Annotated in this window: 62 protein-coding genes (2 of these 62 cut by a window edge); 39 read left to right on the top strand and 23 right to left on the bottom strand. The window is 61.6% G+C overall.

Annotated features, from left to right (window positions below):
* Together AC1DZ8_RS12465 and AC1DZ8_RS12460 are read left to right on the top strand one after the other, a co-directional pair.
* A protein-coding gene (locus tag AC1DZ8_RS12465) for a mandelate racemase/muconate lactonizing enzyme family protein (protein ID WP_477303014.1) crosses the window boundary here: on the top strand, positions 1-870 show its 3' portion. The gene continues 345 nt to the left of window position 1, outside the view; the window shows 870 of its 1,215 coding nt (coding positions 346-1,215); its start codon lies off the left edge, out of view; it ends in the stop codon at positions 868-870.
* Entirely contained in the window at positions 867-1,784 is a 918-nt protein-coding gene (locus tag AC1DZ8_RS12460; RefSeq protein WP_477303016.1) for an NAD(P)-dependent oxidoreductase, read from the top strand. Before AC1DZ8_RS12465 ends, AC1DZ8_RS12460 begins: the two co-directional genes overlap by 4 nt.
* Before the next feature lie 71 nt (positions 1,785-1,855).
* Here AC1DZ8_RS12460 and AC1DZ8_RS12455 read toward each other — a convergent pair whose 3' ends face one another.
* Positions 1,856-2,794: a diacylglycerol/lipid kinase family protein gene (locus AC1DZ8_RS12455; RefSeq protein ID WP_477303018.1), complete on the bottom strand. Its 939-nt coding sequence runs from the start codon at positions 2,792-2,794 to the stop codon at positions 1,856-1,858.
* 407 nt (positions 2,795-3,201) lie between these two features.
* Here AC1DZ8_RS12455 and AC1DZ8_RS12450 point away from each other — a divergent pair, with 407 nt between their 5' ends.
* Complete coding sequence (locus tag AC1DZ8_RS12450; RefSeq protein ID WP_477303020.1) at positions 3,202-3,375, top strand: hypothetical protein; 174 nt, start codon at positions 3,202-3,204, stop codon at positions 3,373-3,375.
* Positions 3,376-3,693: 318 nt separating this feature from the next.
* On the opposite strand, the gene AC1DZ8_RS12445 is transcribed toward AC1DZ8_RS12450, so the two are convergent.
* Positions 3,694-4,323, bottom strand: coding sequence for a hypothetical protein (locus tag AC1DZ8_RS12445; protein ID WP_477303022.1), 630 nt, complete (start codon positions 4,321-4,323; stop codon positions 3,694-3,696).
* A gap of 282 nt (positions 4,324-4,605) precedes the next feature.
* Here AC1DZ8_RS12445 and AC1DZ8_RS12440 point away from each other — a divergent pair, with 282 nt between their 5' ends.
* Both AC1DZ8_RS12440 and AC1DZ8_RS12435 read left to right on the top strand, forming a co-directional pair.
* Positions 4,606-5,127 (top strand): hypothetical protein, encoded by a 522-nt coding sequence (locus AC1DZ8_RS12440; RefSeq protein ID WP_477303024.1) that lies wholly within the window; start codon positions 4,606-4,608, stop codon positions 5,125-5,127.
* A 104-nt stretch (positions 5,128-5,231) separates the two neighbouring features.
* Positions 5,232-5,726, top strand: a complete 495-nt coding sequence (locus AC1DZ8_RS12435) for a YegJ family protein (RefSeq protein WP_477303026.1) — start codon at positions 5,232-5,234, stop codon at positions 5,724-5,726.
* 6 nt (positions 5,727-5,732) lie between these two features.
* On the opposite strand, the gene AC1DZ8_RS12430 is transcribed toward AC1DZ8_RS12435, so the two are convergent.
* Both AC1DZ8_RS12430 and AC1DZ8_RS12425 read right to left on the bottom strand, forming a co-directional pair.
* Positions 5,733-6,710, bottom strand: coding sequence for a hypothetical protein (locus AC1DZ8_RS12430; protein WP_477303028.1), 978 nt, complete (start codon positions 6,708-6,710; stop codon positions 5,733-5,735).
* A 51-nt stretch (positions 6,711-6,761) separates the two neighbouring features.
* The gene (locus AC1DZ8_RS12425) at positions 6,762-7,808 is read right to left on the bottom strand and encodes a CapA family protein (protein WP_477400949.1); all 1,047 of its coding nucleotides are present in this window, start codon (positions 7,806-7,808) and stop codon (positions 6,762-6,764) included.
* A gap of 155 nt (positions 7,809-7,963) precedes the next feature.
* Here AC1DZ8_RS12425 and AC1DZ8_RS12420 point away from each other — a divergent pair, with 155 nt between their 5' ends.
* The 5 genes from AC1DZ8_RS12420 to AC1DZ8_RS12400 all read left to right on the top strand — a co-directional run bounded on the left by AC1DZ8_RS12420 (position 7,964) and on the right by AC1DZ8_RS12400 (position 15,283).
* Positions 7,964-9,217 (top strand): hypothetical protein, encoded by a 1,254-nt coding sequence (locus AC1DZ8_RS12420; protein ID WP_477303032.1) that lies wholly within the window; start codon positions 7,964-7,966, stop codon positions 9,215-9,217.
* A 122-nt stretch (positions 9,218-9,339) separates the two neighbouring features.
* The gene (uvrB, locus tag AC1DZ8_RS12415; RefSeq protein WP_477303034.1) at positions 9,340-12,519 is read left to right on the top strand and encodes an excinuclease ABC subunit UvrB; all 3,180 of its coding nucleotides are present in this window, start codon (positions 9,340-9,342) and stop codon (positions 12,517-12,519) included.
* Positions 12,520-12,968: 449 nt separating this feature from the next.
* Positions 12,969-14,495, top strand: coding sequence for an ABC-F family ATP-binding cassette domain-containing protein (locus tag AC1DZ8_RS12410; protein ID WP_477303036.1), 1,527 nt, complete (start codon positions 12,969-12,971; stop codon positions 14,493-14,495).
* A 135-nt stretch (positions 14,496-14,630) separates the two neighbouring features.
* On the top strand, positions 14,631-15,017 hold the full coding sequence (locus AC1DZ8_RS12405) for a nuclear transport factor 2 family protein (RefSeq protein WP_477303039.1): 387 nt from the start codon (positions 14,631-14,633) through the stop codon (positions 15,015-15,017).
* A 92-nt stretch (positions 15,018-15,109) separates the two neighbouring features.
* Positions 15,110-15,283, top strand: a complete 174-nt coding sequence (locus AC1DZ8_RS12400) for a hypothetical protein (RefSeq protein ID WP_477303042.1) — start codon at positions 15,110-15,112, stop codon at positions 15,281-15,283.
* Between the two features lie 49 nt (positions 15,284-15,332).
* Here AC1DZ8_RS12400 and AC1DZ8_RS12395 read toward each other — a convergent pair whose 3' ends face one another.
* Entirely contained in the window at positions 15,333-15,947 is a 615-nt protein-coding gene (locus AC1DZ8_RS12395) for a glutathione S-transferase (protein ID WP_477303044.1), read from the bottom strand.
* A 200-nt stretch (positions 15,948-16,147) separates the two neighbouring features.
* Between AC1DZ8_RS12395 and AC1DZ8_RS12390 the strand changes: the two genes are divergently transcribed.
* On the top strand, positions 16,148-16,576 hold the full coding sequence (locus AC1DZ8_RS12390) for a VOC family protein (RefSeq protein ID WP_477285185.1): 429 nt from the start codon (positions 16,148-16,150) through the stop codon (positions 16,574-16,576).
* A gap of 184 nt (positions 16,577-16,760) precedes the next feature.
* On the top strand, positions 16,761-17,114 hold the full coding sequence (locus AC1DZ8_RS12385) for a DUF1428 domain-containing protein (protein ID WP_477303048.1): 354 nt from the start codon (positions 16,761-16,763) through the stop codon (positions 17,112-17,114).
* A 16-nt stretch (positions 17,115-17,130) separates the two neighbouring features.
* On the opposite strand, the gene AC1DZ8_RS12380 is transcribed toward AC1DZ8_RS12385, so the two are convergent.
* The 3 genes from AC1DZ8_RS12380 to AC1DZ8_RS12370 form a co-directional block, all read right to left on the bottom strand.
* Positions 17,131-18,072, bottom strand: a complete 942-nt coding sequence (locus AC1DZ8_RS12380; protein ID WP_477303050.1) for an IS110 family transposase — start codon at positions 18,070-18,072, stop codon at positions 17,131-17,133.
* 423 nt (positions 18,073-18,495) lie between these two features.
* Positions 18,496-20,130, bottom strand: coding sequence for a tetratricopeptide repeat-containing sulfotransferase family protein (locus AC1DZ8_RS12375; RefSeq protein ID WP_477400946.1), 1,635 nt, complete (start codon positions 20,128-20,130; stop codon positions 18,496-18,498).
* A gap of 245 nt (positions 20,131-20,375) precedes the next feature.
* A complete protein-coding gene (locus tag AC1DZ8_RS12370) occupies positions 20,376-20,558 on the bottom strand; it encodes a hypothetical protein (protein WP_477400944.1) in 183 nt (60 codons plus the stop codon).
* A 329-nt stretch (positions 20,559-20,887) separates the two neighbouring features.
* Here AC1DZ8_RS12370 and AC1DZ8_RS12365 point away from each other — a divergent pair, with 329 nt between their 5' ends.
* The 4 genes from AC1DZ8_RS12365 to AC1DZ8_RS12350 all read left to right on the top strand — a co-directional run bounded on the left by AC1DZ8_RS12365 (position 20,888) and on the right by AC1DZ8_RS12350 (position 21,995).
* Positions 20,888-21,157: a hypothetical protein gene (locus AC1DZ8_RS12365; RefSeq protein ID WP_477303056.1), complete on the top strand. Its 270-nt coding sequence runs from the start codon at positions 20,888-20,890 to the stop codon at positions 21,155-21,157.
* Complete coding sequence (locus AC1DZ8_RS12360; RefSeq protein ID WP_477303058.1) at positions 21,154-21,420, top strand: hypothetical protein; 267 nt, start codon at positions 21,154-21,156, stop codon at positions 21,418-21,420. Before AC1DZ8_RS12365 ends, AC1DZ8_RS12360 begins: the two co-directional genes overlap by 4 nt.
* A 37-nt stretch (positions 21,421-21,457) precedes the next feature.
* Complete coding sequence (locus tag AC1DZ8_RS12355; protein ID WP_477303060.1) at positions 21,458-21,595, top strand: hypothetical protein; 138 nt, start codon at positions 21,458-21,460, stop codon at positions 21,593-21,595.
* Between the two features lie 181 nt (positions 21,596-21,776).
* A complete protein-coding gene (locus AC1DZ8_RS12350; RefSeq protein ID WP_477303062.1) occupies positions 21,777-21,995 on the top strand; it encodes a hypothetical protein in 219 nt (72 codons plus the stop codon).
* Between the two features lie 29 nt (positions 21,996-22,024).
* Here AC1DZ8_RS12350 and AC1DZ8_RS12345 read toward each other — a convergent pair whose 3' ends face one another.
* Entirely contained in the window at positions 22,025-22,432 is a 408-nt protein-coding gene (locus AC1DZ8_RS12345; RefSeq protein WP_477303064.1) for a Kazal-type serine protease inhibitor domain-containing protein, read from the bottom strand.
* 486 nt (positions 22,433-22,918) lie between these two features.
* On the opposite strand from AC1DZ8_RS12345, the gene AC1DZ8_RS12340 reads away from it, so the two are divergent.
* From AC1DZ8_RS12340 to AC1DZ8_RS12330, 3 genes are all read left to right on the top strand, one after another.
* Positions 22,919-23,131, top strand: a complete 213-nt coding sequence (locus AC1DZ8_RS12340) for a cold-shock protein (protein ID WP_006202520.1) — start codon at positions 22,919-22,921, stop codon at positions 23,129-23,131.
* A gap of 352 nt (positions 23,132-23,483) precedes the next feature.
* Positions 23,484-23,696, top strand: a complete 213-nt coding sequence (locus AC1DZ8_RS12335) for a cold-shock protein (RefSeq protein ID WP_112561038.1) — start codon at positions 23,484-23,486, stop codon at positions 23,694-23,696.
* Positions 23,697-23,893: 197 nt separating this feature from the next.
* Entirely contained in the window at positions 23,894-24,310 is a 417-nt protein-coding gene (locus tag AC1DZ8_RS12330; RefSeq protein WP_477303066.1) for a BA14K family protein, read from the top strand.
* Positions 24,311-24,379: 69 nt separating this feature from the next.
* On the opposite strand, the gene AC1DZ8_RS12325 is transcribed toward AC1DZ8_RS12330, so the two are convergent.
* The 3 genes from AC1DZ8_RS12325 to AC1DZ8_RS12315 form a co-directional block, all read right to left on the bottom strand.
* The gene (locus AC1DZ8_RS12325) at positions 24,380-25,018 is read right to left on the bottom strand and encodes an MBL fold metallo-hydrolase (RefSeq protein WP_477303068.1); all 639 of its coding nucleotides are present in this window, start codon (positions 25,016-25,018) and stop codon (positions 24,380-24,382) included.
* A gap of 141 nt (positions 25,019-25,159) precedes the next feature.
* Positions 25,160-25,468 (bottom strand): hypothetical protein, encoded by a 309-nt coding sequence (locus AC1DZ8_RS12320; protein ID WP_477303070.1) that lies wholly within the window; start codon positions 25,466-25,468, stop codon positions 25,160-25,162.
* Positions 25,469-25,613: 145 nt separating this feature from the next.
* Positions 25,614-26,507 (bottom strand): branched-chain amino acid aminotransferase, encoded by an 894-nt coding sequence (locus tag AC1DZ8_RS12315; RefSeq protein ID WP_112561042.1) that lies wholly within the window; start codon positions 26,505-26,507, stop codon positions 25,614-25,616.
* Between the two features lie 251 nt (positions 26,508-26,758).
* On the opposite strand from AC1DZ8_RS12315, the gene AC1DZ8_RS12310 reads away from it, so the two are divergent.
* Both AC1DZ8_RS12310 and AC1DZ8_RS12305 read left to right on the top strand, forming a co-directional pair.
* On the top strand, positions 26,759-27,292 hold the full coding sequence (locus AC1DZ8_RS12310; RefSeq protein ID WP_112561176.1) for a MarR family winged helix-turn-helix transcriptional regulator: 534 nt from the start codon (positions 26,759-26,761) through the stop codon (positions 27,290-27,292).
* Entirely contained in the window at positions 27,279-27,998 is a 720-nt protein-coding gene (locus tag AC1DZ8_RS12305; protein WP_023744302.1) for a response regulator, read from the top strand. The genes AC1DZ8_RS12310 and AC1DZ8_RS12305 overlap by 14 nt, the downstream gene beginning before the upstream one ends.
* An 18-nt stretch (positions 27,999-28,016) precedes the next feature.
* Here AC1DZ8_RS12305 and AC1DZ8_RS12300 read toward each other — a convergent pair whose 3' ends face one another.
* Genes AC1DZ8_RS12300 through AC1DZ8_RS12280 form a run of 5 tightly spaced genes read right to left on the bottom strand, consistent with a single transcriptional unit; the run spans position 28,017 to position 32,489 of the window.
* A complete protein-coding gene (locus AC1DZ8_RS12300; RefSeq protein WP_477303072.1) occupies positions 28,017-28,547 on the bottom strand; it encodes a prepilin peptidase in 531 nt (176 codons plus the stop codon).
* Positions 28,548-28,556: 9 nt separating this feature from the next.
* Complete coding sequence (locus AC1DZ8_RS12295) at positions 28,557-29,111, bottom strand: tetratricopeptide repeat protein (RefSeq protein ID WP_477303074.1); 555 nt, start codon at positions 29,109-29,111, stop codon at positions 28,557-28,559.
* A 53-nt stretch (positions 29,112-29,164) separates the two neighbouring features.
* On the bottom strand, positions 29,165-30,115 hold the full coding sequence (locus tag AC1DZ8_RS12290) for a type II secretion system F family protein (RefSeq protein ID WP_477303076.1): 951 nt from the start codon (positions 30,113-30,115) through the stop codon (positions 29,165-29,167).
* Between the two features lie 17 nt (positions 30,116-30,132).
* Positions 30,133-31,104 carry a type II secretion system F family protein gene (locus AC1DZ8_RS12285; RefSeq protein ID WP_477303078.1) on the bottom strand — a complete coding sequence of 324 codons (972 nt, stop codon included), beginning with the start codon at positions 31,102-31,104 and terminating at the stop codon, positions 30,133-30,135.
* The gene (locus tag AC1DZ8_RS12280; RefSeq protein WP_477303080.1) at positions 31,104-32,489 is read right to left on the bottom strand and encodes a CpaF family protein; all 1,386 of its coding nucleotides are present in this window, start codon (positions 32,487-32,489) and stop codon (positions 31,104-31,106) included. The genes AC1DZ8_RS12285 and AC1DZ8_RS12280 overlap by 1 nt, the downstream gene beginning before the upstream one ends.
* Before the next feature lie 815 nt (positions 32,490-33,304).
* On the opposite strand from AC1DZ8_RS12280, the gene AC1DZ8_RS12275 reads away from it, so the two are divergent.
* From AC1DZ8_RS12275 to AC1DZ8_RS12225, 11 genes are all read left to right on the top strand, one after another.
* Complete coding sequence (locus AC1DZ8_RS12275; protein ID WP_477400940.1) at positions 33,305-34,351, top strand: phosphatase PAP2 family protein; 1,047 nt, start codon at positions 33,305-33,307, stop codon at positions 34,349-34,351.
* 467 nt (positions 34,352-34,818) lie between these two features.
* The gene (locus AC1DZ8_RS12270) at positions 34,819-35,031 is read left to right on the top strand and encodes a Flp family type IVb pilin (RefSeq protein WP_477303084.1); all 213 of its coding nucleotides are present in this window, start codon (positions 34,819-34,821) and stop codon (positions 35,029-35,031) included.
* Positions 35,032-35,129: 98 nt separating this feature from the next.
* Entirely contained in the window at positions 35,130-36,188 is a 1,059-nt protein-coding gene (cpaB, locus tag AC1DZ8_RS12265) for a Flp pilus assembly protein CpaB (protein ID WP_477303086.1), read from the top strand.
* A gap of 31 nt (positions 36,189-36,219) precedes the next feature.
* Positions 36,220-37,665 (top strand): type II and III secretion system protein family protein, encoded by a 1,446-nt coding sequence (locus AC1DZ8_RS12260; RefSeq protein WP_477303088.1) that lies wholly within the window; start codon positions 36,220-36,222, stop codon positions 37,663-37,665.
* The gene (locus AC1DZ8_RS12255) at positions 37,652-37,939 is read left to right on the top strand and encodes a hypothetical protein (RefSeq protein WP_477303090.1); all 288 of its coding nucleotides are present in this window, start codon (positions 37,652-37,654) and stop codon (positions 37,937-37,939) included. The genes AC1DZ8_RS12260 and AC1DZ8_RS12255 overlap by 14 nt, the downstream gene beginning before the upstream one ends.
* On the top strand, positions 37,914-39,515 hold the full coding sequence (locus AC1DZ8_RS12250) for a pilus assembly protein TadG-related protein (protein WP_477303092.1): 1,602 nt from the start codon (positions 37,914-37,916) through the stop codon (positions 39,513-39,515). The genes AC1DZ8_RS12255 and AC1DZ8_RS12250 overlap by 26 nt, the downstream gene beginning before the upstream one ends.
* Entirely contained in the window at positions 39,515-40,063 is a 549-nt protein-coding gene (locus AC1DZ8_RS12245; protein WP_477400938.1) for a TadE/TadG family type IV pilus assembly protein, read from the top strand. The genes AC1DZ8_RS12250 and AC1DZ8_RS12245 overlap by 1 nt, the downstream gene beginning before the upstream one ends.
* A 2-nt stretch (positions 40,064-40,065) precedes the next feature.
* On the top strand, positions 40,066-40,716 hold the full coding sequence (locus AC1DZ8_RS12240; RefSeq protein ID WP_477303096.1) for a TadE/TadG family type IV pilus assembly protein: 651 nt from the start codon (positions 40,066-40,068) through the stop codon (positions 40,714-40,716).
* Entirely contained in the window at positions 40,713-41,876 is a 1,164-nt protein-coding gene (locus AC1DZ8_RS12235) for a CpaE/TadZ family protein (RefSeq protein WP_477303098.1), read from the top strand. The genes AC1DZ8_RS12240 and AC1DZ8_RS12235 overlap by 4 nt, the downstream gene beginning before the upstream one ends.
* Entirely contained in the window at positions 41,860-42,459 is a 600-nt protein-coding gene (locus AC1DZ8_RS12230) for a L,D-transpeptidase (protein WP_477400936.1), read from the top strand. The genes AC1DZ8_RS12235 and AC1DZ8_RS12230 overlap by 17 nt, the downstream gene beginning before the upstream one ends.
* Positions 42,456-43,049, top strand: coding sequence for a hypothetical protein (locus AC1DZ8_RS12225; protein ID WP_477400934.1), 594 nt, complete (start codon positions 42,456-42,458; stop codon positions 43,047-43,049). The genes AC1DZ8_RS12230 and AC1DZ8_RS12225 overlap by 4 nt, the downstream gene beginning before the upstream one ends.
* A 122-nt stretch (positions 43,050-43,171) precedes the next feature.
* Here the strand turns inward: AC1DZ8_RS12225 and AC1DZ8_RS12220 are convergent, their stop codons facing one another.
* Positions 43,172-43,843 (bottom strand): hypothetical protein, encoded by a 672-nt coding sequence (locus AC1DZ8_RS12220; protein WP_477303104.1) that lies wholly within the window; start codon positions 43,841-43,843, stop codon positions 43,172-43,174.
* Positions 43,843-44,145: a hypothetical protein gene (locus AC1DZ8_RS12215; protein ID WP_477303106.1), complete on the bottom strand. Its 303-nt coding sequence runs from the start codon at positions 44,143-44,145 to the stop codon at positions 43,843-43,845. Before AC1DZ8_RS12215 ends, AC1DZ8_RS12220 begins: the two co-directional genes overlap by 1 nt.
* 142 nt (positions 44,146-44,287) lie before the next feature.
* On the opposite strand from AC1DZ8_RS12215, the gene AC1DZ8_RS12210 reads away from it, so the two are divergent.
* Entirely contained in the window at positions 44,288-45,697 is a 1,410-nt protein-coding gene (locus tag AC1DZ8_RS12210; RefSeq protein ID WP_477303108.1) for an ATP-binding protein, read from the top strand.
* Positions 45,698-45,924: 227 nt separating this feature from the next.
* Entirely contained in the window at positions 45,925-46,947 is a 1,023-nt protein-coding gene (locus AC1DZ8_RS12205) for a glycosyltransferase family 4 protein (protein ID WP_477303110.1), read from the top strand.
* Positions 46,948-46,953: 6 nt separating this feature from the next.
* On the opposite strand, the gene AC1DZ8_RS12200 is transcribed toward AC1DZ8_RS12205, so the two are convergent.
* The 3 genes from AC1DZ8_RS12200 to AC1DZ8_RS12190 all read right to left on the bottom strand — a co-directional run bounded on the left by AC1DZ8_RS12200 (position 46,954) and on the right by AC1DZ8_RS12190 (position 48,452).
* Entirely contained in the window at positions 46,954-47,313 is a 360-nt protein-coding gene (locus tag AC1DZ8_RS12200) for a tRNA-binding protein (RefSeq protein ID WP_477303112.1), read from the bottom strand.
* A 19-nt stretch (positions 47,314-47,332) separates the two neighbouring features.
* On the bottom strand, positions 47,333-47,833 hold the full coding sequence (locus AC1DZ8_RS12195; RefSeq protein WP_006202532.1) for a type III secretion system chaperone family protein: 501 nt from the start codon (positions 47,831-47,833) through the stop codon (positions 47,333-47,335).
* Positions 47,834-48,149: 316 nt separating this feature from the next.
* Entirely contained in the window at positions 48,150-48,452 is a 303-nt protein-coding gene (locus AC1DZ8_RS12190; protein ID WP_352510484.1) for an accessory factor UbiK family protein, read from the bottom strand.
* Positions 48,453-48,615: 163 nt separating this feature from the next.
* On the opposite strand from AC1DZ8_RS12190, the gene AC1DZ8_RS12185 reads away from it, so the two are divergent.
* The 3 genes from AC1DZ8_RS12185 to AC1DZ8_RS12175 all read left to right on the top strand — a co-directional run bounded on the left by AC1DZ8_RS12185 (position 48,616) and on the right by AC1DZ8_RS12175 (position 50,906).
* On the top strand, positions 48,616-48,855 hold the full coding sequence (locus AC1DZ8_RS12185; protein ID WP_477303114.1) for a BrnA antitoxin family protein: 240 nt from the start codon (positions 48,616-48,618) through the stop codon (positions 48,853-48,855).
* A 102-nt stretch (positions 48,856-48,957) separates the two neighbouring features.
* Entirely contained in the window at positions 48,958-49,842 is an 885-nt protein-coding gene (gene lgt, locus AC1DZ8_RS12180) for a prolipoprotein diacylglyceryl transferase (protein ID WP_477303116.1), read from the top strand.
* The gene (locus AC1DZ8_RS12175) at positions 49,839-50,906 is read left to right on the top strand and encodes a class I SAM-dependent methyltransferase (RefSeq protein ID WP_477303118.1); all 1,068 of its coding nucleotides are present in this window, start codon (positions 49,839-49,841) and stop codon (positions 50,904-50,906) included. Before lgt ends, AC1DZ8_RS12175 begins: the two co-directional genes overlap by 4 nt.
* Positions 50,907-50,911: 5 nt before the next feature.
* Here the strand turns inward: AC1DZ8_RS12175 and AC1DZ8_RS12170 are convergent, their stop codons facing one another.
* Complete coding sequence (locus AC1DZ8_RS12170) at positions 50,912-51,811, bottom strand: hypothetical protein (protein WP_477303120.1); 900 nt, start codon at positions 51,809-51,811, stop codon at positions 50,912-50,914.
* 151 nt (positions 51,812-51,962) lie between these two features.
* On the opposite strand from AC1DZ8_RS12170, the gene pgeF reads away from it, so the two are divergent.
* Together pgeF and AC1DZ8_RS12160 are read left to right on the top strand one after the other, a co-directional pair.
* Positions 51,963-52,757, top strand: a complete 795-nt coding sequence (pgeF, locus tag AC1DZ8_RS12165) for a peptidoglycan editing factor PgeF (RefSeq protein WP_477303122.1) — start codon at positions 51,963-51,965, stop codon at positions 52,755-52,757.
* Positions 52,757-53,735, top strand: partial view of a M24 family metallopeptidase gene (locus tag AC1DZ8_RS12160; RefSeq protein WP_142869245.1) — the 5' portion only. Its footprint extends 173 nt past the window's final position; the window shows 979 of its 1,152 coding nt (coding positions 1-979); it begins with the start codon at positions 52,757-52,759; the stop codon falls past the right edge of the window. The genes pgeF and AC1DZ8_RS12160 overlap by 1 nt, the downstream gene beginning before the upstream one ends.

Here is a 53,735-nt window from a genome sequence, read left to right as displayed (position 1 = left end):
CTGCTCGGCGGCCAGGTGCACGAAACGCTGCGCTCCTACACCTATCTCTATCCGCACACCGGCAGCGTCCATTCGGAAGACGCGCCGGACGGCCGGAACGTCTACAACGACCCCGAAATGGCGGCAGCCTGCGCGCTCGAATATGTCGAGCAGGGGTTTACTGCCGTCAAGCTCGACCCGGCCGGTCCCTATACCGCTTTTGACGGCCACCAGCCGCGCCTCGTCGACATCGACGTCTCCACTCGCATGATCAAGGCGATCCGCGAAGCTGTCGGCACCCGCGCCGATATATTGTTCGGTACGCATGGCCAGTTCACCGCATCGGGCGCGCTGCGCATGGCGCGCGCCATCGAGCCCTACGATCCGCTGTGGTTCGAGGAGCCGGTGCCGCCTGATATGCCCGAAGTGATGGCGCAGGTGGCGCGCGGCACGTCGATCCCGATCGCCACCGGCGAGCGGCTGACGACCAAGTTCGAATTCGCCCGCGTCATCGAGAACCGCGCCGCCACCATCCTGCAGCCGGACCTCGGCCGCTCCGGCGGCATTCTCGAAACCAAGAAGATCGCCGCCATGGCCGAGGCCTATCACATCCAGGTCGCGCCGCATTGCTATTGCGGACCGATCGTCGGCGCCGCCAACATCCAGCTGGCGGTGACGCTGCCCAACTTCCTCATCCTGGAATCGCTGAAGCAGTGGGATGGTTTCCACGCCACGCTGCTGAAGAAGAAGATCGAATGGCAGGACGGCGACGTCATTCCATCGAAGGAACCCGGCCTCGGCGTCGAACTCAATGAAGCGGTCTGCGACGCGCATCCCTACACCGGCAAGGATTTGCATCTGCAGATGATGCAGACGCCGCTGATGCCGTGAGCGAGCGCTACGCCTTCATCGGTCTCGGCCATCTCGGCGGCAACCTTGCCGCCAGCCTGCTGCGCAACGGTTTTGCTGTGACCGTCTTCGACCGCGACCCCGCCGCCGTCGAGCGCATGGTTGCGCTCGGGGCGCTGGCGGCAGCCAACCCCGCAGAAGCAGCAGCGCTGGCCGGCAATGCCATCTCTTGCCTGCCCTCGCCCAAGGTCAGCGAAGCGGTGCTTGCCGGTCCGGGCGGGCTGCTCGAAGGTCTGCCCAAAGGCGGCACCTGGATCGAAATGTCGACCAATGGCCGCGACGAGATTCTGCGACTTGCCGCCCTCGCCTCGGCCAAGGGCGTCGAGACTTTGGAATGCCCGGTCACCGGCGGTGTGCATCTGGCGGCGGTCGGCAAGATCACTGCGCTGGTCGGCGGCGATGCAGCCCTCTACGAACGGCATCGGCCGGCCATCGAAGCGATGTGCGCAAAATCGTTTCTGATGGGACCGGTCGGCTCGGCCGCGGTGATCAAGGTCATCACCAACATGCTTGCCTTCATCCATCTCGTCGCCGCCGGCGAGGCATTGATGCTGGCCAAGCAGGGTGGCCTGGACCTCGCCCAATCCTACCACGCCATCGTCGCCTCTTCCGGCAACAGCTTCGTTCACGAGACCGAAAGCCAACTCATCCTCAACGGCTCCTACGACATCGGCTTCACCATGGACCTGGCGCTGAAGGACCTCGGCTTTGCGCTCGCCATGGCTGAACAATCCGGGGTGCCGCTCGACCTTGCCGCACGCGTCAACGCGATTTTTGAGCAGGGCAAGGAAGCCTATGGCGGCAACGCCTGGTCGACCCAGATCGTCAAATTGCTCGAGGACGCCGTCGGCGCCGACCTGCGCGCGCCCGGCTTTCCGGCCAAACTTGAGACCTAGCCGGCAAATATTTAGCCAATGCCTTCAGCGGCTTGGTCCGGCGTTCAGAATCAGCGCCTAAGGCACTTGATTCAATATCTGAGCGTCAGCGCTCCGGGCAGAATCTCGAAGGTCGCCGGTATGCGCCCTGGCGACTCGCCGTCTATGTCGACAAGCGCGCCATTTTTCTCGGCATCGCCGAGCGGTTCGACCACCACTTTCCTGCCGCGCAATATGGTGATGGCCGGATGATTGCGATGCCGGCCGCCATAGAGCAGGCGGATGTCCCAGATCAGCTTCAGCTTGCCGGCCGCGCGCAGGATGACGATGTCGAACTGGCCGTCGGCGAGCTCGGCGTCCGGTGCGATCATCATGCCGCCGCCGAAGAATCGTCCGTTGGCCACCGCCACCAGCGCCATGCGCGCCTCGACCGGCGCGCCATCGTCGACGGTGATCCGCACATCCTGGAACCGGTAGCGGATGAACTCGACCACGGTGCGCCACAGGAACAGCGCCTTGGCCGACATCTTGCCTTTGCGCTTGTCGGCATTGACCGCGCGGTCGGTGGCGCCCGACAGGCCGAGGCTGGCGATGTTGATGAAATGGCGGCTGGCCAGCGCGCCATGATCGTCGATGTAGCAGATGCGCCCGGCGTCGATCTTGCGCGCCTTGGCTTCGGCGATCCGTTTCAGCACCGCATCCACCTCTTTCGGCAGGCCGAGCCCGCGGGCGAAGTCGATCCCTGTGCCGCAAGGCAGCAAGCCAAGCTCGGTCGTCCGGCCACTCTCGTCGAATGCCTGCAGCAAGCCGTCCGCCACCTCGCTGGCGGTGCCGTCGCCGCCGGCCGCGATCACCAGATCGAAGCCGCTGGCCGCGAGGTCGAGCGCCAGCCTTTCGGCGTCACCCTCGGCTTGCGTCTCGCGCAGCTCGAATTCGCCGAAATGCTTGTTCAGCGACGCGGCGACCTCCGGCCAATGCCGTTTCAGCCGGCCGCCACCGGCAATCGGATTGAGCACCACCCCGACTTTCAACGACGCCTCCCCAAAAGGACGGCGGGACGTGGTGGCCGCAGAGTCCTTTGCCGGCATTGAAACCCGTGCCGACCGTCGGAGCAAGGGGCACTGCCGATGGGAGTGTCAAAAAGCGGGGAAGGCTGTCTAAAGCAGCAGTCGCAAGAATTGCGAGATTCGTGGCAAATGATCCCCGATAATCCCGTTATCCACAGGCTCGCGCCCATTCCCCAAAGCCCTTACCCGGCGTAAGTTTAACCCATCTCAGGCGGCTACCGATCGCCACGCCGAAAGGCAAAGCGAAAAGGCGGATTTCCTGAGGCCCGTACGGCCCGAAGCGAGAGCAGGCTTGCCTGTTTTAGAGACGGATGCCGAGACCTACGGGGCCGCGGAAAGCGTGCGAACGCCGACGGCGGACCGATGCTGCCATGAAGGACGGCAAAACCTTCGATGGCACGCTGAGCGAAGCTCGCAAGGGTGGAGAACGGCGTGGCCTGGAACGGGCATCGCCCTCGGGTGGTGACTGGCAGGGCCGTCAAAATCAAGGCCGGCATGGCGCGACATCTTTAGGGAAGTTGCTGCCTGACTGGTTCCTGATCTGACAGGGAGGCGCTGGGAGAAATCCCGGCGCCGACTGTCTTTTGGACCCACACACCTTTCCAGCTCGGGCTGCAACCCTCGGTAAAATCGGCTAACGTCCTGTCGGCGGCCGAGCTTGCGCCGCCCGAAGGCGCCCGCGCGCTGTTCAGCCAGCCGATCCCGGTCGATCCGGCCACGCGCCGCACCGGGCTGATCGTCGACGTGCGCAAGCTGCACCTTGTGCTGCCGGCGTTGCTGAAGGCCGGCGCCAGGCTGGAACACGTCTACGACTATTGAAGCCGCGACGGCTGCACTGCGACGAGGCCTGCCCCCACGCCGGCCTACTGCTTTGGCCCGATGCCCGGGATCAATTTGAGGACGGAGTTTATATATTCCGGCCGTACAGCGCCGCTGATGAGCGTGAAAGTGGCGAGCATGATGCTGGCCAGGGCTCCATCATGCCAAGGCCTGAAGGCGAGAGCGTCGACGGCATAAGCCCAGAACGGGAAAGCGAGCATCGACATGACGATGTTGGCGCCGGGAGCCTCCGCATTGTCGGCGGCATCGCTCACCGATTTCAGGTACACTGGCGTCATTGCCAGCGCGATGAACAGCACGGCCCATGAAATGGTCCAGACGCTGATGCCGGCCATTTCAATCTTGTAGATAGCTGCCCGCACCGCGCCCGGAATGTCCTCCGGAATGCCCTTGGACTCTGCGGCCACCGCATCGGTCAACGCTTTGGCAACCGGCTGCTCGGTAGCATTGACTAGAATGGAATTGACGAAGATGAAGAATGCCACGACCTCGGCAGGCACATATTTCGCCACCCGGTCGAGATAACCATCGCCGTCTTTCGAGTCTGTTTCGCCCTGACCGTTCTGCCCGCCCGCGTCGTCTTCAGCGGCTGCAACGGCCTCAAGCCCCGGCCTGCCTCTCGACACCGCCGCGGACCGGACAATTCTTCCCATGGCACCCCTCCGATATCGTTGTATCGCCCCGTCAGTATCGTAATAGAAAACCGCTGCAGGAAACAGTTGTCGCTACGATAGAAGGCAATGTTTATTTTGCGCTTCTTCCGCAAACGCTCCATGGCCACCCCCATCTGCTTCCGGGCGTTTCGAAATCCACCTATAGTGAGCCGCTCCCGAAAACGTATCGACTGGCTCATTGCTGGATCGCGGCCAAATTCCCGCCTTGTTCGCGCGCGATGGAAAGGGGGGCTGCCGGGGGGCAATCCGAAGGACAGGACCGTGATCAAGACCGCCCTTGTCGCCATGACCATCGTCGGCTGCGACTGCGACGCCAAGCTTTGCGAATATATCGGCGAGACGCCGGCAAAGTGGGCGACCATCGCCGACTGCGAAGCGGCGATGAAAAGCCAGATGCTGCACCAGAAGAACTTCGACTATCCGCTGGTTTCCGGCATCTGCCGCACCAAGGGGTCGGCATCTTCATCACAACTGGCGGCGACCGCATCCCGCCCGGAACTGAAGCCGGCCAGCCGGAGTGTTCAGTCTGAAAGCCCATTGCCGCCGGAACTGAGCCACCGGCCGAGCGTTCCCGTCGGCTCGCCGACGACGGCCATGGAAGCGGCAGCAGCCCGGCCCGTCGCCTACGAGCAGGTGGTCGATGGCGGAACCGGCGTGCTCTACCGCACCAGGAACGGCTATGCGGTGGTCAAGACCGATCTCGGCCGTGCCGCCTCGGCAACGGTCGGCATGGCCAAGCGCTCCGCGAACTGGCTGGCAGGACTGCTACCCGGCGGGTTGTGAGCGGACGCGCCGTTCGGGGCCAATACCGCACCGTCGTACTGCCGTTGAAAACTCCAGGTAGATGCATGATGGTGTGAGGCATCGACACGGAGGAGCGCCTTTCCATGAAGCATGCAATTCGCGTGATGCTGTCCCTGATGCTGGCGTCCGTTCCGATTTCGGCCGGGGCGCAGAATTCCCAGCAGGGCGACGACAAGGTTGTCAACGTCGCAAGGGACGATCCGGACATGGCGGCGGCAATTGCGCAAGCGCGCGCCAGCCTCGATCAATTCCTGGCACTGTCTGAAGCACCGCCGGCCGGAACCAGCGAGTACAAATTGAAGGTCGAGGTCAAGGAGGGGGACAACTCGGAGCATTTCTGGATCATCCCCTTCCGCAAGACCGCAAGCGGCTTTGTCGGAACGCTATCGAATGAACCGCAGGTCGTGCACAATGTCGTGGCCGGCCAAGAGCTCGAATTCACCCGCGACGAGATTTCCGACTGGGGCTACACCAAAAACGGCCGCCAGGTCGGCAGCTTCACCGTCTGCGTGCTGTTCAAGACGATATCGAAGGAAGAGGCCGACTATTATCGCCAGAATTACGGCTTCGACTGCTGATCCGCGTCAGCCGGGCTGACCCTCGCCATCCGTCGCGCCGATCTTGCGCACCAGCGCCGCCGTGGCCAGGATCGCGCCCATATCGGCGATCATCGGCGCGATATGGCTGGTGTAGTCGAGCGGCACGGAAATGGCGGGCAATTCGAAAAAGTTCTTCGACTGCGGCAAAAGCAGGAAACCGTCGCTGCCGTTGAGCGCCACCCGCGCCGGATCATCGCGCCATGTTTCACGGAGCCATTTTAGCGCCTGCGCCAGCCGGCCGGTCACCAGCGGCTGCGCGGCGGCGACATTGTCGGTGCGGAATTCATAGTCGCCATCGAGCAGCGGATCACCGCTCGACAGCTCCTGCATCTTGCCGGCGAAGATGCCGCGGAAGAAGCCGACGACAGCATTGCTGCGCCGCGTCGCCACCAATGTGCCTGGAAATGGCGCGATCGTCTCGAAGGCGACGATGACACCCTTGAAGACCGTCGACGAGCCTTTGCCCGTGCCCTGGCGCAACTCCGCCTCGTAAAGCTCGAACGGAAACTCCTCGTAGCGGCCCGACACGATGTCGTCGAAGCTCTGCCGGTTGAAGGCGCCGACCACGGCGCGCGGCAGCCGGTCGAAGGAATTCGGCGTCACGCTGTGCTGATAGCGCACATCCCTGATGAAGCCGAAGATGATCGGCAGCAGCGTGTCGCGAAACGATTGCTGCAGCCGCGTCGCCGGTCTCATCGCCAGGAAATAGAGCAGCAGCGCCGCGAAGAAACCAACGACATAGAGGAACACATGCGGTGTCGAGAACCACTGCTCGTTCAAGTCGGCGACCTTGTTGAACAGCCAAGCCACCAGCGCGACGAAGACCAGCAGCAGCCCCAGAAAGACCGGCACCCGCCAGCGCACCTGGCGATAGGCCGAGGCGCGTCCGGCCTCATAGGCTTCGATGTTTTTCCTGATGCCGGCGATGACCGTTTCATCAGGCATGAACTCAGCTGCTTCCATCGCCCCCTCGCAAGTCCATTTCGCCTACCATACCGTTTTTGCGGAAAGTCGTCAGTCGCCGAAAATCGCCTTCAGTCGTTCCTCGACCTTGCCCTTCATCCGGCCCGCCAGCGCCTCGACCGGAACCAGCCGCTCATGCCCGCCAGCGCGCAGCCGCATGAAAGGATGCATCCGGTAGCCGGCAATGGCGCCACGCTTGCCGAGATCGGCGCTGACGTCGACGACGAAAATGCCGCCGATGCGACCGGGCCATGGCTGGCGCGCCAGGGCGGTGCCGAGGAAGTCGCCCAGCCCATAGGCGACAAGCGTTTTGCCGACCCACTGCACCGGTTGGACGACATGGGCGTGGTGTCCGGCAATCAGCCCGACGCCATGCGAGGCAAGCTGCCTGGCCAGCGCCTGCGTCTGTGGGCGCGGGAAATGCCGGAACTCCCAGTCCCAGTGCGGAATGGCGCAGCGCAGATCGATGCTCTTGTCCGCCGCATCTTTTGGCCATGCCGCCGGATCGCTTCGCATCGACACCCGCTCAGCAAATGGCGCGGCGTCGGCATTGCGCCACAGCGTGAAGGCGGCAAAGCCAATTGTCAGCGGCCCGGCCTTGACCTGCTCGACCGGTCCCTTCTTTGCGGTGCCAATGGTGCGGATGCCGAGCCGCTTCAGCGCCGCAACGGTCTCGTCGAAACCGGCGATACCCTGGTCGAGCACATGGTTGTTGGCCAGCGACAGCACCAGTTTTTCGCGCGCGATACCGAGGTTGGCCAGCGTCGCGGCGAGGAACCGTTCGCTCATCGCATGGTGCGTACCGAGCCGCGTGCCAAGCGCCACGCTTGGCCGCTCGACCACCGGACTTTCGCAATTGCCGATCACCAGGTCGGCCGAAGCCAGAAGCTTGGCGATCTCCGGATCGCACTCCGGCGCGCTGCTATTGGCCACCGCCGAAATGTCGCCGACAAACGCCAGCCGCACCTTCCGCGCCGGCGGCGGATCGATGATTGTTGTCGCCGCGATCGGCGCAAAGTCCCTGACATCGCCGCCGAGCGACGGCTTCAGGAAGCGCGGCAGCCATGACAGTTTGTAGGAAAGCGGATAGTTCGACACGCGACGCCCAATCGTTTGCCCAATCGGTTGGCTTGTGTAGACGGTCTGCCCGGGAAGTGTCGACCGTCAGCCTCGAAACACTGCCGCCCGTGATGGGCAGACGCGGCGCACTGAATACGTGTATGGTCCGCGCAATGGCATAGTGGAGGAATGAGATGACACGTGTAGCAAGCTTGTTGGCGTCCGCCCTCCTTCTTTTGCTGCCCTTGTCGTCGGCGTCCGCCGCGGCGCCCGAAGCGGCAACCGCTTTGTTCGAGGCCAGAACCGTGGCCGACCGCAATGCCGCGCTGACCACGCTCGAGGCTGCGGCGTCAGGCGATCCCGCATCGGCCTATGCCGCCGGCGCAGGCGAATTCTTCACCGCGCTGGAAATCCTGGCCGGCGGCCTGCACCGCCACGGCTTCGACAGCCCGCAATCCTTCATGCTGCCGCTGATGCGGCTTCCGGTTCCCGACAATCCCAACCCCGAACCGCTGACCTATGAGCAGTTTCGCGCCATACTGGTCGCCTTCCGCGACCGGCTGGAGAAATCCGCCGCCACACTGGGCTCGGTACCGGCGGATGCCGATATCGGCGTGGTCATCGACCTCACCCATGTCGGCATCGATCTCAACGAGGACGGCAATATCGCGCCGGACGAAAGCATGGCCGCCATCATGGCCTCGCTGGCGCGTAGCGGCATGGCGCCGGATGATACCGCGCCGGCGCTCACCTTCCGCTTCGATCGCGCCGACGGTTTCTGGCTGCAGGGCTATGCCGAGTTCCTGATGGCGCAGGCGGATTTCTGGTTGGCGCATGATTTCCGAAATATGTTCGACGGCTCGTTCCACATGCTGTTCCCGCACGCCAAACTGCCGCTGCAGGACATTCTCGTGCCGCTGGACGGCGGCACCGGTGGCATGCTGGCTTCCGAATGGCGCATTGCCGACTTCATCTCGCTGGTCCACCTCGTCAACTGGCCGGTGGTCGAGCCCGAGCGCCGGCAGGCGGCCCGCCGCCATCTCCTGGAAATGATCCGGCTGTCGCGCGAAGACTGGAAGGCGATCCGCGCCGAGACCGACAATGACCGCGAATGGCTGCCCGGCCCGCAGCAGAAGGGCGCCAACCCGCTGACCGGCCTCGAGGTCGGCGAGGAGCAGGTGCAGGCCTGGCTCGCCGCCTTGACCATGGCCGAGGATCTGCTCGAAGGCCGCACGCTGCTGCCGCATTTCCGCATCGCCGACAAAGGCATCAACATGAAGCGCTTCTTCGAGGAGCCGAAAAACTTCGACCTTGTGTTGTCGATCACCGGCCCTGCCATCGCGCCCTATCTCGAGAGCGGCAAGATCCTGACCAGCGACGAGTTCGACCAGATCCAGCGCCAGTTCGGCGGCGCCGGGTTTTTGACTTTCGCGCTGTGGTTCAACTGAGGGCAATCGCCAGGCATTCGCGCCAGCGCTCCTGACACCCTTGTGTCAGCAGCCTCGGTTCGCCCAATGCCCCTGGCCACTGCACCCTTTCCATTTTAGCGGACTCTGCCCATATTCGGGGCATGGCCAAACTCCCTGACAAAAAGACGCCCTCAACGGCGGGTGATAACAGCGCTTCGCCGCCCAAGCGGCGCAGTCCGCTGACCGATTTCCTCGATGCCTCGGAGCCCCTGCACAAGGGTGGCTTTGCCGAGGCGCCGCAGGCCGACTTCACCGGCACGCCGCTGACCGGCTCGATTGCCGACTGGGCCGAGCAGATCGAGCAGCAAGCCGAGAAGGAAGGGCGTCTCGCCGGCAAGGGCGACGGCGGCAAATCGCCGAAAGCAGCGAAAAAGATCCCGGAGCGTTCCGCCGCGCCCGGCCGCAGCTCACGCGGCACCTCGATGGGCGGCGCGGCCACGGCCCGCGAACGCACCGCCGCCGGCCTCAATCCGGTCGCCGGCCTGGACATCTCGCTGGAAGACGCCGAGACGATGGCCTCCGGAAGCGTCACCGCGACCGTCGCAGCGCTGTCGGCGCTGATCGAATCCGGCAATCCGCTGCACAAGGACGGCGTGCTGTGGACGCCGCACCGCCCTGCCCGGCCGGAAAAATCCGAAGGCGGCATTGCCATCAAGATGGTGTCGGACTTCGAGCCGGCCGGCGACCAGCCGACCGCCATCAAGGACCTTGTCGAGGGGGTCGACAACAATGACCGCACCCAGGTGCTGCTCGGCGTCACCGGTTCCGGCAAGACTTTCACCATGGCCAAGGTGATCGAGGAGACGCAGCGCCCCGCTCTGATCCTGGCGCCCAACAAGACGCTGGCCGCGCAGCTCTATTCCGAGTTCAAGAAATTCTTCCCCGACAACGCGGTCGAGTATTTCGTCTCCTACTACGACTACTACCAGCCGGAGGCCTACGTCCCGCGCACCGACACCTTCATCGAGAAGGAATCCTCGATCAACGAACAGATCGACCGCATGCGCCATTCGGCGACGCGCTCGCTGCTCGAGCGCGACGACGTCATCATCGTTGCCTCGGTGTCCTGCATCTACGGTATCGGTTCGGTCGAGACCTATACGGCGATGACCTTCCAGATGCAGATCGGCGACCGGCTCGACCAGCGCGCTCTGCTCGCCGACCTCGTCGCCCAGCAATACAAGCGCCAGGACATCAATTTCGTCCGCGGCTCGTTTCGCGTCCGCGGCGACACGATCGAGATCTTCCCGGCCCACCTTGAGGACCGCGCCTGGCGCATCTCGATGTTCGGCGACGAGATCGAGGCGATCACCGAATTCGACCCGCTCACCGGCCAGAAGACCGGCGAACTGAAAAGCGTCAAGATCTACGCCAATTCGCACTATGTGACACCGCGCCCGACCTTGAATCAAGCCATCAAGTCGATCAAGGAAGAGCTCAAGCAGCGCCTGCAAGAGCTTGAAAAGGCTGGGCGTCTGCTGGAGGCGCAAAGGCTTGAGCAGCGTACCCGCTTCGACCTGGAGATGCTGGAAGCCACCGGCTCCTGCGCCGGCATCGAGAACTATTCGCGCTACCTCACCGGCCGCCAACCGGGCGATCCACCGCCGACCTTGTTCGAATACATTCCGGACAATGCGCTGGTCTTCGTCGACGAAAGCCACGTCACCGTGCCGCAGATCGGCGGCATGTATCGCGGCGACTTTCGTCGCAAGGCGACGCTTGCCGAGTATGGGTTCCGCTTGCCGTCCTGCATGGACAACCGGCCGCTGCGTTTCGAGGAATGGGACGCGATGCGTCCGCTTTCAGTCGCGGTTTCCGCTACGCCCGGCGGCTGGGAGATGGAACAGTCCGGCGGCGTCTTTGCCGAGCAGGTCATCCGCCCGACTGGCCTGATCGACCCACCAGTTGAGGTGCGTCCGGCCAAGAGCCAGGTCGACGATGTCGTCGGCGAGATCCGCGACACCACGGCCGCCGGCTACCGCACGCTGGTCACCGTTTTGACCAAGCGCATGGCCGAGGACCTGACCGAATATCTGCATGAGCAGGGCATTCGCGTCCGCTACATGCACTCCGACATCGACACGCTGGAGCGCATCGAGATCCTTAGGGATTTGCGCCTCGGCGCCTTCGACGTGCTGGTCGGCATCAACCTGTTGCGCGAAGGCCTCGACATTCCCGAATGCGGTTTCGTCGCCATCCTCGATGCCGACAAGGAAGGCTTCCTGCGTTCCGAAACGTCGCTGATCCAGACCATCGGACGCGCCGCCCGTAACGTCGACGGCAAGGTCATCCTCTATGCCGACCAGATCACCGGCTCGATGGAGCGGGCGATGGCCGAGACCAACCGCCGCCGCGAAAAGCAGATGGAGTGGAACGCCGCCAACGGCATTACGCCGGAATCGGTGAAGTCGCGCATCTCCGACATTCTGGATTCGGTCTACGAGAAGGACCACGTCCGTGCCGACATCTCGCAGTTCACCGACAGCGCCGGCGCCATGATGGGCAACAATCTCAAGGCCCATCTCGACGCGATGGAAAAACAGATGCGCGACGCGGCCGCCAATCTCGACTTCGAGAAGGCCGCCCGCATCCGCGACGAAATCAAGCGGCTGCGTGAGATGGAACTGTCGATCTCGGAAGATCCACTGGCCAAATATGCCGACATGGAAAGCCCGGTTTCGGGCCGCGAGAAGGGCAAGCACAACAAGGGCGTTGCCAAGCATCGTACCGCAGAGGAACAGGAGCGTTTCCGCAAGTTCGACGAGGCGCGTGCCGCCGAAGAAGCGGCCAGGGCTGCCCGGTCCAACCTCTTCCGCAAGCCGGCACTCGACGAAATGGGCGCCGATAGCGCTGTGCCGGTGAAGAAGCCGCTGTTTGCAAAACCGTCGCTGGACGATATGGGGCCTGGCACCGACATGCCGACGCCTTCAGGCGCGATGTCGCGTTCGCTGTTCAAGAAACAGTCGGCACAGGAAGCGCACGGCTCCGACTTCGGCATTCCGGGCGACACCACCAAGCCGCTGTTCAAGAAGAACTCGCTCGATGAGATGACCGTGCGGCGGACGGAAAAGCCGGTAGAAGGAAAAGTGCCGGCCAAGCCGCAGCCAATCTCCCCCCAAGTGGGGGAGATGTCCGGCAGGACAGAGGGGGGCGCGAAGGATCGCGACGATTCCCCTAAACCATTCGTCCGCCAGCGCGCCGGCATCGGCTCGTACGAAGACCCAGGCGACGCGCGTCGTGAAAAGCGGCGGCCCGGCAAGACTGGGCGGCCGGGGAAGTAGCGCCTTCCCTTCTCCCCTTGTGGGAGAAGGTGGATCGGCGCGCAGCGCCGAGACGGATGAGGGGTGTTCCAGCGGAGTGAGACGACGGCGTTCCCTGGAACACCCCTCATCCGTCGCCTTCGGCGACACCTTCTCCCACAAGGGGAGAAGGCAAGCACTCCACCGTCGACGCTCCCCTTGCCTCCACCCCCGCCTTTGGTGTAATCGCTCCCGAACACTCAACGTCTTGTCTTGAAAGGAGGGCTGCGTGTTTATCGATCACCATCGTCAGCGTGGCCCGATTTCTGCCCTGCGAGCTCGCTTGCAGGGCTGACCAGGGACATCACGGGTTTTTCCCGCTTCGATTTTTTGGTCTGCCCTTCGTGGTACGCAAAGCTGAGCCTGATGGCCGGCACGCGCACCGTCAAAGTGCACCCGGAGTTGTCTCCGGCTAGACCAGAGAAATCATAATGGCCCTGATCAGCCTCAAATCCCTCGGCGTCACCATGAGTGTGCCGCTGTTTGCCAACCTCGACCTCACCATCGGCACCGGCGACCGGCTCGGCATCGTCGCCGCCAATGGCCGCGGCAAGTCGACCTTGCTGAAGTGCCTGACCGGCGCGATGGAACCGACCTCCGGCGACATCACCCGCACGCGCGGCCTGCGCGTCGGTCATGTCGAACAATCGGTTGCCCCTGCCCTTCTCGGCCGCACGTTCCATCAGGTGGTGGCCGACGCTCTACCGCCCGAGCAGGTCGACAGCGAGTTGTGGCGGGTCGACGTGGTGCTGGATTCGCTCGAAGTGCCGGAGCCGATGCGCGAACGCCCGATGCAGGCGCTGAGTGGCGGCTGGCAAAGGCTGGCGCTGATTGCCCGCGTCTGGGTCACCGACCCCGATGTGCTTTTGCTCGACGAGCCGACCAACCATCTCGACCTCGCCAAGATCAGCCAGTTGGAGACATGGCTGAACGCGCTGCCGCGCGAGGTGCCGGTGGTGATCGCCAGCCATGACCGCGCCTTCCTCGACGCCGCCACCAACCGCACGCTGTTCCTGCGGCCGGAGGAATCGCCGGTGTTTGCGCTGCCCTATTCGCGGGCTAGGCAGGCGCTGGACGAGCTGGACGCTTCGACGGCGCGCAGGTTCGAGCGCGACATGAAGGTGGCCCAGCAGCTGCGCAAGCAGGCCGCCAAGCTCAACAACATCGGCATCAATTCCGGCAGCGACCTTCTGACGGTGAAGACCAAGCAGCTCAGGGAACGGGCGGAGAAGCTGGAAGACGCGGCGGTATCGGCGCATCGCGAGAAATCGGCCGGCGCAATCCGACTTGCCAACCGCGGCACCCACGCCAAGGTGCTGATCACGCTCGACGACGCGGCGGTGGAAACGCCCGACGGCACGCTGCTGTTCAAGACCGGCAAGCGCCACATCTGCCAGGGCGACCGCATCGTGCTGCTCGGCCGCAATGGCGTCGGCAAGTCGCGTTTCGTCAATCTGATCCGCAACGCCATTGCCGAGCCGGACACGGTGTCCAACGTGAAGGTGACGCCGTCGACGGTGCTCGGTTACAGCGACCAGGCGCTGGCAGGGATCAGCGGCGACGACACGCCACTGGCCATGGTTTCGCGCCGCTACGATGTCGGCGAGCAGCGCGCCCGTTCGCTGCTTGCCGGCGCCGGCGTGGTCATCGAGATGCAGGAGAAAAAGATCGGCGTGCTGTCCGGTGGCCAGAAGGCGCGGTTGATGATGCTGGCGCTCAGGCTCGCCAACCCCAACTTCTACCTGCTGGACGAGCCGACCAACCATCTCGATATCGACGGCCAGGAAGCGCTGGAGGAGGAGTTGCCGAAGCATCAGGCAAGCTGTGTGCTCGCCTCGCACGACCGCTCCTTCATCCGCGCCATCGGCAACCGATTCTGGCTGATCGACAAACGGCGGCTGACCGAAGTCGAGGACCCCGAGGATTTCTTCCGCTCGGTCGCCGGGACACACGATTGAGTGGTGACTACACAGGCCGGGCCGGCACATGGAAGTACTGCCGGCCCGTCAAAAGTATTGGCGACATAACCATACTTCCCCATTAGCAGGAAAAGGCGCACTCTGAAGCTTCCGCAACCGAGGGAGGAAACGGTCATGGGTGGGGTGGACGTCGTCAAGAGCCTTTATGAGGCATATGCAAAACGCGACATCAAAGGTGCGCTGGACCACTGCTCCGACGATGTCGTCTTCCGCTGGGTCGCCGAACCGGAATCCCCGTTTATCAGGGCCGGCAGCGGCAAGCAGGAGTTCCTCGCCCGCCTGATGTCGCTGGACAATGACTTCGAATACCGGAGCTTCCGTCCGGTTGACTTCATCCATAGCGGCGACAGGATTGCTGCGCAGGTCGAAATCCATCTGACGCGCAGAACCAACGGCCAGGAGCTTGTCATGCGTACCGCTGATTTCTGGACGGTACGCGACGGCAAGATCATCGAGATGGTGGAGTACTACGACACCGCTCTTGCTGCGTCGGTGCTCTAAAATAATTTCAGCGCGCTGTCGGATCGCCTGAACCTGCTGCGTCCTTGGGATGCCGACACAGTGATGCCGGCTTCATCTGAGGAGAAAGCATCATGTCCATATTGTCATCCATAGGCCGCGTCGCCACCCGTTACGCACAGAACCGCGCCCGCCATCGCAGCGAGCGCGAGCTGCTGTCCCTGCCGATCGAACTGCGCAAGGATATCGGCTGGCCGGAAATCGTCATCGACGCGCAAAACGGCCCGCGGATCTGCAGGGCGCCCTGATCATGCGGTCGGGAAATATCGATGCAGGGCGCCACGAGGCGACCGTTGCTCAGTCATGCGTATCGCCCGAAAGCGGCGTCGCCTGCATCGATCCGCGCTTTTCGAACGCCTCGAACCAGCGCGTCAGCCGCACCCGCGCGCGAAACGACGGAAGCCGGCGGAACGCCATCCAGGACAATGTGGTGGCAAGCGCTATATGGCCGACATGGAGCGGCGCCTCATCGTCCAGCGTGCTGTCGATCCAGTCGTAGCTCGCCTCGATTTTTTCGCGGTAGCCTTCGGCAAGGGCGCCGTAGCGCAATTGTTCGGGTCTTCTTTCCGTCTCCCAGCGCAAGGCGATGCCCGCCTGCGCCAGGCCTTGGGCGACCGCCTGTAGCCGCAACGCCTGCCAGCGCGCCTCGCCGTCTGGCGGCAGCAATTTGCGGCCGTCATGCAGCGTGTCGAGATAGGCGCAGATGACATCGGAATCGAAGAGCGGCGACGCATCCGGCCTCAGCAGCACCGGCACCTTGCCGAGCGGGTTTTCGGAATAGACGCGCGTATTGCGCAAAGTCGGGCTGGTCTCGTGATGAATGACCTCGAGCCGATCGGCAAGGCCGACCTCATGGGCAAAGACCAGTGCCTTGCGCGCGAAGGGCGAGTGGGTCTGGTAGTAGAGGATCATTGTCGTCTCAGGCGGTTGAAGAAGCAGCCGCATTTCTATCCCGCGGGCTGCGAGAATTGCGCTCTGATTGGGCGCTCACAACGCAAGTTCATTTCGCGCCAAAAAAATCCATGGCCCATGTAGGATTGCCGCTGCCTCATTCGTCCTAGGGTTCGCAAGGCCAGACCAAAGCCAAGACCGAACGCAAAGAGGAGCAAGACATGACCGACCAAACCCCCGTTCAGCCAGCCGCGAAAGTTCTCGGTGGATTGACCCCCTATCTGCAGCTGGACGGCGCCTTCAAGGCCGCCGAATTCTACAAGAAGGCCTTCGGCGCAGAGCAGGTGTTCTTCTATCCGCCGGATGACCAGGGCCGCACCATGCACATCCATCTCCACATCAACGGCTCGACGCTGATGATTTCCGATTTCTATCCCGAAAACGGCATGCCCGCCGTCAAGCCGCAGGGCTACACCATGCAGCTCCATCTCGGCGCCGACGAGATCGACGCCTGGTGGAAGCGCGCCGTCGATGCCGGCTGCGAAGTCGCCGTGCCGCTCCAGCTGATGTTCTGGGGCGACCAGTGGGGCAACATGCGCGACCCGTTCGGTGTGGAATGGGCGATGAACGCGCCGGCGAAGAAAGGCTGAGGCTCTCTACCTCTCCCCCTGTGGGAGAGGTCGGATTGCCCCGAATTGCTCTTCGCAATTCGGTTGGCAATCCGGGTGAGGGGTAACTTGGTGCCAAGCTGGAACACCCCTCAACCGTCTCGGCGCTGCGCGCCGATCCACCTTCTCCCACAAGGGGAGAAGGAAGAACAATGAGGAGAACCCCATGTCCTATGTCGATGGTTTCGTGCTCGCGGTGCCCAAGGCAAATCTCGATGACTACAAGAGACTGGCCAACCTCACAGGCCCCATATGGATGGAACACGGCGCGCTCGCCTATGTCGAATGCGTCGGCGACGATGTGCCTTATGGCGAGGTCACTTCGTTTCCGCGTGCCGTTCAGGCCAAGGACGACGAGATCGTCGTCTTCGCCTGGGTGGTCTATGAATCCAGGGAAAGCCGCGACACGGTGATGCCCAAGGTGATGGCGGACCCGCGCTTGACACCCGATTGGGGGCCCATGCCGTTCGATATGAAGCGCATGATCTTCGGTGGCTTCCAGCCGTTCGTGGAACTTTGACGCAATCGCTTCGTCATCAACTCTTAGGAATCGAGGCATCTCTGAGCCTTGCGTTTAGGGTGACGACGATCTTTCGCATGACGGCAGCGATAGCCACCATTGGCTTTTTGCCGTTGGCGATGAGGCGTTTATAGAAGGCTGCGAACTCGCCCTTTCCGGCGGCGGCGCGCAAAGCGGGCATGAAGAGGGTGGTTCTGACGTCAGGACGCCCGCCACGGATTTTGCGATAGCCCCTCTTAAGGCCGCTATCATTGGGGTGCGGTGCGACGCCGGCAAGGGCTGCAGCCTTGCGGCGTGTCATGGAGCCCAGTTCAGGCAGGATTGCCAGGAGCTTGGCCGCCACGATCGGGCCAAGACTGTCCATGGCCATGCAGACGGCTGCTCGGTGCTTGAGGGTGCTGCTGTTGGCAATCAGCTCGCGGATCGCGGCATCGATAGCTTGGATCTGACGCTCGACGACTTTGATCACAGCCTCGAAGGAGGTCGCAAGACGGCGGCCGCCAGGCGCCTTGGCGCGGTTCTTCTCTGCGACTTTGATGGTGATGAGTTCCTGGCGGCGGCGGACCAATACGCGCAAGTCCATCTCATCAGGGGCGGGAGCCTGCCAAAGGTCCAGCTTTGCCCAGCGTTCGCAGCCGTAGCCGCTCAACATCCCGGCATCGATGGCGTCGCTCTTGCCGTGCGTGCCATAGGAGCGGATGAAGCTCTTGACCTTGAGCGTATCGGCGCGATGGCAGGCGATGCCGGCACGCAGACACTCTTCGAGCAGCAGGCCCTCATGGCCGCCTGTTGGCTCGCACACGACAAGGTCTATGTGTTTATAGCCCTTCAGGAAGGTGCGGATCGCTCTGCGCTGATTGGCGATGGTGCGGGTTGAGGTGCCGTCAGAAACGGTGATGGTGTCCTTGGCGATGTCGAAGCCGAGGCACAGCTGCGGTTGTTGATGCAAGAAGGCCATGCTGGTGGTATCCTTGTCGGGCTTCGGATTGTTTGCGGGCGTGGCGCAAGCCAGCGGCCAATCAACTCTCCAAGCGATGGCGGACAAAGACGGCAGGGATCTTGATGACGTCGGGTGCTACCCGGTCCTATGGACGGTCGCCTGCCGCCGGGACTGCTGGCTGTGATGGGCCGCAGTCCCGGCCGCCAAACTACCCGATCCTTCTCAAACAATCCTATGGCGGAGCAAGGAGCGAAGCGACGCGGCGCAGACCATAGGATCCATGCCGCGATCTAAACGCGTTGCAACGGTGCAGATTCTGCTCCGCGGCATCCTTCATCGAGGTCACGGAATGGATCCCAGGGTCTCCGCGACGGAGCTGCGCTCCTGCTTCGCCCTAGGATGACGAAGCTGAGGGGCTTCGGCTAATCTGCTACCAGCGCGCTAGTCCAGCTTGTCCAGCAGCGGCTTCAACCTGTCACCATAGCGCTTCCAAAGATCGACCGACCCCTGATACATCGGCTGGCGCACCTGCGCGGCCGAGGCCGTGCGCACGGGACGATCGGTCTCATGGAACGACAGCACCTTGTCGTCCCAGGGCAGGCCGAGATGCGCGATCAGCGCCCGCGTCTGTCCCTCCTGGTCGGCGACGAAATCCTCGTAGCGCACGTCATGGACGACGCCGGGCAGAACGCTGCGCCAATGCGCCATGATGTCGGTGTAGAGATTGTGGAAGTCGGCGAGTTCGCCGAGATCATAGCCGTAGCGGTGACTGTCGCCGCGGAAGTGCACCTTGTAGATCGACAGGCACGTCGCCGCCGCATCGCGTGCGCAATGGATGATTTTGGCCTTCGGCAGCATCATGTGGATGAAGCCGATGAGCAGAAAGTTGCCGGGCATCTTGTCGGTGACATGCCTGTAGTCGGGATAGCGGGCATGCAGCACGTCGAGATAGGCTTGGCCCGCCTCGGCAAACTCCGTGTCGGATACATCAACCAATCCCCACGGGAACCCACCGGGCATGGTCGTCGGGAACTGCTTGCCGACCGCGGTCTTCAAAATGCTGAGCTCGCCCGCGCCATAGACCTGAGGATGGCTGGCGATGATCTGCTCGACCAGCGTGGTGCCCGAACGCGGCATGCCGACGACGAAGATCGGGGTGTCGTTGGGAATCGGGCTCGGCTTGTGCTTTTCGAAAAAGCCGGCGTCGAACACCGTCTTCATCGCCTCGAATTCGGCGCGCGTCCTCTCGGGGTCATAGTCGATGCCCCTGCGGCGGATGGCATTGCCTTCGGCGAAATAGTCGAAGGCCCTGCTGTAATCCTTCAAATCGTCATTGGCCTTGCCGAGGCCGAAGGAGAGTTGCATGCGCGCCAGGCTGTCGGCCGGCGCCTTGGCATGCTGTGCCTCCATGCCGGCGAGTTCGGCGTCGCGCTCCTTCTGGCGCTTGACCTGCGTCAGCATCAGCCAGGCCTTGGCCATGCCCGGCGTGATCGCCAGCGCCTGCCGGAACAGATCGGCCGCTTCGTCAAGCTTGCCTTTTTCCATCAGCCCGACGCCGAGCCCGTGCAACAGGTCGGCATCCTTGGGCCGGATGGTCAGCGCCTCGCGAAAGGTCGCCAGCGCCTCGTCCAGATGCCCGGCTTCCTGCAGCGTTTCGGCAAGCCCGATGCGCGCACGGACATGGAAGGGATTGCGTCCGACCGTGCCGCGATACATCGTTTCGGCCGCCTCGAACTGGCCGAGCTGTTTCAACGCGGAACCCAGATTATCGCGTGCCGCGAGTTGGTCGGGCTTCAGATCGACCGCACCCTGGAAAAAATCGGCGGCCGCTGCAACGCGACCGAGATCGCGCATCACCGTGCCGAGATTGTTGAGGAAATCGGGATTCTTCGGCTGCAGACGCACCGACTGCTCGATCAGTTCCAGCCCTTCGGCGCTGCGCCCCGTCTGGTGCAGCAGCAGGCCCAGGAAGTGCGCCGCCGCCGCGTGATTGGCCTTGCGCACCAGCACCTGCCGATAGAGCGTCTCGGCCTCCTGGCGGCGCCCGGCCTGATGCAGCTGCAACGCCTGCTGCACATACTGGTCGAGGCCCAGCGGCGGTTGTCCGCCAGCTCCAGCACCCGCCGCTCTTCTCTGATCTCTGTTGATGGGAAACCTGCCGTGTTTGTCCGCTAGCCGGACCTAAGGCATGGAAGAGACAGATTCAAGGGCAGATCGCGGCCGGGTGTCGCTTCGGTCAGGGCAACAACCGTGCGTAAAATCAAAGTGCTGCGGGGGTGTCCAGCGAGCGCGCAGCGCTACAGGTCATGACCAAGCCCCGGTCAAATCAGCCGGTTGCTTTCGGCAAGCTGGCGCTCCCGCCGCAGCGTCCCGTCGGTGTCGGCGACCTTGCGCCGTGCCGCTTCGTCGCTCCTTATCGTCAGGCGCACAGAGAGGGCTTTCGGGAACGCGACGATTGGCGCGATGGTTATGGCTGGGCCGTCCGGTGTTTTCATGAGTCTCATAGTTTTCGCCTTTTCAGGAAAAATAAAAGCGGGTGACGGGACAATTATTCCGGCGCGCCATCGATAAGGGATTTGTTGATATAATGACGTCATAGCAGTTTTATCCAAGATTTATATGCATTAAATTTTTAGGCTGGTCGAATCTAGCCAGAAATTATCTTGAACAAGCCGCTGTTTAAGGCTATGGATTGCAAGATCGTTTTTGGGCCAAGCTTGGCATATCGCGGCGTCAGAAGTTCTCGACCCGCCAAACTCATTCCAAATCGCCGATATCTGAATTGCCGGCACAGTGGCGTGCAGCGCGTCCAGGCGGAACCAGAGCCAAGCCAATGTCGGAGCGCACCACCCATTCCATCGCCCATTTCGCAGCACCCTTCGTGCTCGGCGGACTGGAAGGGCAACTGCCGGCCGGCGACTATGACATCGATCACGATGAACAACTGATCGAAGGCATGTCGCGGCTTGCGTGGCGTCGCGTCGCCACCTTCATCCATTTGCCGGCAAGGGCAGTGAAGAACCCGACCACCAGCCAGCTTGTCGCCATCGACTACCTCGAACTCGAAACAGCGCTGAGGCGCGACCAGGAGAACGCAGCATGATCCGCTTCCAGCAGAATGCGCGTCCGCGCACCGACACGCCCTCGCACCGCTTCGCCGTCGGCCAGACGGTCCGCATGAAGAGCCGCATCGGGATGCTCCAGAAGCCGGTGGAACTGTTTGAGATCAAGAGCAGGTTGCCGGTCAAGGACGGCTCGCCGCAATACCGCATCCGCAGCGAGCAGGAGACCTATGAGCGGGTGACCACGGAAGACAATCTCGAAGTGGCCGACGATCTGGTTGCTGCCAACAATCCGGCCATCTGACACTCCGCCCACCCAACACATCAAAGGAGCAGACAAGATGGCCAAGGGTCAGCAGCGCAGCAATCGCGAAACGCGCAAGCCCAAGAAAGACAAGGTGGTGGCCAAGGCCGCCTCCCCGTTCGGTTCCGCGGTCAAGCAGGCAGAGAACAGCCTGAAGCCGAAGTCCAAAAACTGACCAGCCCGGGGCGCCTCGTGCGCCCCTCCGTCGCCTTGGAGCAATTCCAGGAAAAGTGTGAGCGGTTTTCCGTCCGGAATTGCGAAAACCAAAGAGATAGAGCGGTTCGCCGTTTCCGTGAAACGGTGAAACGCTCTAGGTGACGGCACCAAGCGCGCAACGCTCTGCCACGGAGACTTGCTTGAACTTCTTCATCGAGTTCTACCGTTCGCGCGACGCCGACGAAGCCACGCTCGACAAAGTGTCGCTGGAAGCGCCCAACCTGCGCGCCGCCCTGCAGGGCGCCACCGCGCTGTTCCACAGCCTGGCCATGCCGCAGATCCCCGACCGTCTGCGCATCTGCGATGAGGACGGCGCCGAGCTCTACGCCGGCCCGGCCGACGGGGCGTATCCGTCGTAGGCAACCATTCCGATCTGATCCGCGAGTCTTCAGCAGGGCCCATCATCGACGACGCGATAGTCGGCGGCGCGAGCCTCGCAGGCATTGGGGAAGGTGCGCAGCTCGCCATGGCGGCGGGCGCAGACGGGCGCGTATTCGCGGGTGCAGAATGTCGGCTCTTCGCTGCCGCCACCGCCGCCGTCACGGCAAGGGCCGTCGCGCACGATGCGGTAGCCCTCGCGCTCCGCGAGACAGGCATTGGCGAAGGTCTGGCGATCGCCGCCGCGCCGCGCGCAGACCGGCTCATATTCCCTGGTGCAGAATTCCGGCTCCGGCCGTGGCGGGCGCGGACGCGGTCCCGGCCCGTCGTCGACGACGACAGTGCAGGCGGCAAGAAGACCCGACAGGAAGAGAATGGTAAAACCCTGGCGCGAGAAGATCGTCGCAAGAAATTTCATGAATATGTCTCCCTCGAGATCCCTCGTCCCGGCACAAAACGCGCCTGTCGATCCTCGCCATTCCCTTGCCAAATGCAACCCCTGTTTGCGGCGCCCCGGAGCCACGCAATGCTCTCGCCACACATCGCCCGATGCTGGACTATAGCAGCTGGACCATGCGTGGCCGGGCTCTGGCTGATGACCGCCAACGGGGCCGGGTTTATCGAAGCGCCTGCGTTGGGATGCGTCGATGGGCGCGGCCCGCGGCGCTATCTTGCAACTATCACGTTTCCGTGCGATAAATTTTGTGTTCGGGCATTTGCGACCCGGAGAGCGGAACGTTTTGGACGACCTTTCCCCGATACTGTGAATCTCTGACGGCCCCGTTTTCGGCGGGGGGTTTTACCATGCGCGAATGCAGGACTGCCGAAGCAACCACCGGGACTTGCCCACGATGCCAGGCGGCGGGCAAACCACAAGACTGACACGGGTGAAGGAGTTTCCCCAATGGCCCAGACCGGCACCGTTAAATTCTTCAACGCGACCAAAGGCTTCGGCTTCATCACGCCCGACGGCGGCGCCAAGGATGTGTTCGTCCACATTTCCGCGATCGAGGCATCGGGCCTGCGTACCCTCGTCGACGGCCAGAAGGTCACCTTCGACGTTGAACCCGATCGCATGGGCAAGGGCCCGAAGGCGGTCAATCTCCGCGCGGCCTGAACCGGCGGTGTCCGCGCGCCCGCCAGGGGGCGCGAAAAAGCACTTTAAACGTGCTTGAAGCGGCTTTGTCGGCCGTCCCAGAGTTTTCGAAGGCGCGACGTTTCCCGTCGCGCCTTTTTCATGTCCGTCGTCGCCGTGGCAAGGACGCTCGACCCGTTCATGGAATGGCTGATCGCCGGAGCGATCGTCTGACGAGAATTGCCTTCGCTGCAACGATCTATTTGAGCCCCCTTGATCGTTGCCGAGCTCGCCAAAACTTTCTCTTGCCGATGACGCTAAAATAAAGGACAAATTTCCCTTCGGGCATTTGCCGGCCCGAAAACTGGACTTATGGGATCAAAGGGAGCTTCCCATGCCGCAGACCGGCACCGTCAAATTCTTCAATCATGCCAAAGGCTTCGGCTTCATCACGCCGGACGACGGCCAGAAGGATGTCTTCGTCCACATTTCCGCCGTGCAGGCGTCGGGTCTTCCCGGTCTGGAGGATGGGCAGAAAGTGACATTCGACACCGAGCCGGACAAGCGCGGCAAGGGTCCGAAGGCCGTCAACCTGTCGGTCGGCTAAGCCGGCTCAAGACAGTCTGGACGGAGATTGATGGGGCGGAGCGCCTTCCGCACGCATGCGGATATTGCCGCATGACCTGAACCATGTCGGCAAATTCCGTTCAGCCCCCGTTCAGCCACGGTCTCCTATTAATCGTCGCCAAGGCCGGACCGCATCCCCGAAAAAAAACGACCCGGGCCGGCACGAAGGAGACCAAAATGAATCGCATTTTCAAGACCGCCATAATGGGCGCCGCTCTCGCCGCGACCACACTCGCCACTCTGCCGGCCGCCAATGCCGACGATTGGCGCCACCGCCATCGTCACCACAATGGCGACGCCATTGCCGCCGGTGTCGTTGGCCTCGCTGCCGGCGCCCTGATCGCCGGTGCGCTGAGCAATCCGCAGCCGCGCTATAACAGCAACTATGATTATGACGACGACTACGAGTATCGCGAAGTGCGCCCGGTTCGCCGTTACTATGCCCAGCCGCGGGTCGTTTATGCCGACCGCTATGCCGAGCCGTGGACCCGCGACTGGTACGAATACTGCTCGGACCGCTACCGGAGCTTCAATGCCCGCAGCGGCACGTTCACCGGCAATGACGGCGAGCAGCATTTCTGCACCGCTAACTGAAGCTTCCCTGCCCCAAACAAAAAGCGCTGGCCGCAAGGCCAGCGCTTTTTTGTTGGCGAAATGACATCGCTAGATAAGGAACGGATTGGTCCGCCTCTCCTCGCCAAAACGTCCGCCCGGGCCATGGCCGCAGATGAAGCCGATGTCGTCGCCGAGCGGCAAAAGCTTGTCCTTGATCGAGGCGATCAGCGTCGCATGGTCGCCGCCCGGCAGGTCGGTGCGTCCCACCGAGCCACGAAACAGCACATCGCCGACATGGGCAAACTTGGCCGCGCGGTTGTAATAGACGACATGGCCGGGCGCATGGCCGGGACAATGCAGCACCTCGAACACATGCGAACCGAACGACACCGTTTCGCCTTCGGCGAGGAACCGGTCGGGAACGCAGTTACGCACCCCGGCAATGCCGTAGAGCTGGCCCTGCTTTTCCAGATTGTCGAGCAGCGGCTTGTCAGCCCCGTGCGGGCCGATGATCTCGACGCCGAGTGCTTCCTTCAGCTCCATCGCGCCGCCGGCATGGTCGATATGGCCATGGGTGATCCAGATCGCGCCGGCCGAGATCGCATTGTCCTTCAGCACCGCCAGCACCTGGTCGATGTCGCCACCCGGGTCGACGACGACGCCATGCTTGTCATCCATGTCGAACAGGATGGTGCAGTTCTGCTGGAAGGGCGTGACCGGCACGATGCCGGCGTTGAGCTGACCCATGATTGTCCTTTCGCTGTGTCTGACGTGATGTAGAGGCACAGGCAGGCAACGTCCACAGCTCCGCGACAATCTTGACAGACCCGAAAACAGAAATGGGCGGCCCAACGGCCGCCCATTTGACGAAGCCCGAGATGTCGAGGCTTATTTCTTCATCGCGCCCATGACCGCACCGATGATGCCGGTCAGGATCGCGCCGCCGCCTGCGCCGCCGACGAGATTGTCTACGTTAAACGCGCTGCCCGCTGCCGTCGCGGCCGCTGCCGGGTCGACCGTGCCGCCGCCGAGCAGGCTGCCGAGGATCGCCGCGCCGCCGACGCCGCCAACGGCGCCGCCCAGGATTTTGGTCAACTGGCCCATCGCCGCATTCTTCAGCGCAACGCCGATTGCCTGACCACCGACAACACCCGCTATTACCTGCACAACGATCGCAATGAGCGTGTTCGTATCCATGTACCTAGTCCCTCCATAGCTGCCAGCCTCCCGGGCCGACACCATCATGAGACGCCGAATTAGACGAAAGTCAAATGCGTAAATGCTGAAATAAAAGGGGCGGCCCTAAAACCGCCCCTGCTTGCGAAAAAAGCTGTGATTTCCGTTATTCTGCGGCTATCGCATGCTTAGGCTGCACTGCGGCAGAATAGTCGTTCATCAAAGTCTTGGCGATCTCGCCGACCTCGAATCGGTAGGGGCCGATCTCCGAAACCGGCGTCACTTCCGCCGCCGTTCCGGTGAGGAAGCACTGTTCGAAGCCTTCGAGTTCCTCAGGCATGATGGCGCGCTCGATCACCTCAAGGCCGCGGTCCTTGGCGAGGCCAATGACGGTGCGGCGGGTGATGCCGTCAAGGAAGCAATCGGGCTTCGGCGTATGGATCTTGCCGTCCTTGACGAAGAAGATGTTGGCGCCGGTTGCTTCCGCCACCTGGCCGCGCCAGTCGAGCATCATGGCGTCGGCATAGCCCTTGGCTTCGGCGGCATGCTTGGACATGGTGCAGATCATGTAGAGGCCGGCGGCCTTCGACTTCGACGGCGCCGTGCGCGGGTCGGGACGGCGCCATTCCGCCAGATCGAGACGGATGCCCTTGAGCTTTTGCGCCGGATCGAAATAGCTCGGCCACTGCCAGATGGCGATGGCGCAGTTGATGCGGCTGTTCTGCGCCGACACGCCCATCTGTTCGCTGCCGCGCCAGGCGATCGGCCTGACATAGGCGTCCTGGAAGCCCTGCTTCTTCAGAAGCGTGGTCGAGGCGTCGTTGAGCTCGGCCACCGAATAAGGAATCTTGAAGCCGAGCAGGCGCGCCGATTCATGCAGGCGCTCGGTATGCTCGTTCAGCTTGAAAATCGCGCCGCCATAGGCGCGCTCGCCCTCGAAGACCGCGCTGGCATAGTGCAGGCCGTGGGTCAGCACGTGGATCTTGGCGTCGGCCCATTTGACGAACTCGCCGTTCATCCAGATGAAGCCTTCCAGCTGGTCGAAGGGAACGGATGCCATGGAAACCTCCCGCGGGCGGCGGCCCGCACATCATTGGTGTTGTTGTTTGTTTCGCGACAGCCGCATCAGGCGGCCGGATATCCTGAAGCGTAAGCGGATAATCGAACTCTGGCAAACTCAGGAAGTTCCGGAAAAACCGCGCTCCCTTGCCTTTTCGTTCGCAATCCGCCCAAAAGCTTGTCAAAAATTACCATTGCGGGGAAATTACGTCAATAGTACTGACATAATTTCCCTCTATGGACGGAGAAATGATGACGGATCGAAGCCCAGCTGCCGGAAAACCGATCAAGACGGCGATCACCGATGAGGACGGCATCGACTTCGCCATCATCGAACTGTTCTTCTTTGCCTACCGTGACTTCACCTCCGATCCCGACCAGATCCTGGCCGATTACGGTTTCGGCCGCGCCCACCACCGGGTGCTGCATTTCGTCAACCGCCGGCCGGGGCTGACGGTCGCCGAACTGCTCGATGTGCTCAAGATCACCAAGCAGAGCCTAGCGCGGGTGCTGAAGCAGCTGATCGACACCGACCATATCGTGCAGTTGCAAGGCCCGCGCGACCGCCGCCAGCGTGAACTCTACCCGACGGCCAAGGGCCGGGCCTTGGCGCTGGCTCTTGCACGGCCACAGTCACGCCGCATCCGTGCTGCATTGGAAGATTCCGGAGCCAGCGAGCGTCCCTTGATCGAAAGATTCCTGGAAGCCATGGTCAATCCGGAACTAAGGGCGCAGATCGACATTGTGCCTGCAAACATGTCAGGGAAAAGCCATGGAGACCATTGAGAGGGTGGACCAGCCGGCGGCGCCGGACGATGACGCGCCGCATCTGCTTGTGGTCGACGACGACACCCGCATCCGCAATTTGCTGAAGCAGTATCTGACCGAAAACGGTTTTCGCGTCACAGTCGCCGGCAATGCCGGCGAGGCCAGGCGCAAGCTCGCCGGGCTCGACTTCGACCTCCTCGTCCTCGACGTCATGATGCCCGGTGAAACCGGCGTCGACCTCACCAAGGCGCTGCGGGCGGAGAAGAACGTGCCGATCCTGATGCTGACGGCGCTGTCGGAGACCGACAGCCGCATCACCGGGCTTGAGGCCGGCGCCGATGACTATCTGCCCAAACCATTCGACCCGCGCGAGCTGATCCTGCGCATCAACAACATCCTGCGCCGCGGCGGCCCGGCGACCACCCCCAAGGTCGAGCAGCTGGTCTTCGGCCCCTACACCTTCCAGATCGCCAGGCGCGAGCTGAAGCGCGGTGGCGAGGCGCTGAAGCTGACTGACCGCGAGCAGGAGATCCTGGCGATCTTCGCCGCGCGCGCCGGCGAAACCATTCCGCGCCACGAACTGGTCGGCGATGATTCGGAAGTCGGCGAGCGCACCATCGACGTCCAGATCAACCGGCTGCGCCGCAAGATCGAGCGGGATCCGTCCAATCCGGTCTGGCTGCAGACGGTGCGCGGTATTGGCTATCGGCTCAGCGTGGAATAGCTGCACGCCGTTTGCACATCAGAGGAAAGTCTCAATACCGCCATAGCCCATCAGTCGGCTGACAATCTGGAACACGATCGTGCAGATCGCCGCAACCGAAATCGGCACGCCGAACGGCACAACGCCCTTGCGATCGAGATGTTCGGTGTAAAGGCGAAAGGCACCCGCGGGCAGCATGAACGGGTTCTTCACGATCAAAGCCGTAGCCAGGGCGAAAACAAGCAGCAGCAGGGAAAACAGGACGAGATCGGCTCCGCCGATCACGAACGGAATGACTGAAATTAGTTTGACATCGCCAGCGCCGACCTTGCGCAAAGCCCAGAACGGGAAGAGCGCAAGAAACAGCACGAGGCCGGCTAGCGCGCTCAGGCCCATGTCCCACCACGATCCCAAGAGAATCGACAGAAACTGCAGCGATCCCAGCCCGATGCACAAAAGCAGCAGCACATCACGATTGGAAATTTTCTGGGTCGTGAAGTCCAGCCATGCAATCCTCGCGAGAAGCGGGAGGGCGAGCGCCTTTAGCAGCAGCGACGCGGCAAGCAGCATGTTGGGGCTCTACCGCTCGATGTTCTGCACGCTGGACGACAGGAGCTTCAGATTGTTGGCCACGGTCGGATCGTTGGGCGCCAGTTCGTAGGCCTTGAGGAAATTCGCGCGTGCGTCCTGCAGCTTGCCTCGCAGCAGATAGGAATAGCCGACATTGTTGTAATACTCGGGCGACGCCCCCATCAGCTTGAAAGCCCGGGCGTAAGCCTTGTCGGCAAGGTCGAAGCGGCGGATGCGATCGCATGAGGCGGCCAGTCCCATCCATGCTCCACCATCGTTGGGAGCCAGTTGCGTCGCCTTGAAGAACAGGGCACCGGCGTTGCCGTAATTTTCCGCCCGGAACTGGTTCTTGGCCTCGGCGACGGCCTGGTCCGAAGCGTAATATTCGACGTCACCGACCGTCTTCAGTCCGTCGAACGCATCGCCGAAGGACGTGACATCACCTTTCGATGGTTCGTTGGTGCGAATGACACCATCGGTGCCGTCAGCCCCGTTCGTCTGGCAGCCAGCAAGCAGGACGGCCAGCAAACTGGCGGCGGTTGCAAGGCGCATTGGCCTTCTCATCTTCTCTCCCCCAGAGTCTCCGACTCTGTTTTGGAACCAAAGCATATACGACTTTAGAAGAAAACGCCCCTCATGCGAATGATCACAGGCAATAGGATGACCATGAGCACAACGGGAAAGACACAGAGTCCCAACGGGATCATCATTTTGACCGGCAAGGAATTGGCGCGCTCCTCGGCGCGAAAGATCCGCGCGCTTCGCATCTCGTCGCTATAAACCCGCAAAGCTTCGGTCAGGCTGGTGCCAAGTTCCTCCGACTGCCTGAAAAGCACAGCCAAAGTCCGTGCCTCATCAAGTCCCAGGCGGTCGGCGAGTTCACGCAGAGCATCCCGCATCGGCTTGCCGGCGCGCATTTGCAAATTCATGATCGAAAGCTGAATACCCAGCCATTTATGGGTGCCGGCCAGTTCTTGGCTGACACGCTCGACAGCCGCCTCCAAACTCATGCCGGCGTCGGCGCAGGTGATCATCATGTCCATGAAGTCGGGAAAGCCGCGTTGGTAAACCTGCTTTTGTCCCCTCTCGAAGCGGTCGAGCATAACGCTTGGAATCACCAGACAGGAGAGACCGAACAGAGCGGATCCGACGAAGGCTAGGAAACTCGGCAAGGTGGGCGGCAGGACCCGAGACAGAATCGCGTAGCAAGCCACGAAGCCAAGACACACCACGCCAAGTCGCGACAACGTATAGAGCAGCGGCGCACTGGCTTTATAGAAACCAGCACGGAAAAGCTTGGCTTCCAAAGCATTTGGCTCTCCGCGCGCTTTCTCGACAGAGCGGAAATAGGCGTCGATCGGACGCTGGGCAGCGATCCTCGCAAGCTTCTCCTGTCCCAGCAAAGACCGGCGGTCAGCGATGCCTTCGGCAATAAGGCTCTGGGTCACCAGTTTTCGCGTCTGCAGCGCCGGAAGAAAGATGAGCGCTCCAAAAAGGAACAGGGCCACTGCGGTCAGAAACACCGCAATGGAGATCAAAAAACTCAGGTCCTGCATGTTCGCGAACAAATCTGTGCTTCGCTCCGCTAGATATCGAAGTTGACCATTCGATACATCATGTAGTCGCCCAACAGTGCCCAGCCCGCGGAAATTGTCATCGCCGGCAACATCAGCGGATTGTTCCAGACGGTGCCATAATAGGAGGGCGCGGTGACCTGAAGCGCCAGGAACATCACCACGGGAAACAAGGATATGATCCAGGCCGACATTCGGCCTTCCGACGTAAGCGCTTTGATCTTCAAGCGCAGTTTTTGCCGTTCACGCAGGACCGACGCAAGATTGCCCAGGATTTCGGTGAGATTGCCGCCGGTCTTGGATTGGATAGAGAGTGAGACCGACAGCAAATGCAAACCCTCGAAGCCGACCCGCTCCGACAGCTTCCGTACCGCATGCTCCAGGCTGAGACCGAACGTGATTTCGTCGGACACGATGCCGAATTCGGTTCCGAGCGGGTCGGGCATCTCACGTGCGACCAAGCTGATTGCCACCGATGCCGGATGACCGGCCCTCAGCGACCGTACGATCATGTCGAGAGCGTCAGGAAGTTGCTGGGCGAATTTGCGGATTCGCCTGTTGCGCGCTCGCCGCAGAACCAGCAAGGGCAGCACAAAGCCGATGACGAAAAAGGCCACGATCCCCAGAACCACCGGCAGGGCGGTCAGTAACCAGAGGAGAAGCCCTGCAACCGCTCCCGCCAACAGAAAGATCGTTGCGAAGAGGATTGGATTCCCCGTGGTACCCGACTGCGTATAAAGCCTGTTTAAACCTACTGCTCCGAAGAGGTAGTCGCCGGTGTTGGTCAAGCCTCGCTCGAGCAAAAGACCTTGCAGTGTCTGTTCTGCGGCCCCCTCCTCTCCGAGCCGCTTTAGTCGGCGATTGATAACTCCAACCCTTGCATGCCGCGCGGAATACGACACGTAGAGAGACTCGACCGCAAGGATCACCGAGGCGGCTGCCAATACGTAGATGAAATAAAGCAGGGTCTGTCCGGTCGGCATCACAGCGCAACCTGCGGATTGAATGCATCCTTTGCGAAATGATGTCCCAGCGTAGCCGCTTCCGGGGCAAAGCGCGGTCGGACACCCGTTGCCCGAAAATCTCCGATGATCGCGCCGTCGGCTGCGACATCACGCCGAACAAAATGATAGATTTCCTGGAGCTGTACGACATTGCCTTCCATGCCGGTCAGCTCCGATATGGAGACAACTCGCCTGCCGCCATCGGAAAGACGCTGCGTCTGCACGATGATGTCGATAGCGGATGCGATCTGTGCCCGGATGGCATCATGGGTCATCGGCATTCCGGCCATGCCGACCATCTGCTCCAGGCGCGATATCGCATCACGCGGCGTGTTGGCATGGATGGTGGTCATCGACCCCTCATGGCCGGTGTTCATGGCCTGCAGCATGTCGAAGGCTTCTTCGCCACGCACCTCGCCGACGATGATGCGGTCGGGTCGCATGCGCAGTGCATTCTTGAGCAGTTCGCGCTGGCGAACCTCACCCTTGCCCTCGGTATTGGGTGGGCGCGTCTCCAGCCGGCCCACATGCGGCTGCTGCAATTGCAGTTCAGCTGCATCCTCAATGGTGATCAAGCGCTCTTTCGAAGGGATGTAGCTGGACAACGCGTTGAGCAAGGTCGTCTTGCCGCTGCCGGTGCCGCCCGAGACCAGGATGGATTTGCGCGACTGCACGGCGATCCGGAGCAAGTCGACCATGGGCGGACGGATCGAGTTGAATGCCATCAGGCGTTCGAGCGAATAGGGGTTTTTCGAGAATTTTCGAATCGAGACCAGCGGGCCATCCACCGAGATCGGCCGCACCGCGATGTTGACGCGCGACCCGTCTGCCAGGCGGGCGTCGACCATCGGCGCGGATTCATCGACACGGCGGCCGATCGCCGAAACGATCTTGTTGATGATGCGCAGCAGATGCGCCTCGTCACGAAAACGGATCGGTGTTTCCTCGATCACGCCGCGCCGCTCAATGAAGACGCGGTTGTGCGTGTTGATCAGGATATCAGCGATGGAGTCGTCCTTGAGCAGCGGTTCGATCGGCCCCAGGCCAAGCATCTCGTCGGCGGTGTCGCTGGTCAATTGATCGAGTTCACGTGCATTCAGCGGCACGTTTCGACTGCGGACAAATTCCCGCACGATCGGCCTGATTTCGTTGAGTATCTCGTCCTTGGTTGCCGTTTCGAGCGCGGCCAGGTTGAAGCGGTCGATCAGATGGCGGTGGATCTCAACCTTGAGCGTCAGGAAGTCGTCGCCATGTGGTTCAAAGTCTGGCGTCGGGATCGGTGTCGCATTTGACACCGCCACAGCGATCAGTGGCGGCGCTTCCGCCCGCGGCTCATTCGGTCCTTTGATAAAGCGACCCAACATCGCTGAAGCCCCCTTGAAATTCCCCGGGATCAGAAACTAAGCGTTAACCAAGAGAGGCACAAGCGCCGAGCGAGGCGCTGAACGCTTATTACTTACAACATAGTTAAAGCTGGCGCGCAAAAAAAATCGTTTTTGTTCCAACGCTGCGCTCAGCCGCCATCACGAACCATCCCCGACTTTCGACGTCACGAAATATTTCACATCGCAACAAACGGCATGCCGGCGAGAGCTCGTCGTAAGCCATTAGATATAAATGAATATGGTGATTGGCTAATATGACTCCCTTTCCGCCGTAGAATGCGGTCAAATGGTGGATGGAAGATTGATGACGCTTGAGAAATCAGCCGAATCAAACTCTTGCTAGAGTTAAATTGGCCCTTGAACTCAATTCTCAGGTATTTGAGGGTCAACAGACAGTTAATCTGTTTGACTTTGCTTTTTTGTACGACCTAGGATTGGGGTGATGCGGGATGCTTGAGCACGGATTTCATCCTTGGTTTCGGCGTCGCTGCATCGTTGCCAGGACACGGGCCGCCATCAGGGTCCTCGGGAAAACCAGCTGCGCGGATGCCACTGCACGCCGTCGCCTCGGAGATCGACACCATATATCATTAACCGGGGACCGCTAATGTATCCGCGAACCGGGGGTGTCATCCAATGTTCGATCGGCAGATAGTCCTGATAGTCCTTGCAGGCGCGATTATCGGATCGTCGGCGGTCGGCGTTGAACACTACGCGACAACACCGGCCAAATCGCAGGCAGTCACCTATGACCCACCACCGCTTCCAATGATCAAGAAGAAGCCCGTCCGAAAATGGAAATGGCGCCTGACTTAGCGGAACACTCCGCAATCCGTCCCCGCCTCGCCCCATCTGCGAAACTGGCATGCATTGCCCTGCTGTATGCCGGAGTCGCGGCATGCCTCTTCACGCGATCGTACCTTTCGGCTTTCGGCGACACTCGCCTGGTACTCTACTACTTGCTTCTGCCGCCGATGATGCTTGTTGGGCTAGCCGTCGCCGGAATGATCAACAGGCCCAAATCTCCTCTCAGCTTCGTCCGCGACAAGCTGGTTTTGCGCGGCATCGGGGCCATCTCGACCATCGCTATCTTCATTGTATGCGTCGCAGCCTTCACGGCCTACAAGCACGACTTGTCCGACATGGTCACTTTCTTTGCCGATCCGTGGCTTGCCCGGATCGACGCCGCCGTTCATTTTGGTGATCCTTGGCGATGGACTCGATTGGTCCCCGTCGCCGCGCCGATCGATCGGGTGCTCTACATACTCTATTCCCAGTTCTGGATCATACAGCTTGCAATGGTTGTCCTGCTTGCGGCCTGGCTGGAGCGGCCCGACGCACGTCAACGATATTTCGTCGCGTTGATGACCATGGCCATCGTGCTGGGTATTGGCCTACGAGTTTTAGGTTCGTCGGCTGGGCCTATCTTCTATGACCGGATTTTCGCTGGATCGCGCTTCGTCGATCTGATGTCAGCGTTGAAAGATAGCAACGCCGGCCCGGATACGCTGAAAATCAGCGACTATCTCTACGCTTCTTACACGACCAATCGAGCCGTTGTCGGCAGCGGCATATCGGCAATGCCGAGCTTTCATGTGGCAATCGTCACCTTGAATGCCCTGTTCCTTTGGAGCCTCAACCGTTGGGTTGGCGCCGCGGCGTGGGCATACGCCGCCGTGATCATGTTCGGCTCCGTCTATTTCGGCTGGCACTACGCCGTCGACGGCTATGTCTCGATTTTGGCAACCTTGCTGATATGGCGCTTTGCAGGACATGTTCGTTCAGCTGACCCCGACGCGCGACCTCTCAAAGCCGAGCCAGCAAGCCCAAACGATCAATAGAACCAAGGGGTAAGGCCGCAGGGCACAATGGCGCCTCTCGTTACTTGCCGAAATTAAAGAGCCAGACCAAAAAAAATCGTTTTATTTTGAAACTCTGCATGGGCAAACATACCCCGACCTCAACTCACGAAACATTTCCCATCGTGACAAGCGCTGTGGCGGCGAATGAGTGCCATAAGCCTTTAGATATAAAGGATTATGCAGACTGGCTAATATGAGGACCCGTTTGCCCCCAGCGTGGCATAATTGTGAACGAATGGTTAAAGCGGCTTGAAAAATTAATCAAATCAAGCTCTTGTCTGAATTGATGCCGCTCCGAATCAGGTATGGGAAGGTAAACGAATTGTTAATCCGTTTGACTCTGCTTTTTCGCGGGACCTAGGATTGAGGTGACGGGGGATGCTGGGTATGGGGTTCATCCTTGGCTCTGTCTCGTCGGGTTCAAACCTCCAAAGGGAGAAATTGGCATGAAGAAGCTCATGACGATGGCCCGGCAGTTCCGAGAAGACGAAAACGGCGCTGCTATGGTCGAATATTCTATCCTGGTCGGCATCATCGCCACCGCATCTATTCTGATCATCGTCGGCATCGGTTTGTGGGTGACCGGACGTTTCACCGCCCTCTGCAATGGTCTGAATTCTGGACCTGGCAGTTGCGCCGTAGGTGGCACGGGTAGCTAATTACTCGCGCTCTCCTCAGGCCCGGACAGGGGGTCCGGGCCTGAGGTCAGCCGCCGGACAAGCGCGGCTGATTTAACAAGCCTCCTGGGGTTGGGGTCATGCGCGCAAATACAATCATAATGATCATCCTTGCCGGCGTATTCGGAGTGCTGGCGGTTGTGCTCGCCAATATCTGGCTGGCCAACCAGCGCAGTGCCATTGCACAGACAGGCGAGGTCCCTCGCGATACCGTGGTCGTAGCGTCAGTGCCGCTGAAGTTTGGTGACACACTGTCCGCCGATAAATTGCGCGAAGTCGCATGGCCGACGGGCGCGGTTCCGACTGGCGCCTTCAAGACAACAAAGGACCTGCTGGCCGGAGAAGGTTCGAAGCAGGCGCTGCAGGCGATCGGCGTCAACGAACCAATTCTCGCCAACAAGATCACCGGTCCCGGCCAGCGCGCCACGCTTTCGGCAGTGCTCGGCGAAGGCATGAAAGCCGTTTCCATCAGGGTCAACGACGTGCTTGGCGTCGCCGGATTCGTCTTCCCGGGCGACCGTGTCGATGTCCTGCTGACACGCACGGTGCGCAATGCTGACGGTGCGGATCAAAGTTTTGTCGATGTGCTGTTGCAGAGCATGAAGGTGCTCGCCGTCGACCAGGTCGCCGATGAGAGCAAGGACAGCCCTACCGTCGTCAAAGCGGTGACGCTCGAAGTCAGCACCAAGGATGCGCAGAAGCTTACCTTGGCCGCTGGCGCGGGCCAGTTGTCGCTGGCGCTTCGCCAGGCAGCCGCCAGCAAGGGCGAGACGACCGAACGCGTCACGGTGTCAGACCTGACTGCCGAAACGCCGGCCGACATCGCTGCCAAGCAGGCCGAACTCGACAGGAAGGCTGCAGCTGATGCTGCGGCCGCAGCGGAGCGCAAGCGTGCCGACGACAAGATCGCCGGATTGGCCCAGGCCGTGGAACGAGTGGGAAGCCGCCTCGATGAGCTAGGCAAAGTGAAGCCGGCACCGGTCGTTGCGGCGGCACCCGCCCCGCAGGAGGTCGTCAAGGAAGTGGTCAAGTATGTGCAGCCGGAGCCGCCGACGATGGCGACGGTTGGGGTTTTTCGGGGTGTGAAGCTCGAATCCTATGAAGTGCCGCGACAAAAATCAGAAGGTGCGGTAAATTAAGGCTGCGAAGCAGCATTTTAGGGAGACGAGAATGCGGGGGTTTTGGTTGAGGATGGCGGCGGCCGCGCTGTCCTGTATGGCGGTGCCACTGACGTGGAGTCTTGCCGCCGAAGCAGCCGACCGCTTCATCGACGTATCGAACCCGAGCGTCCATCGCATCTTCCTGCCCATGTCACAGTCTGTGACGCTCCAGGTGAGCGCCAATCTCGGCGATATCGTTGTCGGCGACGAGAAGATCGCCGATGCCCAGCCGATGACCGACCGGACGCTGTATGTCATCGGCAAGAGCGCCGGCACCACCACGGTCAATCTCTTCTCTCCGGAAAAGCGCTCGCTCGGCGTCATCCAGATCGAAGTGGGCGTCGACGTCAGCGACATGGCGCAGGCGATCCGCCAGGTGGCGCCCAAGGCGCGCATCGAGATCGGCTCGATCAACGGCAAGGTCAGGCTTGGCGGCCATGTCAAGGATGGCGCCACGCTGGCGTCGATTCTTGAGGTCGCGCAGCAGTATGGCCCCGACTCCATCATAAATTCCGTCATTGTCGACGACAGTCAGCAGGTCAATCTGGAAGTGCGCGTGCTGGAAGCCAAGCGCAACGCCGGCCGCGATCTCGGCGTGTCGATCAGGAGCACGAACGGCAGCGGCACGACACGCGCCGCAACCGGCATCGCCACCGTCGACAAGGACAATTTAGTGCTCGGCCCGGGCGATCTGCTCACCGGCCTGCTGTCGACCAGCAATCCCTTCGCGGCGCTGATCACCCGCGTCATTGACAGCAACATCAAGGTCGACCTGATCATTGAAGCGCTTGAGGCCAAGGGCGTCGTGCGCACGCTCGCCAATCCCAATCTAACAACGCTTTCCGGTGAACCAGCCAGCTTCAACGCCGGCGGCGAAGTCCCTATCCGTGTCGTCGGCAATGATGGCCAGGTAACCATCACGTACAAGCAATTCGGCGTAAATTTGCTGTTCACACCAATCGTGCTCGACGACGGCAAGATCCATATGAAGCTGGCGCCGGAGGTTAGCGATCTGACCGGCTTCACCACCGCCGGCGACCCGATCTTCACCAACCGCAAGCTTGATACCGTTGTCGAATTGCGCGACGGCCAGAGCTTTGCGGTCGGAGGGCTGCTGTCCAGCAAGACCACCAAGCTGCAGGAACAGGTGCCGTGGCTCGGCCAGGTGCCGGTCATCGGGACGTTGTTTCGAAATTCGAGCAACCAGAAGGAAGAGACCGAACTGGTGGTCATCGTCACGCCGCACGTCGTGCGGCCGGTCAAGCCCGGCGAACAACTGGCGACGCCGTTCGACAAGACACGGCCGGCCAACGATCCGGAATTCTTCGTGCTCGGTCAGCTCGAAGTGAACAAGGATATGATCCGCAAATATGAAACGGGCGACGGCGTGACTGGCCCCTATGGCCACATGCTGGACTTCAAATCGAAGGACAAGATGCTCTATGTCAAGAAATAGTGTCCTGATCCTCATTCTGTGCGCCGGTGCACTATCGGGGTGCGCCGCGGACTATCTCAACCACTACGACACGGTGACCTTGGCCGCCGGCGACACACAAAAATTCAATTCGCTGGCGCAGACGGTAGACCCGTTCAATCCGAACGCGAAGAACACACATATCGAAGGCGACGGCACGCGCGCTGCGCTTGTTGCCCGCAACTACAAATTTCCGCCGCCACCGCCGCCGCCGCCGGCGATCACGGTGAATGTCGGCACGCCGACCACGAACTGAACAGAAGGATGCGGTTTTAATAGGCGCCAGACGAACGAGGGGTTCTGGGGCCAGGGGAGCTGAGAGTAACGCCATGTTGCGAATTGTTCGCGCGTTCTGGCACGATCAGAGGGGTATAGCACTCATCCTGGTCAGCATCATGTTGCCGGCGATCGTCGGCTTCTCGCTGTTGGTGATCGACGCAAGCCGGGTCAACAATCTCCACAACGATCTGCAGAAGGCGGCTGACGCCTTTTCGCTGGCTGGGGCCGCAGAGCTTGATGGCCTGCCCGGTTCCTGGGCAAGGGCCGAGCGCGCCATGGCGACGCTGGTCGACAATGAAAGCAATTTCTCGAATTCGGGCCGGTTCACGTTGACCTCCGGGCAACCGGGCGGCACGACGCGATGCAACACCGCCGGGAACATCTCCTGGTGTTTTCTGAAGGCGATCCCAGCCGCCGACGGTACGAAGATAACGACGGCCAACCAGGCAACTTATCTTGCCAATGCGGATCCTGTTATTGGCGAGGATGAGACCAAATTCGTTCAAGTCACTGTCGCACCGACCGGCTTCAGCGCCTTTTTCCCGGTTTCGTTCCTGTCGAGTTCGGCGAGCGGTTCATTCAGTGTCGGCGCGGTTTCCGTCGCGGGCTTCACGTCGGGTGTTTGCGAGTATACGCCCGTTTTCATGTGCAACCCATATGAGGACACAAGCATCACCGGCGGCGTCACATTGGAACAGGCGGCGCAAACCAGGCAATACCGTCGTCGCCAGATCAAGCTGCGCGGAGACGGGTCTTACTTTCCAGGCAATTTCGCTTTCCTGGCTTCGCCTTTCGGCAACGGCGCCAATCAGCTCGAAAAGATGCTGGCCGACTCCAAGCCACAGAATTGTTATTCGCGCGATGGCGTCGACACGGAACCGGGACAGAATTCCGGTCCGGTGAAAGATGGCATCAACTCGCGCTTCGGCATCGATGCGTCATCGTTTTCGGACGGGCCTGGGGTCAATGTGCGCAAGGGTGCCATAAACTGGGATCAATTTGTCAAGGACAACAAGGTCGACTACCAAACAGACCCGACCAAAGGCATCGGGCTGGAGCGCGACTCGTGTCAGATCGCCGGCAACTGCACCTTGATGGGTGGCCGCATGGGCGCCGGCGACTGGAACTTCGCGCGCTACTGGGCCGCCAATCACCCGACACGCACCGTGCCGGCGGCTTTGTCCGGCACTGGCGCCGATCTCCCGACGCGGTATGAAGTGTATCGCTACGAGATCGACAACAACATCGTTTCGGACGCGTCCGTTGGCGGCGAAAGAGGCACGCCTCCTGCTGGGGCCGGCACTCCGATCTCAATCCCTGACCGCCGGTTGCTTTACGGCGCAATCCTGGACTGCAATGCGCTCAGGGCATCAGGCATGAATTTCAGCGGCCGCCAGACGGGCATTCCGGCCAGGAGATTTGCCAGTTTCTTTATCACAGAGCCCATCATCGACGGTAAGGATATCATGGTGGAACTCGTCGACATCACAGGCAGGGGCGGTAGCGGTACGCTCGACAACTACCTGCGCGACGAAGCCCAGCTTTACCGGTGATGACGATGATCAGCTTCCTGTTCCGTCACCTCGACAGATTTCGACGCGACCGGCGTGGTACCGCACTTGTCGAAATGGCATTGATCGCGCCGGTGCTGCTGCTTCTGTCGGCGGGCGTGTTCGAATTCGGCAACCTGATCCATGACAAACTGCTGATGGAGGCAGGACTTTCGGACGCAGCCCGCTTCGGCGCGCGTTGCAACAGCAAGATGTACACCGATGCTGGGCTTGCTGCGATCAACTGCGCCGACATCGCTGCCAACATAGCGGTCTTCGGCAATGCGGGAGGCACAGGCAACCCGCGCATCAGTGGCTGGCAGAAATCGGGGGGCACATCCAACAACGCGACAGTGACAATTGCTGCTGTCGCTGACTGTCATGACGCCGTCGTTGCCGGCGTCACCGAATACCGCTCCACTGTTGCGCAAGTATGCATCGTCAGGGCTACGGCATCCTATCCCTATAGCGACATCGGTATGCTGTCGCTATTTGGCCTCGGCCCGATCACTTTGAGAGGATTTCACGAGGAGCGGTTGATCCGGTTCTGAAGATGATCAGGCGTTTCGCAAAATCGGAGGACGGCGCGGCGGCGGTGGAAATGGCCATCGTTTCGACGCTGCTGTTTACGCTGACGCTGGGCTTCGTCGATTTCGGCTATGCGCTCTACCAATGGAATGCCGCAACCAAGGCAGTCCAAATTGGTGCGCGACTGGCTTCGATCTCCGATCCAGTCGTAACCAATCTGACCGCTGCCGCGCCCACCACGACGCCAGGCGCGCCGGTTATCGCCGGCGCGTATGGCCCCTTTGTCTGCAGATACACCGGAACCACGGGCGCTTGCAGCAACGGCGGCACGTTCAACGCCACCAATTTCAGCCGCATATTCCGGGGCGACACGGCTGTCACCAACAACGACGACTGTCCGGACATCACGGCAGCCCAGCGGGCCACCATGCGGCTAGGCATGTGCCATTTCTTCCCCGGCCTGCTGCGCAGCAATGTCGTTATCACATATGCCGCCACTGGCCTCGGCTACCAGACGCGGCTGGGCGGCCCGGTCCCGACGATCACGGTCAGCCTGCAGAACATGACCTACCAGTTCTTCTTCCTGGGTGGGCTGATGACACGGTTCACCTCCCTCACCATGCCCTCCATGCTGAGCACGGTCACGGGCGAAGACATGAAGGTCTCGTATCCATGAATGCTATCAACACCAAGGTTACACCGACCAAGCGAAAGCAGGTGGCGCTGTTCTCGTCGGATGCGAACTTCAAGCGCGATGTGGCGACGCGGCTCGATGCGCTGGCGATCTATGATGTCAGGGTTGCCGAGACGAGCGACTTCCTCAAGGGGCCACCCGCCGACACGCGCCCCGGCATCGTCATCCTCGACCTTGGCAATGGCGAGTTGCTCGGCAGGCCTGGCATCGTCGAGGCGCGCGCCCTGTGGGCTACCGTGCCGCTGATCGCGGTCTCCGACGAGCTGTCGTCGGAGCAGACGCGTGTGCTGGTGCGCATGAACGCTTCGGACTGGCTGCACAAGCCGCTCGACGGCAAGGAACTGCTGAACGCCGTGACCTTCCACGACACCGGCAACCAGGGAACGAAAAGCCGGATCATCACCTTCATCAGCGCCAGCGGCGGCGCCGGCGCGACGACGCTCGCTTTGTCGGCGGCCGAATACCTGGCATCGAAATCGAAAGAACGCGGGGCTTCCACCTGTCTGGTCGACCTCGATTTCCAGAGCGCCAATTGCGGTGCCTATCTCAACCAGTTCAACCAGTTCGACCTCGGCGGCATCATCGGCCAGCCGGAGAGGCTCGACGTCGAGCTGATGGATGTCATCAAGCTCTCGCGCCCATCCGGGCTGACGCTTTATTCCTTCGAGAGGCCGCAATTGCCTTTCGAATCGCAAGGCAGTGATTTTGTCTTCCGGCTCCTCGACCTCGTCGCCTACCGGTTCGACGACATCGTCATCGACCTGCCGAACATCGAGACGCCCTGGCACCATTCGGTGCTGTCGACGAGCGATGAGATCTTCATCGTCTTCGAACTCAACGTCGCCTCGCTGCGGCAAGGCAAGCGACTCTACAAGAAAATCCGTGAGTTGCGTGGCAATGCCGTCAGCGTCACGCTGGTCGCCAACAAGCACAAGCGCAAATGGTTCGGGAACCACTTTTCGCGCAGCGAGCTGGAAAAGATTTTCAAGGCACCGCACATCAAATCGGTCGCGCTCGACAATGCGCTTCTGGCCGATGCGTTGAACCGTGCTATCCTGCCTGCCGAGGTGGATGGGCGTGCGCGCTTCAACAAGGACCTGAAGCGGATGTTCAAAGAGCGGCTCGATGACGCTGCCAAATAGGTATCGGCCAAGTAAGTATCGGATTGGCCCAGTCTTGGCCTGCGCGATGGGTATGGCGCTGGCGATGTCGGCGCAGGACTTCGCCAGCGCGCGATCGGCACTTTCCGATCGGCCGCCGCTGCCGGCAATGGGCCCCAGCCTGCGCAAGACTGTTGCCTTCGAAACCACGGAACAGCCCGGAACGATCATTATCCGCAAAGATGAGAAAGCGCTCTATCTGGTAACCCGGCAAGGCCAGGCGCTTCGCTATCAGATCAGCGTCGGACGCGACGGATTTGGCTGGACAGGGGTCGTCAAGGTGGGGGCGAAGACAGAGTGGCCGGAATGGCGCCCACCCCGCGAAATGCGCGCCCGCCAGCCGGACCTGCCGCAAATGGTGCCGGCTGGTCCCTACAATCCACTCGGCGCCAGGGCGCTCTATCTGCTTCGCGACGGGCGTGACACGCTCTATCGGATTCACGGAACCAACGATCCCAAAGGGGTTGGCTTCGACGGAACATCGGGGTGTTTTCGCCTGACCAACACCGATGTGATCGATCTCTTCAAACGCGTCGCGGTCGGCGCAAAGGTGGTGGTTCAATGACCATGATCAGCGAACCGGACATGCCGGCAATCGAGATTGGGACAGCAACCCGCACTGGAGAGCAGGCTGTCGTTGGAAAACCGGGCGACAGAAGCATTATCGGCGCGGTCATCATCGGCACGTCCCTGATCACCTTGGTGAATGTGGTAGCCGCGGTTTATCTCTCCCGCGGCATCAGCGATATGCGCTCTCTGGAAGCGCGCCTGGAACAACTCGGCACGTTCGAACAACGAATCGGGGGCCGGCTGGACACAGTCAACAACGGTTTTCAGAGTCGATTTGAAAAGCTCGACAGCCAACTGCAGAGCAGTTTTGGTGAAATCAACAGGAGCATAGCCCGCCTGGAACAGAACCAGCCTGTTGCCGGTGACGACGTCGTGTCGAGCGCAGCGGAACCGTCGATGGTCGCGGCCAACGCCGTGGCTGAGGCACCCGCCGCTCTCGATGGTGAAGACGCGACCGAGCCCAGCGTTGTCGATGCGCCGTCTGCTCCGAAAAAGAGGACCGTAGCTGTAGCACCTGCCCCAAGCCCCAACTACCAGCGCATACAACAGGCCGACGGCAAGGTTTACTACAAAAAGATCAACTAGGACCGTTCCGGGAAAAAGTGTGACGCGCTTTCCCCGAGGAACCGCATCAAAACAAAGAGATGGAGCGTTTCGCTGTTTCCGTGAAACAGTGAAACGCTCAAGCGTCGGAAACGTGGGGCTGCCTAGTAATCTCGCTGCAGAGCAACAAGCCTCGCGGCCAGCGCTTCATACCGCTGTAGGGCTTCGCTGAGGAAGACAACATGACAGTAGGCACATGCTGTCAGGCCCAGAATTAGCACAACGCTATTCTTCAGGGTAAAATCGACCATTAGCGAGAATGGAAGCCCCCCGGGGACCGTGAATGAGGCGATCGTGCTCGCTGTTTCGGATTGACTGGTGACGGCGATCATCAGCCCGGCGAAAAGCAGGGCGGCGTGATTTGCAAGGAAGAAGAATGCCGACGACTTTCTTGTGCGGCACGCCATCCAGCAAACGATCGACGCGGCAGCCAGGATGGCGGCATCAACGACCATCGACGCTCCCAGATAGAGATCGATCTGTTGCCAGAACATCGTCGACAGCGGCCTTAGTTCAAGCCAGATCCGCCACATTGTGGGACTGGCCGGATAGGCTCCCAGCAAGAAGGTCGCCAGGCGCTCCCCTGCCAGAATCAGCAGGATCAGAGCCGGGAAGGCAAAGAGCAGTATCGACTTGCGCTTCATGTCACCCTCGACAATCTGCCATTCAAGATAGATTGCAGAGATTACGCGAGGCTTAACGGAGCGTTGCTGGTCCTGCGGCAGGGTGGCCAGCTGCGAATTGCAGCCTGCAAGTCGGAAGAAACCATTCCCCATCAGTTGTTTTGGCTGAGCACGAGCGTCACCACCTCGGGCTCAACTCGTTGCAGACATCGTTGCGGAATATTGGGCCACGTCGCCTTGGCGCATCCGTCGTCTTCGCCTGGCGCCAGCGCAAGCCAGCGTTCTGACTTAAGCGCTTGCTCGGTGGTCGACAGGAACACCTGTGTAGCCAGCGCAGACGCTATGGATACCTGGACGAAGATAAGGGCGTAGGCAAATCGTCTGATCATCCGCTCGCAACGCTCAATCCGCGAAGAGGTTCCAACGTGGCAGCGCACAGGTGTACGCTTGATCACGATTCTTGCGCTTCTGTGCCCTACCGGTCATAGGCCGCCATGCCACGGCTGTTCCAGAGCGGCAGCCTGGAATAGAATGCCAGCGACGGTCGCCGTTTGGCCATAGACGAGTGCCATCGACGAGCGACCAGCGGAAGGACACATGGCGACCACGCAACTGGAACGGCCGGACGGTTTTGGCGCGCGCATATCACGCGCGCTGAAAGCCATGCCGCGCGCCTGGAAGCGGTTCTGGCGGCTGGTCGCGCTCTATATGCCGAAGCGGCTTTATGCCCGCTCGCTGATCATCGTCATTGCGCCGATGATCCTGCTGCAATCGGTCGTCGCCTTCGACTTCATGGAACGCCACTGGGCAACGGTGACGCGGCGCTTGTCGCAGGCCACCGTGAGCGACATCGCCGCCATCATCGACATGATCGAGACCTATCCGCACGACGGCGACTACGCCAACATCATCCGCATCGCGCAGGACCGCATGCAGCTGAAGGTCGACCTTCTGCCGCCCGACCCGCTGCCGGCGCCCGGGCCGAAGCCCTTCTTCTCGATCCTGGACGACGTCCTTTCCACCGAAATCACCCGCCAGATCAACCGCCCGTTCTGGATCGACACCGTCGGCAATTCCAACATCGTCGAGGTGCGCATCCAGCTCGAGGGCAAGGTGCTGCGCGTCTTCGTGCGCCGCAGCCAGGCCTATGCCTCCAACACCCACATCTTCCTGATCTGGATGGTCGGCACCTCGCTGGTGCTGCTGACCATCGCCATTCCTTTCCTGCGCAACCAGATCCGGCCGATCCTGTCTCTGGCCGAGGCCGCCGAAAGCTTCGGCAAGGGCCGGCCGATGCCGCGCGACTTCCGCCCCCGCGGCGCCGAGGAGGTTCGCCGCGCTGGCTTTGCCTTCATCCAGATGCGCGAGCGCATCGAACGCCAGCTCGAACAGCGCACCGCCATGCTGACCGGCGTCAGCCACGATCTCAGAACCATCCTCACCCGCTTCAAGCTGCAGCTGGCGCTGGCCGGCGGCAAGCCCGAGACCAAGGCAGCGCTCAACCAGGACATCGACGACATGCAGTCGATGCTGGAAGGCTATATCGCCTTTGCCCGCGGCGAGGCCTCGGAAGATGCCGGCCATTTCGATCTGGAGGCCTATTTCCAGAAGCTCGGCGAGGAGGCGTCGCTGCACAAGCGCAAGCTGTCGACCGTGCTTGCCGGCGACCCCGACGTGCATGTGCGCCCGCACGCTTTCGCCCGGCTGTTGTCCAATGTCGCCGGCAATGCCTTGCGCTATGCCAAGACGGTGGAGATCAGCGCCAATCACGGCCGTGGCTCGCTCGTCGTCACCATCGATGATGACGGTCCGGGCATACCGATGGAAAAGCGCGAGGACGTGTTCAAGCCGTTTGTGCGGCTCGACGAGGCCCGCAATCTCGACGCCAGCGGCACCGGCCTTGGCCTCTCCATCGCCCGCGACATTGCCCGCAGCCATGGCGGCGACATCATGCTGGACGACAGCCCGCTCGGCGGCCTGCGGGCCGTGATCACGGTGCCTGCCTGATCAACGCATGATCCACCAGGCGGCTCGGCCAAAAACCACCTTCATCCGCCCGTCATGAAACCATGGTCAAGAGCGCGCATGAAGCGCGCGACCTCAGTTGATTCGGCTCAGCCGCCTCACTTCGACCTCGTGCCTGCCCGGGTGCGCTGGAGCGAAGCGAGGGCAGCCGCGTGGGTGCCGTTCCGCCATCGCAACAAGGCAACCGACGATCCGAGCAAAGGACCGCCATGCGCATACTGATGGTCACCGACGCCTGGCGCCCACAAGTCAACGGCGTCGTCCACACGCTGGAGCGGCTCACCGAAACGCTGAAATCCTTCGACGTCGCGGTCGACTTCCTGACCCCGAACATTTTTCGCACCTTGCCCTTGCCGACCTATCCCGACATTAGGCTGGCCCTGACCACGCCCGGCCATGTCGCGCGGCTGATCGATCAGCGCAAGGCCGATCATATCCATATCGTCACCGAGGGACCGCTCGGCATCATGGCGCGGCGCTATTGCCGCAACGCCGGCCGTCCCTTCACCACCAGCTATCACACCCGTTTTCCGGAATATCTCAGCGCCCGCCTGCCGGTGCCGGAGAGCTGGGCCTATCGCTGGCTGCGCGATTTCCACAATTCGGGGCAAGGCACGCTGGTCGCCACCCAGTCGCTGGCCGATGATCTCGCCGCGCGCGGTTTCAACAAGCTCAGGCCCTGGACGCGCGGCGTCGACACCGATCATTTCCGTCCGGACAAGAAGAAGGACCTCGGCTTTCCCGGCCCGGTGTTCCTGTGCGTCGGCCGTGTCGCGATTGAAAAGAACCTGGGCGCCTTCCTCGATCTCGACCTGCCCGGCAGCAAGGTGATCGTCGGCGAGGGGCCGGAACTGGCCAAGCTCAAGGCGAAATATCCGCAGGCGCATTTCCTTGGCCACCGTCCGAACGACGAACTGGCCGAAATCTATGCCTCGGCCGACGTCTTCGTTTTCCCCAGCCGCACCGACACGTTCGGCAACGTCATCATCGAGGCGCTGGCCAGCGGCACGCCGGTCGCCGCCTACCCGGTCACCGGCCCGATCGACATTGTCGGCGACGGCATTGGCGGCGCGGTGTCGACCGATCTGCGCAAGGCCTCGCTGGCCGCGCTCAATGTTGACCGCGCCGAGGCGCGCGAACGCGCCATGCGCTACAGCTGGAAAGCCTGCGCCGAAATGTTCATGGACACGGTGGAAGAGGCGCTTGGCACCAAGCGCAAGCTGGCAGCCTGACGATCGTTAGAACAGCCTGCCGCCGTCCGGCACCTTGCGCTCAATGGCGCCGAGCACCACGGCGCCTTCCTCATCGGGGAAGCCCAGCGTCAGCACTTCCGACATGAACGGGCCGATCTGGCGCGGCGGGAAATTCACGACGGCAAACACCTGCCGTCCCACAAGAGTTTCCGGCGCATAGTACTTCGTGATCTGCGCCGAGGATTTCTTCATGCCGATATCCGGGCCGAAATCGATCTTCAACTTGAATGCGGGCTTGCGCGCCTCGGGGAAAGGCTCGGCTTCGACAATGGTGCCGGCACGGATGTCGACACGATCAAAATCGGCAAAGCTTATCTCAGGCTTGCGCGCGCTGCTCGAACTCATCTTCTTTTCTTAGCGACGATCAGGCGTTGCCATAGGTCTCGAACAGGACGCCCGCCAGCGCGTCCTTGGCCGAGGTTCCGGACCAGACGACGAACTGGAAGGCCTGGAAATAGCATTCGCAGGCTTCCAGCGCCGACGACAAAAGCACCTCGACCTGCTGGCTCGACGGTTCGACCCCGCCGGCGAGCAGCAGTGACTGGCGAAACATGATCGCGCCCTCCTGCTCCCAGAGGTCGAAATGTCCAAACAGCATCTGCTCGTTGATCAGCGACAACAGCCGCATCACTTCCAGCGCGCGCGCTTCCGGCACCTTGATGTCGAAAGCGCAGGCCAGATGCAGCGCCTCGAAATCCTCCATCCACGAGAAGGAGACGTGATAGTCGGTCCAGCTGCCGGCAACCGAGATCGAAATCTCGTCATCGCCGGCCCGTTCGAAGGACCAGTCATTGTTATGGGCCACCTGCTCGATGACATCCACCGGATGGATTTCGCGGGAGAATTCGAGTTCGAGAAGTTCCATGGAATGCTTCCTGTGTTCAGGGGAGCGCCACACGCTCCGCGGGGCACACACGACGAACAATCTTGTCTAGAACTCGGACGGCCAGGACTTCACGACACAAAGACCCCGGACCGGACCCCACCGCCCGGCCGCATGACCCTGCTCCGAATCATGCAACAAATTCAGTCTATTGATCGGGAGTCGCGTGAACAGCCTAATTTTTCGCACTGCGTCATCAGCATGTGGAAAGGCGCTGTCACAAAGATTCATGCATTGCCGGTAAACGATTCACGGCAAAGCACTTTTTCGGATTGTGCTTTGTGGAAAAGTTTAAAGATTATTTTTTTGCTTTGGGCTTTGCCGCAGCCGCCGGTGCGGCCTGTCCGGTCAATTCGGCAAGCCTGGCCTCGAGCGCATCGATGCGGGCGGCCAGCCTGGTGTTTTCTTCCCGGGCCTTTGCGGCCATCTCGCGGGCGGCCTCGAACTCCTCGCGCTGCACCACGTCCATGGTATTCAGGATGCGCTCGGCCTGCCCCTTGAAGGCAGTCTCTACTTCGCGGCGCACCCCTTGCGCGGCACCCGCGGCGTCGGTCATCAGCTTGGCGAATTCATCGAGAATGCGGTTCGGTCCGGTCGACATGGCAAATCCTCGCTTGCTCGAATTGACGTAGTGGCACTGCCTGCGGAATGCAAGAACGTTGCGATGGCTGCGGCATCGCGGCCTATACGTGATGGCGCGACGTCGCCTATTGTAGTGCTTTCAAGTCGGCTTGCGTCAAGCCGCCCTCACTCAGGATCACCCCATGGCAACGCCCCCGCGCCGACCGACAAATCCGATGGAAGCCGCTGAAGCGGCCTTCAAGCCGATCAAAAAAGCCGCCCCTCCCATTCGCGAAGCGTCGGCCGCACCAAACGTCAGGGAGCTTGTTTCGATCAGGATCGACCGGGCCGTGTTGGATCATTTCCAGGAGGATGGTCCCGGCTGGCAGGACAGGATCAACGACGCGCTCAGGCAATTGGTCGCCGACAAGCCGCAGCGCTAAGCCACCACCTGCGACGATCAGGCAGCCGTCACCTTGCCTTGACCCTGCCAAAACCCTGCCGCATGGTCCGCGCCCAAACGCGAGCCCTCCCGGGAGACCCTGTTGAACGACTATTTGCTGCTGCCGATGGCCTCGCTGCCCTTCCCCAACGTCGACCCGATCCTGGTCCAGGTCGGCCCGCTGGCGGTGCATTGGTACGGCATCGGCTACATCGTCGGCATCCTGTTCGCCTGGTGGTACGCCAAGCGGCTGGTCACCAACACCCGGCTGTGGCCCGACGGCGTCTTGCCGATGAAGCCGATCGATCTCGATGATTTCATCGTCTGGGCCGCTGTTGGCGTCGTGGTTGGCGGACGCACCGGCTACGTGCTGTTCTACGACCTCAAGCGCTACATCGACCATCCGTTCGACATTCTCGCCATCTGGCAGGGCGGCATGTCGTTCCATGGCGGTTTGCTCGGCGTCATCCTCGCCATGACGCTGTTTTCCATCAAGCGGGGCATCCGCACCTGGACGCTGTTCGACGTTGTTGCGGCCGGCGTGCCGGTCGGCCTCGGCCTTGTCCGTATCGCCAACTTCGTCAATGCGGAGCTCTGGGGACGTGTCACCGATATGTCCTGGGGCGTCGTCTTCTGCAACGAGCGCCTCCAGCAGACAGTGGCGGGTTGTGTCGCGGGCCTCGAACCGCGTCATCCGAGCCAGCTCTACGAGGCGCTGCTCGAGGGCCTGGTGCTGTTCCTGGTCCTGCGCTTCCTCACCCATTCGCGGCTGAAGCTGAAGACGCCGCGCTTCGTCGGCGGCGCCTTCATCTGCGGCTACGGCCTGTCGCGCATCTTCGTCGAGTTCTTCCGCGAGCCCGACCAGCAGCTCGGCTACCTCCTCGGCGGCTGGCTCACCATGGGCATGGTGCTGTCGCTGCCGATGGTGCTGGCCGGCATCTGGGCGATGGCCACCGCCAGACCGGCGCCACAACCACAGCCGGCATGACACGGCTGAAAACCCGCATCATCGACCTGATCGGTGCGCTAGGCCCCCTCCCCGTCAACGAGTATATGGCGCTCTGCCTGTTCGATCCGAGCGACGGCTACTATACCACGCGCGAACCGTTCGGCGCCGAAGGCGACTTCGTCACCGCGCCGGAGATCAGCCAGATGTTCGGCGAACTCGTCGCCGTCTGGCTGTATCAGGCCTGGCTGGCTATCGGCCGGCCGCTGCCGGTCACCATTGCTGAAATCGGTCCCGGCCGCGGCACGCTGATGAAAGACATGCTGCGCACTTTTGCGCGGCTCGACCCTGCGCTCGCCGAAGGCGCATCGTTCGCTCTGATCGAGACCAGCCCGCGCCTGACCGAAATCCAGAAACAGACGCTTGCCGGAAGTTCGGCTGAGGTCGGCTGGCACGAAACCATCACCACCCTGCCACAAGCGCCGCTGCTGATCGTCGGCAACGAATTGTTCGACGCCGTGCCGATCCGCCAGTTCATCCGCGCCGGCGCCGGTTGGCGAGAACGGATGATCGGTCTCGATGACAGTGACGAACTGAGTTTCTTCGTCGGCGCCGGTTCGGTCGAGGCGACGCTGCTGCCGGACAATGCCACTGAAGCGCCGCAAGGCGCTGTTGCCGAGGTGGCGCCGGCGCGAGCCGCGCTGATGGCGGCCATTGCCGAACGCATAGCCTGCCACGGCGGCGCCGGGCTATTCCCTGATTACGGCCATCTCCAGCCCGGTTTCGGCGACACATTGCAGGCTGTTCGCAAGCACGCCCCCGAAGATGTGCTGGCCAATCCCGGGCAAGCCGATCTCACCGCCCATGTCGATTTCGCGGCACTGGCCGCTGTCGTGCGGGCGCATGGCCTCGAAGCGGAATTGACGACGCAGGGCGACTTCCTGCTTTCCATGGGTTTGCTCGAACGGGCCGGCCTGCTGGGCAGCCAGGCAGGTGAAGAGGCACGGCGAACCATTGCCGACGCCGTCGAACGCCTCGCTTGCCCCGACGCCATGGGCACGCTGTTCAAGGTCTTGAAAATCCTGCCGCACCAGCCGGCTGACTGATCGCCTCAGAGATCGTTTACAAGCCGCCCCGCCAAACCGCCAAGGTAAGTCTCCCAGACATGGTCGCACATCAGCCGGCGATAGTGCCGCGTGCTGATCAGGCCGCGATACGAAGCGCCGCCGATATGAAAGAAGCTGTCATCCAGCATGCGATGGTCGGCTTCGATGCCGCCGAGCTTCAGGCTGATCGTGGCCTTTTCGGCATTGACGATGTTGCCGTCATTCAGCCTGTCGCGCAGCATCGGCCAGTTGCCGCCGCCAGTATCGAGCCCGGTGTCGAAGCGCGGCGTGAAATCGAGCTCAAGGTCTTCGACGACGGAAAAGCGAAAGAAGCAAAGCCCCGCCCAGAAATACCATCCCTCATGGCCTCTTTTGGCGGGGTATTTGGTGCCGTAGGCGTCCTTGCCCGCCATGCGCCTGGCTATATCGAGGGCAACCACGGGAAAACAGTCATGGTCGAGAAAGCCGAACAGCTCGGGCCGCAGCGGGCGCACGATGTTATGGAAGACCCAGTTCATCGAGATGCCGTGCGACCGGTTCGGATTCCATTCCGGGTTTCGCGGTAGGCCGAAATAGGCAATGCCGCGCTGCCGGCAGATGGCCTCGATCGCCTGCCGCGCCGCGGGCCTGGACGAATTGTCGATGACCACCAGCGTCATCCCGGTGGAATAGGTCAGCCAGGCCTTGGTCAGAGCATCGATGACCCAGGGCGTGTTGTAGGCGATGGAGAAGCAAAAATGCCGGGCGCCGGTTCGCCGCAGGCCTTCGGCAAATTCCGCGCCCGACGCCGCATTGCGTGAGCGGAAATAGCCTTTCACCAGCGTGTTGCGAAAATCCTTCGCCTTGCGCACCTGCCGGTTCCGGTGGATCCGTCGGATCAGGCTTTTGACTGGATTCCAGCCCATGCACTTTCGCCCGCCACGGAAATTGTCTGGCCATTGCCTATAGTCGAATGCCTGCTTTTCGCCAACTCGGAGCCAATCCGGCATGGCTGCCGCAAATGCTTGGCCGAACTTCGCCTTGACGAAAGCGCTGGCGCGGACAACAAACCCATCCATGCTGAATCAGACCAAACCGGATCCTGTTCGCTCGCCGCTGCTGGAAGCGGCAAAGCCGCAAGGCATCCGCCATGGCTATTTCACCCGCGTCGGCGGCGTCTCCAGTGGCATTTACCAAGGCCTCAACATCGGTACCGGCTCGGATGACGACCAGGCGCTGGTCGCCGAGAACCGCCGCCGCGTCGCCGCCTGGATGGGTGTGCCCGCCAGCCATCTCTTGACCGCGCATCAGGTCCACTCGCCCGATGTCGTCATCGTGAACGAGCCCTTCCCCGGTCCGCGGCCCAAGGCCGACGCCATCGTCACCGACCGGCCGGGCATCGCCATCGGCGCCTCGACGGCAGATTGCGGCCCCGTGCTGTTCGCAGACGCCGAGGCCCGCATCATCGGTGCGGCGCATGCCGGCTGGAAGGGCGCTTTTACGGGCGTGCTTGAAAACACCATTGCGGCGATGGAAAGCCTCGGCGCCCGCCGCGATCGCATCGTTGCGGTTCTCGGTCCTTCGATCGGACCCGACAATTACGAGGTCGGGCCGGAATTCGTCGCCCGCTTTGTCGAAGCCGATGCCGAAAACATCAGCTATTTCATGCCGTCGGCCAATGCCAGGCATGCGATGTTCGACCTCAACCTCTATACGGTCGACCGGCTCAAAAAGGCGGGCGTGACCGCCGAGGGGCTTGGCCGCTGTACCTATGCCGAAGAGGATCTCTTCTTTTCCTACCGACGCACGACGCATCGCAAGGAACCGGACTACGGTCGGCAGGTTTCGGCAATTGTTTTGGAGAATGACTGATGGCGCTGCATTTCGAACGATCGGAATTTGACGCCCGGCGTGACCGGCTGATGATCGAAATGACCGAGAAGAAGCTGGATGCGGTGCTGCTTTTCGCCCAGGAAAGCATGTACTGGCTGACCGGCTACGACACGTTCGGCTTCTGCTTCTTTCAGTGCCTGGTGGTGAAGGCCGATGGTTCGATGGTGCTGCTCACCCGCTCGGCCGACCTGCGCCAGGCACGCCACACCTCGATCATCGACAAGATCGTCCTGTGGACCGACCGCGACGGCGCCAATCCGGCGATCGACCTGCGCAACCTGCTCAACGACCTCAATCTGCTCGGCGCCCGCATCGGCGTCGAATACGACACCCATGGCCTGACCGCCTTCAATGGCCGCCGCGTCGACGAGCAGCTGCAGACCTTCGGCCAGATCGCCGACGCCTCCGGCATTGTCGGCCGTCTGCGCCTGTTCAAGAGCCCGGCCGAAATCGCCAAGGCCGAAAAAGCCGCCAACCTGTCCGACGATGCGCTCGACGCGGCCCTGCCGCTGATCAAGCAAGGCGGCGACGAGGCGCTGATCCTTGCCGCCATGCAGGGAGCTGTCTTTGCCGGCGGCGGCGATTATCCAGCCAATGAATTCATCATCGGCTCGGGTGTCGACGCACTGCTCTGCCGCTACAAGGCCGGGCGGCGAAAACTGACCAAGAACGACCAGCTGACGCTCGAATGGGCGGGTGTGTTCCACCACTATCACGCGCCGATGATGCGCACCGTGCTGACCGGCAAGGTGTCGAAGCGCCACCAGGAGCTGTTCGACGCAGCCCGCGCCGCTCTGCTGGCTGTCGAGAAGGCGATGACGCCGGGCAACACTTTCGGCGACGTCTTCGACGCCCATGCCCGCACGCTGGAAGCACACAATCTGACCAAGCACCGGCTCAACGCGTGCGGCTACTCGGTCGGCGCCCGCTTCACCCCGTCCTGGATGGACATGCCGA

It is taken from the genome of Mesorhizobium sp. P2_F7 (assembly GCF_056403695.1).
Note: the sequence above shows the minus strand (reverse complement) of the source record. Positions and strands in the feature narration are given on the sequence as shown.

Coding starts and splice junctions, on each gene's coding strand:
- AC1DZ8_RS12450 (WP_477303020.1), top strand. CDS start 3,202: ATGAAGGACGGCAAAACCTTCGATGGCACGCTGAGCGAAGCTCGCAAG.
- AC1DZ8_RS12445 (WP_477303022.1), bottom strand. CDS start 4,323: ATGGGAAGAATTGTCCGGTCCGCGGCGGTGTCGAGAGGCAGGCCGGGG.
- AC1DZ8_RS12435 (WP_477303026.1), top strand. CDS start 5,232: ATGAAGCATGCAATTCGCGTGATGCTGTCCCTGATGCTGGCGTCCGTT.
- AC1DZ8_RS12430 (WP_477303028.1), bottom strand. CDS start 6,710: ATGGAAGCAGCTGAGTTCATGCCTGATGAAACGGTCATCGCCGGCATC.
- AC1DZ8_RS12420 (WP_477303032.1), top strand. CDS start 7,964: ATGACACGTGTAGCAAGCTTGTTGGCGTCCGCCCTCCTTCTTTTGCTG.
- uvrB (WP_477303034.1), top strand. CDS start 9,340: ATGGCCAAACTCCCTGACAAAAAGACGCCCTCAACGGCGGGTGATAAC.
- AC1DZ8_RS12410 (WP_477303036.1), top strand. CDS start 12,969: ATGGCCCTGATCAGCCTCAAATCCCTCGGCGTCACCATGAGTGTGCCG.
- AC1DZ8_RS12405 (WP_477303039.1), top strand. CDS start 14,631: ATGGGTGGGGTGGACGTCGTCAAGAGCCTTTATGAGGCATATGCAAAA.
- AC1DZ8_RS12400 (WP_477303042.1), top strand. CDS start 15,110: ATGTCCATATTGTCATCCATAGGCCGCGTCGCCACCCGTTACGCACAG.
- AC1DZ8_RS12395 (WP_477303044.1), bottom strand. CDS start 15,947: ATGATCCTCTACTACCAGACCCACTCGCCCTTCGCGCGCAAGGCACTG.
- AC1DZ8_RS12390 (WP_477285185.1), top strand. CDS start 16,148: ATGACCGACCAAACCCCCGTTCAGCCAGCCGCGAAAGTTCTCGGTGGA.
- AC1DZ8_RS12385 (WP_477303048.1), top strand. CDS start 16,761: ATGTCCTATGTCGATGGTTTCGTGCTCGCGGTGCCCAAGGCAAATCTC.
- AC1DZ8_RS12380 (WP_477303050.1), bottom strand. CDS start 18,072: ATGGCCTTCTTGCATCAACAACCGCAGCTGTGCCTCGGCTTCGACATC.
- AC1DZ8_RS12370 (WP_477400944.1), bottom strand. CDS start 20,558: ATGAGACTCATGAAAACACCGGACGGCCCAGCCATAACCATCGCGCCA.
- AC1DZ8_RS12365 (WP_477303056.1), top strand. CDS start 20,888: ATGTCGGAGCGCACCACCCATTCCATCGCCCATTTCGCAGCACCCTTC.
- AC1DZ8_RS12360 (WP_477303058.1), top strand. CDS start 21,154: ATGATCCGCTTCCAGCAGAATGCGCGTCCGCGCACCGACACGCCCTCG.
- AC1DZ8_RS12355 (WP_477303060.1), top strand. CDS start 21,458: ATGGCCAAGGGTCAGCAGCGCAGCAATCGCGAAACGCGCAAGCCCAAG.
- AC1DZ8_RS12345 (WP_477303064.1), bottom strand. CDS start 22,432: ATGAAATTTCTTGCGACGATCTTCTCGCGCCAGGGTTTTACCATTCTC.
- AC1DZ8_RS12340 (WP_006202520.1), top strand. CDS start 22,919: ATGGCCCAGACCGGCACCGTTAAATTCTTCAACGCGACCAAAGGCTTC.
- AC1DZ8_RS12335 (WP_112561038.1), top strand. CDS start 23,484: ATGCCGCAGACCGGCACCGTCAAATTCTTCAATCATGCCAAAGGCTTC.
- AC1DZ8_RS12330 (WP_477303066.1), top strand. CDS start 23,894: ATGAATCGCATTTTCAAGACCGCCATAATGGGCGCCGCTCTCGCCGCG.
- AC1DZ8_RS12325 (WP_477303068.1), bottom strand. CDS start 25,018: ATGGGTCAGCTCAACGCCGGCATCGTGCCGGTCACGCCCTTCCAGCAG.
- AC1DZ8_RS12320 (WP_477303070.1), bottom strand. CDS start 25,468: ATGGATACGAACACGCTCATTGCGATCGTTGTGCAGGTAATAGCGGGT.
- AC1DZ8_RS12315 (WP_112561042.1), bottom strand. CDS start 26,507: ATGGCATCCGTTCCCTTCGACCAGCTGGAAGGCTTCATCTGGATGAAC.
- AC1DZ8_RS12310 (WP_112561176.1), top strand. CDS start 26,759: ATGACGGATCGAAGCCCAGCTGCCGGAAAACCGATCAAGACGGCGATC.
- AC1DZ8_RS12305 (WP_023744302.1), top strand. CDS start 27,279: ATGGAGACCATTGAGAGGGTGGACCAGCCGGCGGCGCCGGACGATGAC.
- AC1DZ8_RS12300 (WP_477303072.1), bottom strand. CDS start 28,547: ATGCTGCTTGCCGCGTCGCTGCTGCTAAAGGCGCTCGCCCTCCCGCTT.
- AC1DZ8_RS12295 (WP_477303074.1), bottom strand. CDS start 29,111: ATGAGAAGGCCAATGCGCCTTGCAACCGCCGCCAGTTTGCTGGCCGTC.
- AC1DZ8_RS12285 (WP_477303078.1), bottom strand. CDS start 31,104: ATGCCGACCGGACAGACCCTGCTTTATTTCATCTACGTATTGGCAGCC.
- AC1DZ8_RS12280 (WP_477303080.1), bottom strand. CDS start 32,489: ATGTTGGGTCGCTTTATCAAAGGACCGAATGAGCCGCGGGCGGAAGCG.
- AC1DZ8_RS12275 (WP_477400940.1), top strand. CDS start 33,305: ATGGAAATGGCGCCTGACTTAGCGGAACACTCCGCAATCCGTCCCCGC.
- AC1DZ8_RS12270 (WP_477303084.1), top strand. CDS start 34,819: ATGAAGAAGCTCATGACGATGGCCCGGCAGTTCCGAGAAGACGAAAAC.
- cpaB (WP_477303086.1), top strand. CDS start 35,130: ATGCGCGCAAATACAATCATAATGATCATCCTTGCCGGCGTATTCGGA.
- AC1DZ8_RS12260 (WP_477303088.1), top strand. CDS start 36,220: ATGCGGGGGTTTTGGTTGAGGATGGCGGCGGCCGCGCTGTCCTGTATG.
- AC1DZ8_RS12255 (WP_477303090.1), top strand. CDS start 37,652: ATGTCAAGAAATAGTGTCCTGATCCTCATTCTGTGCGCCGGTGCACTA.
- AC1DZ8_RS12250 (WP_477303092.1), top strand. CDS start 37,914: ATGTCGGCACGCCGACCACGAACTGAACAGAAGGATGCGGTTTTAATA.
- AC1DZ8_RS12245 (WP_477400938.1), top strand. CDS start 39,515: ATGACGATGATCAGCTTCCTGTTCCGTCACCTCGACAGATTTCGACGC.
- AC1DZ8_RS12240 (WP_477303096.1), top strand. CDS start 40,066: ATGATCAGGCGTTTCGCAAAATCGGAGGACGGCGCGGCGGCGGTGGAA.
- AC1DZ8_RS12235 (WP_477303098.1), top strand. CDS start 40,713: ATGAATGCTATCAACACCAAGGTTACACCGACCAAGCGAAAGCAGGTG.
- AC1DZ8_RS12230 (WP_477400936.1), top strand. CDS start 41,860: ATGACGCTGCCAAATAGGTATCGGCCAAGTAAGTATCGGATTGGCCCA.
- AC1DZ8_RS12225 (WP_477400934.1), top strand. CDS start 42,456: ATGACCATGATCAGCGAACCGGACATGCCGGCAATCGAGATTGGGACA.
- AC1DZ8_RS12220 (WP_477303104.1), bottom strand. CDS start 43,843: ATGGGGAATGGTTTCTTCCGACTTGCAGGCTGCAATTCGCAGCTGGCC.
- AC1DZ8_RS12210 (WP_477303108.1), top strand. CDS start 44,288: ATGGCGACCACGCAACTGGAACGGCCGGACGGTTTTGGCGCGCGCATA.
- AC1DZ8_RS12205 (WP_477303110.1), top strand. CDS start 45,925: ATGCGCATACTGATGGTCACCGACGCCTGGCGCCCACAAGTCAACGGC.
- AC1DZ8_RS12200 (WP_477303112.1), bottom strand. CDS start 47,313: ATGAGTTCGAGCAGCGCGCGCAAGCCTGAGATAAGCTTTGCCGATTTT.
- AC1DZ8_RS12195 (WP_006202532.1), bottom strand. CDS start 47,833: ATGGAACTTCTCGAACTCGAATTCTCCCGCGAAATCCATCCGGTGGAT.
- AC1DZ8_RS12190 (WP_352510484.1), bottom strand. CDS start 48,452: ATGTCGACCGGACCGAACCGCATTCTCGATGAATTCGCCAAGCTGATG.
- AC1DZ8_RS12185 (WP_477303114.1), top strand. CDS start 48,616: ATGGCAACGCCCCCGCGCCGACCGACAAATCCGATGGAAGCCGCTGAA.
- AC1DZ8_RS12175 (WP_477303118.1), top strand. CDS start 49,839: ATGACACGGCTGAAAACCCGCATCATCGACCTGATCGGTGCGCTAGGC.
- AC1DZ8_RS12170 (WP_477303120.1), bottom strand. CDS start 51,811: ATGGGCTGGAATCCAGTCAAAAGCCTGATCCGACGGATCCACCGGAAC.
- pgeF (WP_477303122.1), top strand. CDS start 51,963: ATGCTGAATCAGACCAAACCGGATCCTGTTCGCTCGCCGCTGCTGGAA.